Genomic DNA, 56,536 nt, shown 5'->3' on the forward strand with positions numbered 1-56,536 from the left:
TCCCACGTTGTGGCCGAGATCGAAGTGTCCTGCGAAGCCAAGGACCTGCCTGAGTTCATCGAAGTCGACCTGGCTAACGCTGAAATCGGCACCATCATCCACCTGTCGGACCTGAAAGCTCCTAAAGGCGTAGAGTTCGTCGCTCTGGCCCACGGTGATGACAAAGCTGTTGCCAACGTTCACGCGCCACGCGTTGCACCAGAAGCTGAAGGCGCTGCCGAGTAATCCACTCGCGCGCCGGTGTTGATCGGGGTACAGTGCCGCGCATTGTGCCCCACCAACCCCAAGGAAGAGCCCCTACGTGACCGCCATCCAGTTGATCGTCGGCCTGGGTAACCCCGGCCCCGAATACGAACAGACCCGGCATAACGCAGGGGCTCTTTTCGTTGAACGCATTGCCAGCGCCCAGCGTGTCTCCTTGACTGCTGACCGCAAATATTTCGGCCTGACGGCTAAATTCAGCCATCAGGGCAACGACGTTCGTCTGTTGATCCCCACCACCTACATGAACCGCAGCGGTCAGTCCGTGGCGGCCTTGGCCAATTTCTTCCGGATCAAGCCGGAAGCGATACTGGTGGCTCACGACGAACTCGACCTGCCTCCCGGCGTCGCCAAACTCAAACGAGGTGGCGGCCACGGCGGGCACAACGGTCTGCGCGACATCATCGCGCAGCTCGGCAACCAGAACGACTTCCATCGCCTGCGGCTTGGCATCGGCCACCCGGGTGACGCCAAGCTGGTCTCCAACTTTGTCCTGGGCCGCGCACCGCGCGCCGAACAGGAAAAGCTCGACGCCAGCATCGACTTTGCCCTCGGCGTGCTGCCGGACGTGCTCGCCGGCGACTTCGCCAAGGCCATGCGCGAGCTGCACGGCCAGAAGGCCTGATATCACCAAGAGGGGAATTTCCATGGGTTTCAATTGCGGCATCGTCGGCCTGCCCAACGTCGGCAAGTCCACCCTGTTCAACGCGCTGACCAAGTCCGGCATCGCGGCTGAGAACTTCCCCTTCTGCACCATCGAGCCGAACAGCGGCATCGTGCCGATGCCGGATGCGCGCCTGGCGGCGCTGGCCGAGATCGTCAAGCCGAACCGCATCCTGCCGACCACCATGGAGTTCGTCGACATCGCCGGCCTGGTTGCCGGTGCGTCCAAGGGTGAAGGCCTGGGCAACAAGTTCCTGGCCAACATCCGTGAGACCGACGCCATCGCCCACGTGGTGCGCTGCTTCGAAGACGAGAACGTGATTCACGTGTCGAACAGCGTCGACCCCAAGCGCGACATCGAGATCATCGACCTCGAGCTGATCTTCGCCGACCTCGACAGCTGCGAGAAGCAACTGCAGAAAGTCACCCGCAACGCCAAGGGCGGCGACAAGGAAGCCCTGGCGCAAAAGGCCATTCTGGAAAAGCTGATCCCGCACTTCACCGAAGGCAAGCCTGCGCGCAGCCTGATGAAGCACATGGCTGAAGACGAAAAGGCCGTCATCCGTGGCTTCCACCTGCTGACCAGCAAGCCGGTGATGTACATCGCCAACGTCGCTGAAGACGGCTTCGACAACAACCCGCACCTGGACGTGGTCCGTGCCATCGCCGAAGAAGAAGGCGCGGTCGTGGTGCCGGTGTGCAACAAGATCGAAGCGGAAATCGCCGAGCTCGACGACGGCGAAGAGAAGGACATGTTCCTCGAGGCCCTGGGCCTGGAAGAGCCTGGCCTGAACCGCGTGATCCGTGCCGGCTACGAGCTGCTCAACCTGCAGACCTACTTCACTGCCGGCGTGCAGGAAGTCCGTGCCTGGACCGTGCGTATCGGTGCCACCGCCCCGCAGGCGGCTGGCGTGATCCACACCGACTTCGAAAAAGGCTTCATTCGCGCCGAAGTGGTCGCCTACGACGACTTCATCCAGTTCAAGGGTGAAGGCGGTGCCAAGGAAGCCGGCAAATGGCGCCTGGAAGGCAAGGAATACATCGTCAAGGATGGCGACGTGATGCACTTCCGCTTCAACGTCTGATCCGACCGCGACGTACCAAGAGCCGATGCCGGGTGACCTGCATCGGCTTTTTCGTTTCTGTACCCGCCTAAACCGCACCCTTGGCGGTTCGTGCCACCCAGATGACGCTTTGCGACACACTAGGCGTCGCGATCTGACATGCACCCGGCGCAGACAACCGTCTGGGCAAACCCCCAAAGAAAAATAATGGCAACCAGTCAGCCCTCCGCCGTGGGCTGGCCTTAAGACATGGTTTTACCGCGAGTAAGCAGCCTCGCTTCACAATTCCAACGCTGCGGCGCCCTGGCACCGGCCTTCCGGTAGCCACCACATACTAAAAATAAACTCCCCTATCAGAAAAACGTGCGCCCGCTAAACCGGGGAGTGCCTGTGTGCGCACATTGTGAAGAATTTGACTGCCATGATCGCTACCCATGTTTCCACGGCCGGTGCCTCCTCCGGCCATCGTAATGCGCTGCTCGTCGCCCACATCGCCGCGGTGCTGTTCGGCCTGACCGGCATTCTGGGTCACCTGATCGATGCGGATGCCACCCTCATCACCTTTGGCCGCGCCACCTTCGCCTTCATCGCCCTGGGCTTTGTCGCCGGCCTGCGCGGCACACGCCTGCTGGACGCGCTGACCCTGCGCAACCTGCCGGTGATCGGCCTCACCGGCGCCCTGCTGGCGGCGCACTGGGTGACGTTCTTCGTGGCCGTGAAAGTCGGCGGCGTCGCCGTGGCGACCCTGGGTTTCGCCAGCTTCCCGGCCTTTATCGCGATGATCGATCGGGTGGTCTACCGCGAGCGGATCGGTGCCACCGAGGCGCTGTTGCTGCTGATGGTGAGCGCCGGCCTGGTGCTGGTAGTGCCGTCGTTCGACCTGCTCGACCAAGGCACCATCGGCCTGCTCTGGGGCCTGCTCTCGGGCCTGGCGTTCGCCCTGCTGACCGTTGCCAACCGGCGTGGCGCTGCTGGCATGACCGCCATGCAGACCTCGTTCTGGCAGAACGTGGTGGTCGCGGCACTGGTCGCCCCGGTCGCCTTCAGCCACCTGGGTGAAACCAGCCTGGCAAGCAGCGACTGGGTCAACCTGGCGCTGCTCGGGGTGTTCTGCACCGGCCTGTCGCAGTACCTGTTCGTCAAGAGCCTGGAAGGCCTGCAAGCACGCACCGCAGGCATGATCATCGCGCTGGAGCCGGTGTACGCGATTGCCGGTGCGTGGATGCTGTTCGGTGATCAGCCGTCGCTGCGGATGTTTGCCGGTGCCGCCCTGATCGTCATGGCGACGATCCTCTCGGCACGGCGCAAGGCCGTCGCGCACTAAGGTTTCAGCAGCCGCTGGTTGGCCACCGCCGCCCAGGGGGCTACCCTTGCAGCTGATTGCAAGGAGCCCCCTGATGCCTTTACCCACGATCGAGCAAATCCGCCCTGTTGATTGCCTGGCGCTGCGCCGGGATGTGCTCTGGCCTGACCTGACCGCGCAGCAATGCGCCGTCGAAGGCGATGAGCAGGCGCGTCACTTCGGCATCCATGCAGACGGCCAACTGGTCAGTTGCCTGTCGCTGTTCGAGATCGCCGCCGCTTCATTCCAGATCCGCAAGTTCGCCACGGCCTCGGGCTTCCAGCAGCAAGGGCTGGGCACCGCGCTGCTCACGCACGCCATCGCCCAGGTCAGGGCCCAGGGCGGCCAGCGCATCGTGCTCAACGCCCGCACCAGCGCCTGCGCGTTCTATGCGCGGCATGGCTTCAGTCGCTTTGGCGAGGTCAGCCAGCGCGACGGAGTGAGCTTTGTCAGCATGGGCCTGGACCTGCGGTAGCTTCACTGCCAGCCTCCAAGCGACTACACTGGCCACTTGAAAGAAGCGGGATAACCGAAGCGCTGCCTCGAAACCCGATGGTCTGACCTTTAGCCGGTCAGCCGTCTGGCCAGCAGGTCCGGACCAGCACCGGCTTGCACATCGGAGCACACATGAGCGCACGTATCTGGCTTCTGGCCCTGGCGACATTCGTCACCGGCATGGCTGAAAACATCACCATCGGCATCCTTCCGGCACTGGTCGACGGGCTGCACGTCCCGCTCGGGATTGCCGGGCAACTGACCACCGTCTTCTCCCTGGCGTTTGCCGCCGCGGCGCCCTTCTCGCCGCTTCTCACTCAACGTTTCCCCTTGCGTGGCCTGCTCTGCACGGCGCTCGGGCTGTTTGCCGTGTGCAACCTGCTGGCAGCGTTGGCGCCGGGCTATGGCGCCCTGGTGGCCGCGCGTATCGGCATGGCCGCGACCAGTGCGCTGACCTGCCTGACCTGCACGTTGATGGCCACGCGCATGGTGCCCAGCGCGCTGCGCGGGCGCGCCATCGGAGTGATCTTCATGGGCATCAGCGGCTCGCTGGTGCTGGGTGTACCGGTGGGCATGCTGCTCTGCGATGCGCTCGGCTGGCGAGGCGTGTTCGTCGGCCTGGCGCTGTTGGCGGGCGCCGTGCTGCTGGTGGCCTGGCGGGCACTGCCGGCGTTGCAAGGCAGCGAGCGGGTGGCCGCGAGCAGCTACCTGCATCACCTGCGTGACGGGCGATTGGTCGCCGCGCAACTGGTCTCGCTGCTGATGATCGCGGGTCACTTCACGGTGTTTGCCTACCTTGCCCCTTATGCCCTGCAAGTCGGGCAGGTTCCCGCGCCCTGGCTGGCCGGCGTGTTCGCCGCCTTTGGCATCGCCGGTGTCTCGGGGGGCTACCTGGGGGGCTGGATGGCCGACCGGCTGGGCGCCACCCGGGCCATCGCGGTGACCCCGGTGCTGTACCTGACGAGCCTCTTGGTGCTGCCATTAGGCGCAGGCACGCCGTGGCTGTTCCTGCCGATGATGATGCTCTGGGGCGGCGTCAGCTGGATGATCTCGCCGGTGGTGCAGAGCTATCTGGCCGCGCGCGGAGCGAGCACCTTCCAGGCCGGCATGAGCCTGAACCTGTCGGCCATGCACCTTGGCGTGGGGGTTGGCACCGGTGTCGGCGGGCTGGTAATCGCCCAGTCATCGCTGGCCGTGACGCCTTGGGCGGGCGGCATGCTGACCGCGATTGCGTTGGGGCTGGCGGCGTATGCGGCGAGTGCGCCATCACAGCGCTCAGCCGGCATTGGCGAGTGTGAATTGGCAGAGCGCTAAGCTGATGCAACTGCATGAGTACGCTGCGTCTAAAGGCAACGCCGGGCGGTAGAACGCCCATCAACCGCTGAACCTGGGCGGTTACTTGATCGGTTACTTGATCGCTTACTTGATCGCTCCGACTCGCCTCCACTAGCGCAGACCAACCACCCTTGCAGCGGGCCGCCATGACTTTGTTCAGAAATTCCTGAACTGATTATTTGCCCCCAGCGATTCTTCCCTGCCCCATCCCTCACCAGAATCGCTTCATCACAATCACAAAAACCGTGAGGCCACTCCCGTGGACCAGACACTCCAGGTACGGCAGGCCGCCGCCGACCTCGTCGCCGCCTTTGCCAGCAACGACACCGCCCGCTACTTCGCCTGCTTCAGCGAAGACGCCACGTTCCTTTTCCACACCCTTGCCCAACCGCTGCTGTCACGCCGCGCCTATGAACTGCTCTGGGCAGACTGGCAGGCGGAGGGCTTTGCCGTGCTCGATTGCCAGTCGAGCAACGCCACCGTCAGCCTGCAGGGCGACGTGGCGATCTTCATGCACGATGTCGCCACGCACATCCGCATTGCCGGCGAAGCGCACCAACTGGCCGAGCGCGAGACCATCGTCTTCCGCCGCCAGGGCGACACCTGGCTGGCCTGCCACGAGCACCTGTCGACGGTCACCCAAGCCTGACCCGCTGTACCGATTGCGGCCCTGCCGCCACTGCCATCGCACCCACAACAGGGTCCGCGCCCTGCGCCGACCTACAACAACCGCGCTGGAGCACCCTCATGAGCCACTCGACCGGTATCGAGACCAATGGCGTCGAACAGATCCCCGCCGATCAACGCGACGCCTCCCCGCTGGACCTGTTCCGCCTGATCTTCGGCGGCGCCAACACCTTTGCCACCGCCGTGCTGGGCAGCTTTCCGGTGCTCTTCGGCCTGTCGTTCCAGGCCGGCGTCTGGGCGATCCTGCTGGGCGTCGGGATCGGCTCGCTGATCCTCGCGCCGATGGGCCTGTTCGGCGCGCTCAACGGCACCAACAACGCCGTATCGTCCGGCGCGCACTTCGGTGTGCACGGGCGCATCGTCGGCTCGTTCCTGTCGCTGCTGACCGCCGTGGCGTTCTTCTCGCTGTCAGTGTGGAGCTCGGGCGATGCCCTGGTCGGCGGCGCCAAGCGCCTGGCCGGGCTGCCGGAAACCGACCTGACCCTGGGCCTGGCCTACGGCCTGTTCGCGGTGCTGGTGCTGGTGGTGTGCATCTTCGGCTTCCGCTTCATGCTGTGGGTCAACAAGATCGCCGTGTGGGCCTCCAGCCTGCTGTTCCTGTTGGGCATCCTGGCCTTTGCCGGGCCGTTCGATGCCGGCTACGCCGGCAGCGTCAACCTTGGCCAGGCGGGGTTCTGGGCGGCATTCGTCGGCGCGGCCATCCTGGCCATGAGCAACCCGGTGTCGTTTGGCGCGTTTCTCGGCGACTGGTCGCGCTACATCCCGCGTGAAACGCCCAAGGCGCGCATCATGCTGGCGGTGATCGCCGCCCAGGTCGGGACCTTGATCCCGTTCCTGTTCGGCCTGTGCACCGCCACCCTGGTGGCCAGCCAGGCACCGGACTACATCGCCGCCAACAACTATGTCGGCGGGCTGCTGGCGATCTCGCCGAGCTGGTTCTTCCTGCCGGTGTGCCTGATCGCGGTGATCGGTGGCATGTCGACCGGCACCACCGCCTTGTATGGCACCGGCCTGGACATGTCCAGCGTGTTCCCACGGCTGCTCAGCCGCGCCGGCGCCACCCTGCTGATCGGCGTGGCGGCCATCGGCTTCATCTTCCTCGGCCGCTTCACCTTCAACCTGGTGCAGAGCGTGTCGACCTTCGCCGTGCTGATCATCACCTGCACCAGCCCGTGGATGGTGATCATGATCCTCGGCCTGATCACCCGCCGCGGCTTCTACCACGCCGACGACCTGCAGGTGTTCACCCGCGGTCAGCGGGGCGGCCACTACTGGTTCATGCACGGCTGGAACTGGCGCGGCATGGGCGCCTGGCTGCCCAGCGCGGCGGTCGGCCTGTGCTTCGTCAACCTGCCGGGGCAGTTCGTCGGGCCGCTCGGCGAACTGGCCGGCGGTATCGACCTGAGCCTGCCGGTGACCCTCGGCTGCGCCGCCCTGCTCTACCTGACCCTGCTCAACCTGTTCCCTGAACCTGCTGGCGTGTATGGCCCCAACGGCCCGCGCTGGGTGCGCTGCAAAAGCACCTCGCGCATGCCGGTAACCACTATCGCCGAAATCGCCTGACCGGAATCCGACCATGACCACACCTCACTACATCGACGGCCGCTGGGTCGAAGGCCAAGGCCACGACTGCATCAGCGTGCATGAGCCGGCGCTGGGCCTGCCGTTTGCCGAACTGATGTCGGCCAGCAGCGCCCAGGTCGACCAGGCCGTTGCCGCTGCCCGTCGCGCCTTACCCGCCTGGAAACAGACCTCGGCCGCCGAGCGCGCTGCGCTGTTGCGCGGCTTCGCCGAGCAGCTCGGGGCACGCCGCGAGGACCTGATCGCGCTGCAGATGCGCAACAACGGCAAGCCGCGCCACGAAGCCGAAATCGACCTGGACGATGCCGTGGCGACCTTCGCCTACTACGCCGACCTCGCTGAGCAACTGCCGGCGAAGAACCGCGACGTGCCGCTGGCCGTGCCGGGCTTCACTGCGCGCACGCGGCTCGAGCCCGTTGGCGTGGTCGGCCTGATCGTGCCGTGGAACTTCCCCCTGGTGACCAGCGCCTGGAAGCTCGCCCCGGCCCTGGCGGCGGGCTGCACCGTGGTGCTCAAGCCTTCTGAAGTGACGCCACTGATCGAGCAGGCCTACGGCCAGATCGCCGAGCAGCTCGGCCTGCCCGCGGGCGTGCTGAACATCGTCAACGGCAAGGCCGAGACCGGCGCTGCGCTGAGCGGCCATAACGGCCTCGACAAGCTGTCGTTCACCGGCAGCAACGGCGTCGGCAGCCAGGTCATGCGCGCCTCGGCGGTGCAGTGCCGGCCGGTAACACTGGAGCTGGGCGGCAAGTCGGCGATTGTCGTGTTCGACGATTGCGACGTCGACCAGGCCGTGGAGTGGATCGTCGCCGGCATCACCTGGAATGCCGGGCAGATGTGCTCGGCGACGTCGCGCCTGTTGGTCCAGGATGGCATTGCCGATGCCCTGCTGGCGCGCTTGCAGGATGCGCTGGAGACGATCCAGGTGGGTAACCCGCTGACCGAAGACGTGCAGATGGGCCCGCTGACCAGCCAGGCACAGTGGCTGAAGGTGGCGGGCTACTTTGCCACCGCGCGTGAAGAGGGTCTGAAGTGCCTGGCCGGCGGTAAGGCGCTGGACCGTGACGGCTGGTTCGTCAGCCCGACGCTGTATGTGGATGTGCCCCAGAGCAGCCGCCTGTGGGTGGAGGAGATCTTTGGCCCGGTGCTGTGTGCCCGGCGCTTCTCGAGCGAGCAGCAGGCCATTGCCCAGGCCAACGACAGCCGTTTCGGCCTGGTCGCCACCGTGTGCTCGGCCGACCTGGAGCGCGCCGAGCGCGTGGCCGACGCACTGGAGGTTGGCCATGTATGGATCAACTCGGTGCAGGCGGTGTTCGTCGAAACCTCGTGGGGTGGCACCAAGGGCAGCGGGATCGGCCGTGAGCTTGGGCCTTGGGGGTTGTCCGCCTATCAGTCGGTGAAGCATGTGACGCGTTGCCTGGAGTAAACACGATACCCGGTAACCTCTGAGCCCCTTGCTGGCAATTGCCACAGGGGGCTTTTGCTATCCGCCGCACTGTCACGTCAGCGCAGCGAGCGCATCATGGTTTTCGGCGACAGGTCAGGACAGAACCCTGCGCGCTTGGCGCGCTATACCGCACTTTCCCACGTTGGTGACTTTTCCCCGCGGTCGTAGAGTCCCACTACCTGGTACCCCCACAATCACAACACCAGGCCGGACCACCCATGCACCCTCAACGCACCGCCTTGCACAACGAATTGCACGCCCGCCCGTCGCTGTACTTCGACGGCCCGGCGCATGTCTTCCACCTGGCCCTGCTCGGCGCTGACGCGGCCTGCACCGCGCTGCTGCAACGCTGCTGCCCGGAGGCGTGCGACCCGCACGCGGCGCAGGGCATCACCGAGCTGGACGGCCACCCGTTCAAATGGGAACGGCACACCGAGTTCTTCACCCTGACCCTGGTCGTGCCCTGCACCGCCGCCGCCGACGACTGGCAGGCGCTACCGCCGGTGCTGGCCGAGGCGATCGCGCCACAGTCGGCCGAGGTGATCAACGCGGTGCAGGTGCTGGTGCGCGACGAGCAGGATCTGGACTTGGGCCGCCTCGGCTTCAAGGACCCCTGCGGCTCCTGCGTCGGCGGCGGCGATGCGGTGGTCTGGAGTGATTTTCGCCTCACCGAAGACGGCACCAACCGCTTCCTGTTCATCAACCGCCGGCTCAATGCCTACCGCCAGGGCCGGATGATCCGGCGCCTGCTGGAGATCGAGACGTACCGCATGATGGCCTCGCTGGCCTTGTCCACGGCCAAGGCACTGAGCCAGGAGCTGGACGCGTTCGACAAGACCCTGGTGAGCCTCTCCGAGCGCAGTGCCAGCGTTGCCGGCCATGACTCCAAGGCCTTGCTCGAAGCGATCGCGCACCTGTCGCGGCAGGTGGTCAGCCGCACGGTGAAGACCCGCCACCGCTTCGGCGCCACCCAGGCGTATGCGCAACTGGTGTTCGAACGCCTGGGCGAATTGCGCGAGAGCCATGTCGGCGACTGCCAGCGGCTGGGGGTGTTCATCGAACGGCGCTTCAAGCCGACCGTGCGCTACTGCTCGGCCACCGAGCAACGGCTGGAGCAACTGGCGAAGAACGTGGCCAACCTGGGCGACCTGCTGCAGGCGCGGGTGCAGGTGGAAATGGAAGAGCAGAACGCGCAGATCCTCGGCAGCCTGAATGCCCGGGCCGATGCGCAGGTAAAGATCCAGCGTGCGGTGGAAGGGCTGTCGATCATCGCCATCACCTATTACCTGCTGAACCTGTTCAAGCTGCTGTACGGTGGGCTGAATGTGCTCGGGGCGGGCTTGGCGGCGCGCGATGCGCTGCTGGGGATGACGCCGGCGGTGGTGCTGGTGTTGCTGGTGATCCTGCTGCGGATCAGGCAGGCCAAGCAGCACTGAACCTGCGTGCAACCTGTCGAGGACAAGCCTGCTCAACGAAGCGGGCTTGCCCTCGGTCAGGCTTACGCCGGCTCGTCGGCCGGGCGTGGCGCTTCCTGCACCAGCACCATGCTCTGCGGCGAAGACAACTCGATGCCCGCCTCGCGCAAGCGCGCCAGCACGGTGAACAGCAGGTCACTGCGCGTCGACGAGACCTGCCGCGGCCCCGCCACATAGCCACTGACACTCAACACCATGCCACTCGCGGTGAGGTCCTTGAAGGTCACCGACGGTGTCGGCGCATCGAGGATCGCCTCGTGCTCGGCATAGGCCGCGAGCAACAGCTCGCGGACCTGGCTCGGGTCGCTCTCCAGCGGCAGGGTCAGGCTGATGCCGACCACGCCCAGGGCGTTGCCCATGGTCACGTTGCGCACGTTCTGCGAGATGAACTGCGAGTTCGGCACGATCACCGTCGAACGGTCGGACATCTGGATCTCGGTGGCCCGTACGTTGATTCGGCGGATGTCACCTTCGACACCGGCCAGGCTGACCCAGTCGCCCACCTTGACCGGACGCTCGGTCAGCAGGATCAGGCCAGAGATGAAGTTCTGGACGATCTGCTGCAAGCCGAAACCGATACCCACCGACAGCGCACTGACCACCCAGGTCAGGCTGGTCAGGTTGATGCGCAGGGTCGACATCACCAGCATGGCCAGGAACAGGAAGCCCAGGTAACCGACCAGGGTCACCAGCGAGGCACGCATGCCGGCGTCCATGTCGGTCTCGGGCAGCAGGCGATCGCTCAGCCAGCGCTTGACCACGCGGATGGCGAGCAAACCACCGAGGAACATGCCCAACGCCAGGAAGATATCCTGCGGGACGATGTTCAGGTTGCCCAGTACCTTGCCGCCGCTGCCGTCCCAGTCTGCCAGGCTCAGCAGCAGCTCACCCGGGCTGGTGCCCGAAGGCATGAACGCCAGCAAGGCGGCACCGAACAGCAGCAGGGTGCGGCCGATGCCCGCCAGGATGGTGCTGGCCTGGGCCTGGTGACGCTGGGCCAGGCCCAGCGCCGAGGCCAGCGCCAGGCCACCGGGCTGACGCGGCGAGAGCAGGGTTTCGCAGAGGTCGCCGAACACCGTGACGAGCAGGTAGGCACAGGTCGCCACCACGCTGATCCACAGCAGCTTGGCGATCAGGAAGTACGCCAGCGTCAGGTAGCCCGTGAGCAGCGCCAGCACGACCAGGCCAATCCAGATCACACCGACGAACGGTATCAGCCCGGCCAACCCTGAAGGCCGCGCCAGGCCGTGCAAGCGGCGGGTGCGCCGGTAGCGCACCAGCGCTGCGGCAAAGATCGCCGCCACCACCAGTGCGGTCAGGCCGTTGGTGGCCAGGGTCAGCGCCAGGCTGGTGCCGATCACGCTGTTGATCCGCTCCTGGGTGAGCAGCACCATCAGCGCCAGCGCCAGCAGTTTAGGGAACCAGCCAAGCGCGCTAGCCACTTCATCCGGGATCGGCGGCAGGCGCCAGGACGGGCGCTGCAGCATCAGCATGGCGCGCCCGAGGCCGGTAATGAAGGCGCTGAAGACCACCAGGGTGAGCACATGGTTGATCAGGCTGGCGATGTCGGTGCCCAGATCAGCACTGGTTTCCAGGCCCCAACGGACCAGCGACACCGACCCTGCGATAGTCGCCAGGGTCGCCAGGCTGACGCTCAGGGCGAGGGCACTGCGGCGCAGGCGGCCTTCCGGCAGCCAGCGGATCATCGCGTCGGCCAGCAGCCGCTCGAGCAGCCGCCGGACCAGGGTCCAGACCAGCAGGGCCGCCACCAGGCTGGTGATGAACAACCAGCGGTTTTCGGCGCTGAAGGCACTGGCGAGCGCATCCGCAGCCTCGCCACGCAGGGCGCGCAGGCGGGCCACGTCGTCGTCGGTCGGGCGAATGAAGCTCGACCAGAACGCCGGGCTCAACGGGCTCGCGGCGCGGCTGGTGATCTGCGAGTTGAACTGGCTACGGCGCAGGTTGACGATCTGCGTCGACAGGTCACGCGCCGACTGGGTCAGTTGGGTGGCGGTCTGTTGCTGATCGGTCAGCGACTTCTTGTCCCTGGTCAGTTGCTGACGCTGCCGGGTAATGCTGTCGGCTTCATCCGGCAAGACCGGGCCGAGCACCTTGAGCTGATCGTCCAGGCGCTCCAGGTCGGTGGTGCGCAACGCGACAAGAGCATCCGCCTGACGCTGGACCTGCATGGCCGCTTGACGCAGCTGCGAGAGCTGATCGTCATTGGCGTTGCTGCTGACCCCCTGGCGAATCTGGTCGAGCCGGTCACTCAACTGCTCGACGCTGGCGTTCTCGTCCAGCGCGGCCATTTCGCCGGCCAGCAATTGCGACACAGGCGTAGCGCCCGCCGACCAGGCCGGCGTGGCTACCCACAAGAGCAGGGCGAAAATCCCCACACACAAACGGTCAAGGCTTACACGCCTCATCGAATTCCCCTATTTACAGACACTGCAGGCGGGGAATTCTACGCTGCTCACGGGCTCAGGTGAGTGCCGTTTCTCGGTCGAGCAGCTGCCGCTTGCGTTCGACACCCCAGCGGTAGCCGCTGATATCGCCATCGCGCCGCACCACACGGTGGCAGGGGATGGCCACCGCAATACGGTTGGCCGCGCAGGCCAGCGCCACGGCGCGCACCGCCTTGGGCGCGCCGATGCGCTCGGCGACCTCGCTGTAGCTGACCCGGCAGCCCGCCGGCACTTCGCGCAGGGCTTGCCAGACGCGCTCCTGAAACGCCGTGCCCTGCACGTCCAGTGGCAGGTCCAGGCCGAGCGCCGGGTGCTCGACGAAGCCAACCACCTCGGCAACCAACTGCTCATACCCCGCATCACCGCCGATCAGTTGCGCCTTGGGGAACTGATCCTGCAATTGCTCGAGCAGCGTTTGCGGGTCGTCGCCGAGCAGAATCGCGCAAATCCCCCGCTCGCTCTGTGCTACCAGAATGGCACCGAGCGAACATTGGCCGAGGGCGAATCGGACAGTCGCGCCGGCACCGCCTGCGCGAAATTGCCTGGGGCGCATGCCGAGGCGCTGGCCGGCGCTCTGGTAAAAACGGCTGTTGGAGTTGTAGCCGGCGTCGTAGAGGGCGTCAGTGACTGTCGTGGCCGGGTCGCCGAGACGCTCTCGCAGGCGCTGGGCGCGAAACGCCGAGGCATACGCTTTCGGCGTCAGGCCGGTTTCAGCCTTGAACAGGCGGTGCAGGTGAAAGGGGCTGACGCTGAGCTCGGTACCCAACTGGTCGAGGCTGGGGGCGGTTTCGCTGGCCTCGAGCAGGCGGCAGGCGCGGGCGATCAATGCGGTACGCCGGGCGCCACTGCTGCAGCGTTGGCAGGCACGGTAGCCGGCGGCTTCAGCGGCGGCCGGATCGGGGTAGAAGGCGACGTTCTCGCGTTTGGCCAGACGCGACCTGCAGCCGGGATGGCAGTAGATGCCGGTACTGCGCACGGCGTAGACGAAGTGCCCGGCGGCAGCGCTATCGCGGCTTTGTACGGCGAGCCAACGGTCGGCGTCGGTGACGTAGGCGGGCTTCATCGGGTGACTCCTTGCTGAGCAGAGCGCTGAGCCTGACATCCACGGCCCAGCGGTTCACTCTCAATCTTGCGCCTGTATTCAGTCAGGGATCCTGAAGCGGCTCGGTCACCCGACAGCGCGCCACAGGTACCAGGCAGCCACCGTACGGTGCGGGCTCCACCCGGCAGCCAATGCGCGCATCTGCGCGGGGGTCGGGGCTTTTTCCAGGCCCTTGATCCGGCGATAGCCTTCACGCACGCCAAAATCGTCCACCGGCAGGATGTCCGACCGCTCCAGGCAGTACATCAGCAGCATCTCCACCGTCCACCGGCCGACCCCGCGCAAGGTCACCAGCCGCTCGATCAGCACATCGTCATGCAAGCTCAGCGCCTCGTCGCGGCTGGGCACGAGCCCGTCAAGACGGGCCTTGGCAATCCCCTGCACAGTCGACAGCTTGCTCGCGGAGAAACCACACGCGCGCAGTGCCTCAGGCGTGGTCGCCACCAGCTGCGCCGGGCTGGGAAACGCCGTATCGGGATACAGCGCCAGCATTCGCCCAAGGATCGCCTCGGCCGCACGCGCATGCAGTTGCTGGTAGGCAATCGCCCGCACCAGGGCTTCATACGGCTCACGCCCCGGGGTCGCCTGATGCAGGCACGGCCCGGTCACGGCGATATGCCGCGCCCAGTCCGGATCGAGCCCGGCAAGATAGCCGGCGGCCTCGTGCAAGGCCGCGGGCGAAAGGTCAGCGAGGATCATCCACGGCTACCTGCGCAGTACGCCAAGCCCTCATCTTAGCCCAGCCCTGCTACGAGCAAACGCCGAATCATGCGCGAGAATTTTCTGGTATGCCATTGCCCTCGAGTAGCCACCCCGCCTAGAATTGAGAACGATTAACAAACGCACTTCCATCCAGGATCAGGGCCGTTGCTACGATGCAGATGAACGACATGCTCAAGCCGGCCGAGGTCGATCTGCTCTATCAAACCCATCACGCGTGGCTGCGCGGTTGGCTGCGGGCACGCGTCGACTGCCGGGAAAACGCCGCCGACCTGGCCCAGGACACGTTTGTCCGGCTGCTTCGCGCGCGTCAGGCATCGCCACTGAAGGAGCCCCGTGCCTACCTCAGCAGCATCGCCCGCGGCCTGATGATCGACCAGTTTCGTCGCCGCGCCCTCGAGCGCGCCTACCAGGAGAGCCTGGCCAGCCTGCCCGAATGCGAAGCGCCCAGTGAAGAACACCGCCTGCTCATCCTCGATACCCTCGAACGCCTCGATGCGGCCCTGCACCGGCTCAAGCCACGGGTGCGCCAGGCGTTTCTGCTGGCGCAGCTGGATGGCCTGAGCATCGCCCGGATCGCCGAGCGCCTGGACGTCTCCCGGGCGACCGTCGAGCGCGACCTGGCCAAGGCCCTCGGCGTCTGCTACCGGTTGCGCTATGCCGACGCCTGAGCGTAACCCCGCGCAGGCCCAGGTCGACCAGGCGATCGACTGGCTGGTGAAGCTGCGTTTCGATGAGCCCAGCGCACGCACCGAACGCCAGTTCCAGCAGTGGCTGGCCAGCCACCCGCACAATGCCCTGGCCTGGCAGCGGGTGAGCAGCCTCAGCGACGAACTGGCGGGCCTGCCCGGCGACCTCAGCCGACGCACCCTCGACAGCAGCCAGCGCCAGCGCATCGGCCGCCGCGATCACCTCAAGCTGCTCGCCGTGCTGGCCGTCGGAGGCAGCTTCGCCTGGGCCGCCCGCGAGCCGCTCGGGTTGCCAGCCCTGCTGGCCGACAGCCGCACCGGCACCGGCGAGCGGCGTGACCTGCAAGGCAGCGACGGCAGCCGCATCCAGCTCAACACCGACAGCGCCATCGACTTGCGCTACAGCGTCGAGCAGCGCTTGCTGACGCTGGTCCGGGGCGAGATGACCCTGGACAGCAACGCCGACGACAACCGGCCCTTCCTGATCGATACCCGGATCGGCGCCTTGAGCACCCGCGACGGCCAGTTGTTGCTGCGCGAAACCGATCACGGCCTGTTGCTCGCCGTGCGTCGGGGCGAAGTGACGCTGTTACCCGCCTCTGCCCCGCTACGCCAGGTGCGCGCGGGCGAAATGGTTGAGGTCTCGGCGTCGGGCAGCTTGCAGCCCGCTGTCCTGCATGGCGACCCGTGGGGCTGGACCGACGGCGTGCTGAGCGTCCAGCAGATGCCCCTGGGCGAGTTCGTCAGCGAGCTGGCACGGTACCGCCCAGGCGTAGTGCGCTGTGCACCGCAGGTGGCGCAGCTCAAGGTGTCCGGTACCTATCAGCTGGCCGACAGCGAGCACATCCTGCTGCTGCTCGCGCGCAGCCTGCCGGTGCGCGTCGACTACCGCACGCGTTACTGGGTGAGCATCGACGCCGCCTGAAGCACACGCAAAAAAAATGAGGTGGATGCTCATACTCGCTCGGCCTGAAGGAACAAAGCCCGAAAAGTGGTCTTAACAACCTTCAGGAGCGCGTCATGATTCACCCCTGTTCCCCCCGCAACGACAGGCTGCGCCATGCCATGCGCGCCGCCCTGCTCGGCCTCAGCCTGAGCGCCAGCTGCGCCATTGCGCTACCGGCCCAGGCGGCAGCCGCCAGCCACAGCCAGCAGGTCGACTGGAACATCGCCGCCGGCCCGCTGGCCACCGCGCTGGACCAGATGGCCCGCCAGGGCGGCTTGAACCTGTCGTTCGATGCGAACAGCCTGCAAGGCAAGACCACCCGCGGCGTCCAAGGCCGCCATGACAGTGCCCAGGCCTTGTCGATCGTGCTGCAGGGCAGCGATGTGCAGGTCCAGCAGGAGAGCGACAAGAGCTTTCTGCTGATCCCGGCAGTGGATGCGGGCAGCGCGCTGGAGCTGGGTGCGACCAGCATCTCCAGCGATCGCCTGGGCGAGACCACCGAAAACAGCGGGTCCTACACCACCGGTGCGGTGACCATCGGCAAGACCCCGCAAAGCCTTCGTCACACCCCGCAGTCGGTAACGGTGGTCACTCGCCAGCGTATCGACGACCAGAACATCACCAACCTCACCAACTTGCTCGAGCAGACGCCCGGCGTGGTGGTGAACATGACCGACAGCGAGCGCGTGCAGTACTACTCGCGCGGCTACTCGATCGACGCCATCCAGTATGACGGGGCCACCGTGGTGCAGAGCAGCGGCGGTGGTTCATTCATCCAGAGCGACTCGGCGATCATCGACCGCGCCGAAATTCTCCGCGGTGCCACCGGCATGCTGCGCGGCGCCGGCAACCCATCCGGCACGGTCAACCTGGTGCGTAAACGACCCACTGCGCAGTTCCAGGGCGAAGGCAGCGTGACCCTCGGCTCGTGGGATGCCCAACGCTACGTCGCCGACCTGTCCGGCCCACTGACCGAAACCGGCAACGTGCGCGGCAGGGTCATCGCCGTGCATGACGACAAGGACCACTTCCAGGCGTCGCGCAAGGAGCGCAAGGATGTCTTCTACGGGGTCCTGGCCTTCGACCTGAACGACAGCACCACGCTGACCACCGGGCTGGAATGGACCCAGCTGGACGCCACCGGCGCCTGGGGCAACCTGCCCGCCGATTACGACGGCTCGCCACTGCCACTGAGCCGCAGCACCTACCTGGGCGCCGACTGGAACCGTTGGGACCGCAGCAACCTGCAGACCTTCGCCGAACTCGAGCATCGCTTCGACAACGACTGGACGCTCAAGCTGATGGCGCAACGCACTCACTTCGAGCTCGACGACCATGGCTTCAAGCAGACGTATTTCAGCCGCGCCGGGGCGAACGTCAACCCGACCAACAACCCATACCTGATGAGCTATCAAGTCACCGAAGGCGACGGCGGCGAAAGTATCCAGAACAACCTCAGCGCTACGCTCAACGGCCCTTTCGAGCTGTTGGGCCGCAGCCATGAACTGGTGCTCGGGGTCGAGCGTATCCGCAATGACTCGTATGCCTCTGCTACCCAATTCACCGCCTCGGGGCTGTTCGACATCCGCGAGTGGGACCCCAAGACCAGCCTCGCCGAGCCGAGTATTGATATCACCGCCCACCCGGTGCGCACCCGCACGACCCAGGAAGCCGCCTACGCCACGTGGCGGATCTCCCTCGCAGACCCATTGACCGCGATCATCGGGGCGCGCAGCAACTGGTACGACTACGAGCAGGAAAACAACCTCAAGTCCAACGGCACGTTCAGTATCGATAACGAGATCGTGCCGTACGCGGCCTTGATCTACGACCTCAACGACCACTTCAGCACCTACGCCAGCTATACCGAAATCTTCAACCCGCAGACCGCCACTGACGTCAGTGGCTCGGTGCTTGCGCCGACGACCGGCGAAGCCTACGAGACCGGCATCAAGGGCGAGTTCTATGACGGCCGCCTGAATACCTCGCTGGCGTTTTTCCGCATCTATCAGGTCGGCAATGCCCTGGATGACCTCAGCGGCCCCAACCCGTGCCCGCCCAACTACACCAGTGGCTATTGCAAGGTGGCCTCCGGCAAGAACCGCAGCCAGGGCTTCGAGCTGGAAATCTCCGGCGAGGTACTGCCTGGCTGGAACGTCAGCGGCGGTTACACCTACAACGCCACCAAGCAGTTGAAGGACACGCTGAGCAATACCGGCAATGCGATCCGCACGACCGACCCCAAGCGCATGCTGCGCCTGTTCACCAGCTATCGCCTGCCCGGTGAGCTGGAGGCCTGGACCGTCGGCGGCGGCGTACAGGCACAAAGCGACATCTACAATCGCAGCGGCAGCGCCGTGGCCACGCAGTCGGGGTACGCGGTCTACAACGCCATGGTCAACTACCGGTTCAACGAGCATTACTCCTTGCAGTTGAACGCCAACAACCTGTTCGACAAGCAGTACTACCGCCAGGTCGCTCCGACTCCGACGGGCTACTACTGGGGTGATCCGCGCAATGTGTCGGTGAGCCTGCGCGGGCGCTTCTGAGCCTCACTCCACCGCAGCGTTCAACTTCCCCGCCCGGCGATACGACTGCCGGGCGAAACAGACGAACAACCCCGCCATCAGCGCCAACGCCATCGGCAGCCCATGCGGCGCCACCCCCATCGCCGCGCCGCTGACCAACGGCCCGACCAGGCTGCCCACCCCCCACAGCAAGCCGACGCTGGCATTCGCCGTGACCAGGTCGCGGCCCTTGAAACGCTGGCCGATCAGCACCAGCGCCAAGGTATAGATACCCCCGGCCACCGCCCCCAACAGCACCAGCATCGGCCACAACAACCAGGTCATCTGCAGTAACCACGGCAAGCCCACCCCGATCGCCATCGCCAGCACACCGCACACCAGGTGCAGGCCGGTGCGCTCGACCCGGTCGGCCAACCAGCCCAGGGGCAGCTGGAACAGCATGTCGCCGGCAAATACCACGGTGACCATCAGCGCCGCCACCGCCACGGCGAAGCCATGGCTGCTGGCATACACCGGCAGCAACGACAGCACCACCGCATCGAAGAAGGAGAAGAACAGCACCGCCACGCACAGCGCCGGGGCGACGCGGAAGAAACCGGCCAGCGTGAAGCTCTTGTCGCCCTCCTCGCCATGCTCGACGTGATCGTTGGGCACGGTCAGCACGATGCACAGCAGCGCCAGGCCATAGCAGCCGGTGACCACGCCCGTGACCCACGGGCTGTGAGCACCGACCAGCGCCAGCATCGCCGGGCCGAGGACCTGAAAGCCGGTGAAGCTGGTGGCGTACAGGGCCATGATCTTGCCGCGGTTGTGCTCCGGGCACAGTTCGTTGACCCACGACTCGCCGAGGATGATCGCGATGCCCATACCCAGGCCCAGGCCGAGGCGCAGCACGGCCAGCAGCCAGATCGAGGAAAACGCCCACTCGAGCAGCCCGATGCTCAAGGTGCACAGGCTGAAGCACAGCAGGTAGATGGTGCGCCGGGTCAGGTGCCGGCAGCAGGCATCGACCAGAAACGCCGAGAGCATCATGCCCGCGGCCGGGATCGCCGAGACCACGCCGATCTCGAAGGTGCTCGCGCCGGCCTCGTGCAGGCGCAACGATACCAGCGGCAGGCTCGCCCCCAGGCTGAAACCCACCACTGAGACGGCGAACAGAAGGCCCGCCAGCAAACGCATGTTCATGTACCCACTCCTTGCACGCCGACACGGTGGCACTCGCGGCCACGGTCGGCTGAAACCCTGAAAGATGTTCGAGCGCAGGCGCCCTGGGTCACGCCGGGGAGGCGATGAGCACAGGCACGCAGATCAGTTCAGGGGGAGGTGTGGCGAGAAGGTGAAGGCGAACAGCACGCTGCGTCGACGCTTGAGCACCGTGTCGCTCGGCCAGGCACGACGACAGGCCTGGGCTGCAGGCTGGCGGGCTTGGAGGAGACGCTGACTACGGCGCATTGCATCGACTACGCAGGTTGAGGAGGAGGCGGCACTCTAGGCCAAGGCTGCTTGCGCCGTCAATTGCCGGGGCCGCAAAGCGGCCCCGACGGTTTCAACGTTTGCCCGTCGACGGCAGCAACACCGCCAGCAGGCCAAACAACGGCAGGTACGAGCACAACCCGTAGACGTACTCGATGCCGCGCAGGTCCGCCACATAGCCCAGCAGCGCCGCGCCGATCCCGCCAAAGCCGAACATCAGGCCAAAGAAGATCCCGGCGATCATGCCGACATTGCCCGGCACCAGCTCCTGGGCGTACACGACAATGGCGGAGAACGCCGAGGCCAGGATAAAGCCGATCACCACGCTGAGCACGGTGGTCCAGAACAGGTCGGCATACGGCAGCGCCAGGGTGAACGGCGCCACCCCGAGGATCGAGAACCAGATCACCGCCTTGCGCCCGATACGGTCACCGATCGGCCCGCCAAAGAAGGTCCCCGCCGCCACCGCACCGAGGAACAGGAACAGGTGCAACTGCGAACTGGCCACCGACAGGTCGAACTTCTCGATCAGGTAGAAGGTGAAGTAGCTGGTGAAGCTGGCCATGTAGAAGTACTTGGAGAACACCAGCAGGCCAAGCACGGCCAAGGCTGCGAACACCCGCCGGGGCGACAGGCCGTGGGTCGCCTGCACGGCTTTGCGTGCCTTCGCCTGGTTGAGGTGCTCCTTGTACCAGCGGCGCAGCAACAAGGTCACGCCGAAGAAGAACAGCGCCGCCAGGCCGAACCAGGCGACATGCGTCTGGCCGAACGGAATGACGATGGCCGCCGCCAGCAGCGGGCCGAACGCCGAGCCGGCGTTACCGCCGACCTGGAAGGTCGACTGGGCCAGGCCAAACCGTCCACCGGAGGCCAACCGGGCGATCCGCGAGGTTTCCGGGTGGAAGGTCGAGGAGCCGATGCCGACCAGCGCCGAGGCCAGCAGGATCATCGGGAAGCTGCCGACAAACGCCAGCATGACGATCCCCACCAGCGTGCACAGGGTGCCCAGCGGCAGCAGGTTCGGCGTCGGCCGCTTGTCGGTGTAGAAGCCCACCCAGGGCTGCAGCAGCGAAGCGGTGATCTGGAAGGTCAGGGTGATCAGGCCGATCTGGGTAAAGCTCAGGTCATAGTTGGCCTTGAGCATCGGGTAGATGGCCGGCAGCACCGACTGGATCAGGTCATTGATCAGATGCGCCAGGGCGCAGAAGCCGATGATACGCATCACCAACGGGTTGGCGCCTTGGGCAGCCGCCGCGCTGGTGGTGGTCTGGGTACTACTGATGGCCATGGGCTGGGTATCCGTCCGCGGGTTTGGGATCCGATTATCGGGAAACAAATAGATACATAGCTAGCTTTTTTGCCACCTGTCCGCCACACACTTGTAAATGGTTCTCAATATATTTAGCATCCATGGCACATTGCCCCGCCCACAGTGGGCGGCTTCGCCTCTCTCGCGAGCAGACCGATCCATGAGCCCGATGCCCGCCCTGCAGCGCCAGCCCGATCCCGAACGCGAGGCGCTGGAATGGTTTTCCCTGCTGCGCCAGCCCGGTGGCGACGAGCAGCAACGCCGCGCATTTGCCGACTGGTGCCAGGTGCCCGAAAACGCCCGGGCCTATGCTGAGCTCGAAGCCTACTGGCAGCAGCTCAAGCCGCCTGCGGCCAGGCCTCGCCCGCGCCTGCTGAAGACCCGCCGCAGCCACATGGGCAAGGTATTGGCAGCGCTGTTCCTGCTCGGCCTGGCGGCCCTCGCCTGCCTCTACTGGCCCCTCATGCAACGTCTGGCCAGTGAGCTGCACACCGCCAGCGGCGAGCGCCGCAGCGTGCGCCTGGCCGACGGTTCGACGATGCACCTGGACAGCGCCAGCGCGATGAATGTCGACCTGCGTGGGCGCACCCGTCAGTTGCACCTGGTGCAAGGGCAGGTCTACCTGGAGGTCATGCTCGACGGCCGCGCCATGGAGGTGCAGGTCGACGACGCGCGCATCCAGGTGTTCGGCACCCGCCTGATGATCGCCCGTACCGCCGAGCATGATGAACTGGTGGTGCTCAACGGCAAGGCCATGGTCATCCAGGGTGGCGACCAGCGCCTGGTCTCGGCCGGCGAACGGGTGACCTTCACCGACAGCCGCATCGATGCCGTGCAGAAGATCGACGTCAAACGCGCCGATGCCTGGCGCAGCGGCCACCTGCTGGCCAAGGACCAACCCCTCGACCAAGTGCTGGAACGCCTGGCCGGGTATGGCGGCCGCCGTGTCTGGCTGATGGACGAGCAGACCGCCTACCGGCGTGTCAGCGGTGAGTTCAACCTGGACCGCCCGGCCGAGAGCCTGGACAAGCTGGCCGCCGAGCAGCAATTGCAGCTGCATGACGTGTTCGGGCAATGGCTGATCGTGCGCTGAACCCGGTGTTCCAGGCTAAGCATTTGAAACCGTGTAAATTTTTTTTGAAATGAGTGTTGACAGAGGGGCGTTTCAAGCGAATAATGCGCGCCAGTTGGCTACATAGCTCAGTTGGTTAGAGCATAGCATTCATAATGCTGGGGTCCGGGGTTCAAGTCCCTGTGTAGCCACCAACTTCGAAAAAGGGCTTACCGCAAGGTAGGCCCTTTTTCTTTGCCTGCGATAAAGCAGGCCACGGCATCTACCTCCCGCCTGCGCCCGTAGCGCTGGCGGGAGGCAGCCGAATCACCAGTTGTAGGTGAGGTCGGTGGTCATGGTGCGCCCTTCCCCGTAGTAGCAGTCCCACACGCTGGTGCAGCTGCTGACGTACTTGCGGTCTTCCAGGTTGTGCACGTTCAGCTTCAATCGCAACCCGCGGACCTGCAGCGGTGACGCACTGAAGTCATACGACAGCATGGCGTCATACACGGTGTAGGACGGAATCACGAAGTGGTCATCGGCGTACTGCGTACCATCACTGCCGCGCACATAGCGGGCACCGACCCCGCCGCCCACCCCACGCCACAACGTATCACCGCGCACCTGGTAATCGAGCCAGAGCGATGCCGTCAGCGGTGAAGTGCCGGCCATATGCCGCCCCTCACGCCCATCGTTGTCCTTGACGAACTTGACCTGGTTGCGCGCCACCGAGGCGATCAGGTTGAGATCCTGCGCCAGGTTGGCCTTGCCTTCCAGCTCCACCCCACGCGAGCGCACCGCACCCGACTGGTTGCTGTAGGGCGACCCCGCCTCGACCGAGGTCAGCACGTTCTTCTGGTCGATCTGATAGACCGACAGCTGGACGAAGCTCTCCTGCCCGGGCGGCTGGTACTTGATGCCCGCTTCATACTGCTTGCCGGTCGAGGGTTCGAACGGCTTCTGCTCGGCGTCGGTACCACTGAGCGGCAGGAACGATTCGGAGTAGCTCAGGTAAGGCGTGACGCCGCTGTCGAACTTGTAGCCCAACCCCGCGCGACCACTGAACTTCTCATCGCGGCTGCCGCTGCGCGCACTGGTCGGTGGTACGCGGTTGTCGGTCTTGGCCCAGTCATAGCGGCCACCCACGGTGAGGAACCAACGCCCCCAGTCGAGCTGGTCCTGCAGATAGACGCCGGTCTGGTCGATCGTGTTGTCCCAACGGGTCGGGTTGACATAGTTCAGCGACTGGCCGTAGACGGGGTCATACATGTCGATGATCGGCGGGTTGAAGTCATAGCGGCCAAGGAACTGCGAGTTGGAGTGGTAGCGGTCGACACCGATCAGCAGGGTGTGCTGGACCTCGCCCGTGGCGAAGCGAGCCTGGGCAATGTTGTCGATGCCCAGGACCTTGTTCTTCTGCGCCCAGTCCACCCCGTAACGGGTCATGTAGCGCTGGTCGTTGGCCCCGGTCTGCGGGTTGGTGACGAAGCGATAGCCATGCAACGGGGCCACGTAACGGTCATCGACCGAGGCATAGCGGGTGTTCTGGCGCAGGGTCCAGACGTCGTTGAGGGCATAGCTCACTTCATAGCCGACGCTGAACTGCTCACGGTCATAGCTGTTGAGGTCGGGCTCGCCAATGAACGTGCTGCGCTTGATCCGCCCTTGTGGGCTGGAGAACACCGTGCCCACGGCCGGCAGGCCCTGGGCCTCGGGCACGTCGTTGTCTTTCTGGAAATGCCCGTAGACCGTCAGGCTCAACTGGTCGTTGGGGTTCCAGGTCAGGCTCGGCGCGAGCATGTAGCGCTTCTGCTCGGTGTAGTCGATTTCGCCATTCTTGTCGGTGACGGTACCGGTCAAGCGATACAGCCACTCACCTTGCTGATCCAGCGGGCCGCCAAAGTCGAAGGCGCCGTAGCGGCGGTCCTGGCTGCCACCGCCGAACACGATCTCATGCAACGGCGTGGCGGTCGGGCGCTTGGAGACCATGTTGATGATACCGCCAGGCTGGTTCTGGCCGTACAGCACCGAAGCCGGGCCCTTGAGCACTTCGATGCGTTCGAGGGTGTAGGGGTCGATCTGCAGGGCGCCACCGGTGCTGCCATTGCCGTAAGGCAGGTGCAGGCCATCCAGGTACAGGGGCGTCGGCAAGAAGCCGCGCGAGGTGACTTCGTCGAACAGGCCGACCCGGTCAGGAAAACCGCCGCCCGTGATCCCCGGGGTGTAACGCAGCGCTTCGGTGACGGTCTGTGCGCCCTGTGCGGTGATCTGCTGGGCGGTGACGATGTTGATCGTCTGTGGCACCTCCAGCAGCGAGGTGTCGGTCTTGGTGGCGGTGCCGGTCCGCCGCGCCACGTAACCTTGCACCGGGCCCCAGGCGTTTTCCAGCGCACGGCTGTCGACCTGGGTCGGCGCCAGCTCGAGGGCGTCGCCGCTCGCCTGCGGCTGCAGGCTCCAGGTACCGCTGGCGGTGACACGCAGGGCCAGGCCACTGCCGGCCAGGGCACGCTCGGCCGCCTCTCGGGCGCTCATCCGACCGACCACGGCGGGCGCCTGGCGGCCCTGGACCAAGGCCGGCTCGGCCGACAGCACCTGGCCACTGTCGCGAGCGATGCGCGCCAGGCTATCGGCCAGCGGACCTGCGGCGATGTCGTAGCGGTGCACGGTGTCGATCGCTTCAGCAGCCACGGCCTGGGCGATCAGGCCGGGGCTGCTGCCCATGGCGATAGCCAGGGCCAGCAGGCTGGGGCGAAGGGCAAAGTTGGACATGGGTATCGCTCAACGTGAGTGGAAGTTACACACAGGACACGCCAGCGCGTATTTCCCCTCACCCGTTTTGCAATTCGATCCGCGTCAGCCAGAAACCACGCCGCTCCACGCTGATCGGCAAGGTCTCAGCCAAGGCCTGCAGGGTGCGCTCCACCTCGCCCAACGGGAAGCTGCCATACACCCGCAATTGCGCCGCCTGCGGGCTGATTCGCAGCAGGCCGGCGTGGTAGGCGCGCAACGCCTCGACCACCTCACCCAGCGGCTCGTCGCGCACATCCAGATGGCCTTGGGTCCAGGTGCTACGTGACCACAGCGACACCGCTTGCGGCTGCACACCGCGCCCATCGAAGCGCAACACCTGACCGGCCTCGACCTCGACGCTCGCGCCTTGCCCGGCGGCCAGCAGCACCCTGCCCTGCTGCACGCTGAGCAGCGTCGCGTCGGGCTGCTGGCGTAGCAACAGCGTGGCGCCATTGCACTGCAATTGGCCGTCACGGCAGCGCAAAATCATCGGCCGAGCGGGTAGGTCAGCGGCCGTCAGGAGCATCGCCCCTGCGAGCAGGTTCAACTGCCGAGCGGTGTCATCCAGGCGTACATCGACCGCACTGCGCGCGTCCAGCTGCAACCGGCTGCCGTCCGCGAGAGTGACGCGCCGACGCTCCCCGGTGCCGGTGCGCAGGTCGGCGAAGAGCTGCTCCAGCGGCGTCAGGCGGTTGACCCAGGTGGCACTGCCGAGCGTCAACAACACCGCCGCCAAGCCGCCGCCCACGAGCCTGCGGCGCGACAGCTGAGCGCTCTGGCGTAGCGCCCGCCCGGCCAGTTGCACTTGGCCGGTGGCCTGCAAATCAGCCAGGGGCGCGGCCAGGACACCGTTGACCCGTTGCCAGGCGGCCTGGTGGGCAGGCGCCTGGGCCAGCCACTGACGAAATCCGGCATGCGCGGCGTCGTCCGGCGGCAGCCGTTCGAGCAGCAACAACCAGTCGACCGCATCGCGAGTGGCTTGCTCGAGCGCACTCACGGCGTGACACTCAGGCAGTGCAGAAAGGCCCGGCGCAGGTCGCGCTCGACCGTCGCCAGGGAGACCCCCAACTGTTCTGCGATGTCTGGCTGGCTCAGGCCTTCGAGCCGATGCAGGATGAACGCATGACGTGCCCGGGCGGGCAGGCCATCGAGCAGGCGGTCGATTTCGGCCAAGGCTTCTCGCACCAGCGCCAGCTCCTCGGGCGAGGGATGACACTGCTCAGGCCAGTGCGCCAGCTCTTCCAGGTAAGCCTGTTCCAGCGCCCGCCGCCGATACAGGTTGCTCAGCAAACGGCGGGCGATGGTCGCCAGAAACGCCTTGGGCTGGTCGAGGCTGGCCAGTTGCGGCGCATGCAGGGCCCGCACGAAGGTGTCCTGGGCAAGGTCGGCGGCATCATGCGGGCAGTTCAGCCGTCGATGCAGCCAGGCGCAGAGCCATCGGTGATTGGCGTGGTAGAGATCAGCAGCGGGATCGGACACGGAGCAAGCCAGGCGCAAATAGTAATACCTATCATTAGCATGGCATCGGGCCATAGCACAATCCCTTGATCCGGCCCGCCCCACCGCGCGGTCAACTCACGTCATCAGAACTCCCACTTGCTGCTGAGCATGAAGTTGCGCGGTTCGCCATACGCGGCGCTGTTGAAGTTCTGGTCCAGCGCACTGAAGTACTGCTTGTCGAACAGGTTGTTCACCGTCGCCGTCGCTGACCACTGCCGGGTCAACTGGTAACGCGCCATCAAGGTGGCGATGGCGTAGTCGTCCTGCTTGATCTTGACCGGATTGCTCACCTGCCAAGGCGTTGCGGTGTACTGCATCGAACTCTGCCAGTTGACACCACCGCCGACCGTCAGCTTGTCCAGCGCACCGGGCAATTGATAGGTGGTCCACAGCTTGAACATGTCCATCGGTACCGTGGTCTTGACCCGCTCACCGTGTTTGTCTTCGACCTGCGAGTGGGTGTAGCTGGCCAGCAGGTTCCAGCCCGGTGACAGCTCGCCGTTGATCTCCATGTCGACGCCACGGGTCTTGGTCTGCTCACCGCGGTAGGCCGTGATCAGGCCATCACTGCCGTCGACCACACCGTCCGCCACCGCGTCGTTGTCCAGGTTCACTTCAAACAGCGCGATGGCGGTGTTCAGCCGCCCGCCAAAGTACTCGCTCTTCAGGCCGATTTCGTAGTTGTCGCCCTGGCGTGGCTCGAGCAACTTGCCGGCGCGCGTACGGTAGGGCTGCGGCTTGAAGATGCTGGTGTAGCTGGCGTACAGCGAGTGCACTTCATCGAGGTCATAGACCACGCCGGCATACGGGGTAACCTCGCCAGTCGCCTTGACCGAGTCGTCGGTGCTGTAGGGCAGCAGGCTGTTGACGTGGTAATCGAGCACGGCGTCGTACTGGAAGTTGCTGACCCGCGCGCCGAGAATCAGTGACAGATCGTCCGTGGGTTTAAGTCGCGTAGCCAGGTAGGCGCCGGTCTGGCGCTGGTCGATGTTGTCGTCTTCGCGGTTGAAGTTGTAGGCCGGGGTCGGGCCTTGGTTGTCCCAGTTCCAGACATTAACCGGCACGCCGCTGACGCCGTTGTTGCTGGCGCCATTGGCGAGCAGATTGCCGAAACCGTTGCGGCGGTTTTCATAGCTTTGATAGTTGAAGCCCATGACCAGCTCATGCTCGCGCCCCAGCAACGCGAACGGGCCGCTGAGCATGACGTCGACGCCACGCTGCTTCTGGGTGTTGTCGCCCTTGGTGGCGGTATAACGCAGGCCGTCGCCAGTGCTCGGATTGAGCACGCCGGTGGTGGTACCGACGATCACCGAATCGTACTCGCGGGTGCCGTACAAATAGTTGGCCGCCACCTTCAAGGTCCAGTCGTGGGCCAGCTTCTGTTCCACCGAGGCGAAGGTGTTGACCGACTCCTGGCGGTTGCTGCTGTCACGGCTGGCGCCGTTGCTCGAACGCGGCATGTGGTACTGATAGCCTTGCCCTGCGGCATTGCTCGCCACCACCGGCAGACCCGTGGTGGAGAAGCCTCGCGGGTTGCTCTCAAGGTAATCGACGCCCAGGGTGAACAGGGTATCGGGGCTCAGGTCGACCTCGGTGATGCCGTAGAGGATGGTCTTCTTCTGCTCCAGGTGATCGGTAAAGCTGTTGCCCTGCTGATAGGCCGCGACGGCACGACCGCGGACTACGCCGTTGTCGGTCAGCGGCCCGGAGACATCCACCTCGGTGCGGTACAGGTCCCAACTGCCGAGACCGGCACTGACATAGCCCTTGAAGGTCTCGGTCGGTTTCTTGCGCACCAGGTTGACCGTCCCCGAAGGGTCACCGGCGCCGGAGAGCAACCCGGTGGCACCGCGGACGACCTCGACATGGTCATAGATCGCCATGTCGGAAAGCGCCTGGGGCAACGCCTGGCTGAAGGCGAACGAGGTGGTCGGCATGCCGTCGTATTGATAGTTGTCGATGGCAAGGCCGCGCGAGTAGACATACAGACGATCGCTGCCTGGGCTCTGCACATTGATCCCGGCGGTCTGCTCGAGCACCTGGCCGATGCTGCGCAGGTTCTGGTCTTCAATGCGCTGGCGAGTCATCACGCTGACCGATTGCGGCGTCTCGCGCAGGCTCAGGTTGAGCTTGGTGGCGGTGCGGGTAGCGCCGGTGGTATAGGCGCCGGTACCCTCCGTGGTGGCGCCCAGCGATTGGCTGTTGATGGTCGTCGCGCCGAGCTCCAGGGCGTTGTCGCCGGCGGCCGCGCTGCTCAGCACGTAACCATCGGCGCTGCCCAGCGCTTGCAGGCCCTGGCCGCCCAACAGCAGCGCAAAGCCTTGCTCGACCGCGTAGCTGCCCTGCAGCCCGGCGCTGTGTCGCCCCGCCACCTGCCCAGCCTCGAAAGAAATCGCCACGCCGGCCTGGCGCGCAAAGCTGCTCAGCACGTCACCCAATGCGCCCGGAGCAATGTCATAGCGCTGCACGTGCTGCTGGGCCATGACCGCCGGCGCCAACAGCAGCGGCAGGCTGCCCAGGCCAAGGTGAATGCCCAGAGCCAGTGCATTGCCAGGCTTCAAGGGGATGCGCGCGCGCAAGGTTGAAAGCATGTTCCCGATACTCCGTTATGTTGGTTAGTGACAAGGACGCACGGGATCGGAGAACTGGAATCAGATGGAAATGATTTTTATCGCGGCGCGCTCGGGGGCAGCACAGAGACGCGAGTGAGCCACGGTGTGTAATGCTCGATACGGATCGGCACGCTGCGCGCCAGCAGGCGCAACGCGCGCTCACTGTCGTCGGCCGGCAGTACTGCGGTGACCTTCAGCGCCGCCAGCGCCTGGCGATCAAACGACAGGTAACCGCGATGATTGCGCGCCAAGCGTTGCAGCACCTCGCTCAGCGGCTGCTCGCGAACCAGCAGCTGGTGCTGCTGCCACGCCTGCTGCAAGCCCTCGCCATCAATCGGCTGTGGCGCACCTGGCCCGTGGCTGTCGAAACGCAGTTCCTGCCCTGCCGGCACCACCACGCGCTGGCCGCCGCTGTCGACTTCGGTGCTCGACTCGATCATTGCCAGACGGGTCTGGCCGGCCAGGCGCTCGACCACGAAGCGCGTGCCCAGGGCCCGCACGCTGCCATGCTCGGTGACGACCCGGAACGGCCGGGCAGGATCCTTGGCCACCTCGACGAGGATTTCCCCCTGGCGCAGGTGCAAGGTGCGGCTGGCGCTGTCGAAGTCCAGGTCGACCGCGGAACGGCCATCCAGCCTGAGCTGGCTGCCATCCGGCAACTGCCGGGTCGACCACTCGCCGCTGGCGGTGCGGATGTCGGCCAACAGGTACGCCGGCGGATACTGCTGCAAGGCCAGCCCGACCGGCAGCGTCAACAGCGCGACCAGCGCCAACGCCTTCAACGTGCGTGCACTGCGCGGTTGCTGCTTGAGAGCAATCAAGGCGCTGCGGGCGGGCGCGTGGTGCAGTACCTGCAAAGGCGCCAGCGCGCCCTGCAGGTGCTCGAAGGCTTCACGGTGCTCAGGGCCGGCAGCCAGCCACGCAGCAAACGCTTCGCGGTCCTGCGCACTGGGTTGATCGTCCAGGCGCACCAGCCATTGCGCCGCCTCGCGCAACAGCGCCGGGCTTACAGACATGCGTGCGCCGCGGCATGGCATTGCAGCAAGGCTTGCACCAGGTACGTCTGCACGCTCTTGGTCGAGACCTGCAGACGTGTGGCGATCTCAGCATGGCTGAGGCCTTCGAGGTGGCGCAGGACGAAGGCCTGGCGTACGCGGGGCTGCATCCGCGCCAGCGCCCGGTCGATCTGCTCGAGCGCCTGCACGACGGCCAGCACCTGCTCGGGCGACGGCGCGTGCTCGAGCTGTTCGGCATGCATCAGCAACGCCTCGCGGTAGGCCTGCTCGAGCTTGTGCCGCCGGCCTCGATCGATCAGCAGCCGCTTGGCCACTGTCGCGAGAAATGCCCGTGGCTCGCGGGGCGCGACGTAGCTACCTGCGCAAAGCAACCGGACGAACGTGTCCTGGGCCAGGTCCTGGGCATGCTGCGGGCATTGCAGGCGCTGGCGCAGCCACACCAGCAACCAACCGTGATAGCCCTTGTACAAGGCGTCCAGACTGTCGGCGGAAATGGGCGGCATGGCTTTCATCGCGGGGCTTCGCAAATGGGAATGATTCCATGTTAATGGCGCGGGGCAAGCTGATGCAATCTTTGCTCAACGCACCCCCGACACCATCACCGCCAGGCCGAGCCCGATCAGCGCCACGCCAATCAGCCGATCGACCAGCCGCTGCCGCTCGATCATGGCCGTGCGCAGCGCGGCGCTGGAGAAGAACACCGCCACCAGGCTGAACCACAGCCAGTGCGCCACCGACATGAACGCGCCGTAGGCGAAATCCAGCGCCAGCGAGCTACCTGGCTTAACGACCTGGGTGTAGGCGCTGATCACGAAGAGCAGGGTCTTGGGGTTCAGCGCATTGGTCAGAAAGCCCGTGCGTAATGCCGCCACCAGACCGCTGCGCTGGACCTGGACACCCGCGTCGAGGTGGATGCGGGTGGTATTGGTCAGCGACTTGTAGCCCAGGTAGATCAGGTAGCCGGCGCCGAGAACTTTCATTGCCAGGAACAACGCCGGGCTCTGGCTGATGATCACGGCGATACCCAGCACCGTGTACAGCACATGCACCTGCACGCCGAGGGCGATGCCGATCGCTGCCGCCAGGCCGGCCTTGCGGCCCTGTGCATAGCTGCTCCGGGTGACCATGGCGAAGTCGGCGCCTGGGCTGATGACCGCTAGCAGGGTGAACAGGGCGACGGCGATCAGTTCATTCATTGGGCTTCCTCGATAAGCGATGAAAATGCACAGAGCGCCGATTATCGAAGACTTATCCACAAGCAAAAATCGATTTATAGTGAGACTGATATGCTAGTTTTTCTCACAGACAGGTAGCGGTTGCGCTGGCCTCTTCGCGGGTAAACCCGCTCCTACAGGGTCATCAGGCGGCGCTGCAGCACCTTGTGGGAGCGGGTTTACCCGCGAAGAGGTCGACCCAGACAATCGAGAAGCCATGAAACTGCCCCCCCTCAACGCCTTCCGCTACTTCGACATCGCCGCCGAAACCGAAAGCTTCGTGCGCGCGGCCGAACACCTGCACGTCACCCACGGCGCCGTCAGCCGCCAGGTGCGCTTGCTTGAAGAGAGCCTGGGCGTCGAGCTGTTCGAACGGCGCAACCGGGCGATCTTCCTCAATGCCGCCGGCCGCACCCTGCACGCCACCACCCAGTCGCTGTTCAGCCAGCTCGAAGGCACCGTGCAGCACCTGCGCCAACAGGTGCAGGACACGGTGCTGGTGCTGTCGTGCGAGCCAACCATCGCCATGCGCTGGCTGATCCCCCGCCTGCCGGGCTTTCAGGCCGCTCACCCGGATATCCAGCTGCACCTGGTGGCCGCCGGCGGGCCGGTGGACTTCGCCCGTGGCGGCATCGACCTGGCGCTGCGCCGAGACGACTTTCACTGGGACAGACACCTGCACAGCCGCAAGATCTGCGACGAGTGGGTCGGGCCAGTCTGCCGCCCCGGGCTGGGCAACACCCTCGACCAGCGCCTGCTGCACAGCCGCACCCGTGCCGATGCCTGGGCCAACTGGTTACGCTTGAGCGGCGAACGCGCCACGTCGAGCGAGCGCAGCGACTATGAGCATTTCTACCTGTCGGTGCAGGCCGCCAGCGCGGGCCTGGGCATGGCCATCGCCTCGGCATTGATGGTCAGCGACGAGCTGGACAGCGGGCAGTTGCACGCGCCCCGCGGCTTCCTGCGCGATGGCTCCGCCTACCACCTGCTCAGCCCTCAGCCCCTGGACGATGGCAGCCATCGCCAGCGTTTTGCCGAATGGGTCAGCGCTGAATGCCAGGCGTGCCTGTGTCAGCTGGGTTTGGCACAGAACGACGAGCCGGCGCTGCCATCACCGCCCCAGGTCCGGTAACCCGCCGTGTCGAGATGGATACGCCCTGACGGATAACGCCCCAGGCCCATGTTCCAGGCCTGCCCATGCTGCTGCCAGAAACTGCACAGCGGATTGGGGTCGGCCCACCCGGGCAGCAGCAGATCGACCGCGAATGCACGGGTATGCGCGCTGTCCCGCGCGCCGCCGGCGCAGGCATTGAGGCGCGGCTCGCGATAGGCCGAGACCACTTCGAACTGGCGCAGGATGCCTAGCTGATCGAGGCGCTGGACCAACGCCAGGGTCGAGCGCACAGCCGGCCATTGGCTGGCCGGTGGCACGGCAAACGGTGATGCCTGGCAAAGGCGCCAGTCAGAGGCCGAGCGCAGCAGTTGATGAATCGGCACGACGCCATACACGCGCGCATCCACCAGCATGTCGCGAAACGGCCGGGTCTGGTGATCGCCCGCCCACTGGGCAAACATCCACAGGTCACGCTCGTCGCCCTGCGCCCCACCCGCCGCCAACAGGGCCCCTGCCAAGGCCAGCATCCTCGCGTGTTTCATGCCCTACCTCATGGTCGAGTGAGAGCCTGCGGCTCGGTACACCACTGCCAGCCAGTAAAGCATGCAAAATCCGGCTCATACGCCGCAACACACTCTCTCTGCCAAAACGGCCTGGCGTGGCGTGATCTGAGTCATGATTGACGGGCGCCAATGCCCCTGATACGAATTGCACGTTGACTGCGTCGATCACGGTGGCATAATCAGACCCACTACTCAGCCCCGTACGCGACGATTCAGTTCGTCGGCTGTTGGGGTGAAGAAACCGGCCTAGCGCCGGTTTTTTCGTTTTCAAGGAATGAAAACATTGCGTACTGCGTGCTTTATCGACGGCTACAACGTGTTCTACGGCCTGGTCGCAGGCACGTCTTACAAATGGCTGGATCTGCCAGCGTTGCTAGGGCATATCCTGCACGTAGAGCAACCCCACAGCCAGCTCAGCTCGATGAGCTTCTTCACCTCAGGCGTCAAGCCTGCACTTGCAAGCCGCGGGTCGTTGTCCAAGGAAGCCCAGGACACCTATCTGCGGGCGTTGATCGCACGCGGCGTGGCCGTCTTCCACGGCCGCCATCAGCTCGAGCCTCGCAGCGCACCTCGCTTCATCAGCAAGCAGACGCCACCGTGCAGGCGTGATCAGGTGGCGATATGGAAGCTTGAAGAGAAAGAAACGGACGTTCACATCGCAATCAGCATGTATCGCCTTGCTGCCCGTCAAGCCGGCCTGCAACCTGAAGAACGCATTCAGCAGATTGTCCTGGTGTCTGCCGATACCGACATGACTCCAGCCTTGAGGGCCTTACGGGAAGACTTTCCGGAGTTACGGCTAGGTGTAGTGCTGCCTCACAGGGAAGGCATGAAGCGCACCCCGCCCGGCTCGCTTAAAAACTACGCCCACTGGATGCGTCATGTGGTGACTAGCCAAGAACTCGCCGCACACCAGTTTCCCGATCGGGTCCCTACTCGCAAGCGGCCGGCAATCAAACCTGACTATTGGTAAGCGCGCTTGCGGCTGCTACGGCAAGGTGTGCGCCAGCAGCCCTACTCCAAAGCCCGCAGGCGATACTGCGGTGGCAGCTGGGCGAAGCCGCTGATGGTGGTGTCCAGGCTCTTCCAGCGGCCATCCTTGATGCCGTAGATACAGCCGTGGATCGACAGCTCCTGGCCGCGGTGCCAGGCGTTCTGGATGATGCTGGTGTGGGCGACGTTGGCGACCTGCTGGATCACGTTCAGCTCGCACAGGCGATCGACCTGCGCCTCTTCGGTGTCGAGCTTGGCCAGCTCGCCGCGCTTCTCGTAGTACAGGTCGCGAATCGAGCGCAGCCAGCCGTCGATCAGGCCCAGCTGGCGGTCCTGCATGGCCGCGCGCACGCCACCGCAGCCGTAGTGGCCGGTGACCAGGATGTGTTTGACCTTGAGCACCTCGACGGCGTACTGGATCACCGACAGGCAGTTGAGGTCGGTGTGCAGCACCACGTTGGCGACGTTGCGATGGACGAACAGGTCGCCCGGCAGCATGCCGACGATCTCGTTGGCCGGCACGCGGGCGTCGGAACAGCCGATCCAGAGGAATTCCGGGGTCTGCTGGCGCGCCAGCTTGGCGAAGAAGTCTGGGTCGCGCTGGGTGATGGCGTCAGCCCAGCGCGCGTTGTTGTCGATCAGTTCCTGCAGGTCATGCATGGTCTTATCTCATCAGGTTATGCCTGTGTGACTCGACCTGCCCCCGCAAGGTCACTCCTCGAACAGGGTGCAGGCCATCACCAGGGCGTCTTCGCGTCCACCGGCCATGGGATAGTAGTCGCGGCGCCGGCCGACTTCGTTGAATCCGTAGCGTTCGTACAATCGGTAGGCCGACTGGTTGCTGGCGCGTACCTCTAGGAAGCACTCGCGGCCATTGAGCTGGTAGGCGCGGCCCATCAGGTGCTCGAGCAGCCGCAGGCCGAGGCCGCGGCCCTGGTTCTCCGGCTTGACGGTGATGTTCAGCAGGTGCGCCTCGTCGATGATCACATTGATCACGCCATGGCCGACCTGCTGGTGGCCGTCGAACATCAGCCAGACTTCGTACGACTTGAGCGCATCCTGGAAGATCCCGCGGGTCCAGGGATGACTGAACGCGGCATATTCGATCTTAAGCACGGCATCCAGATCCGCCTCGTTCATCGGGCGGAAACTGATCGAATCACTCATTCATCGCTCTTCCAGCGCGCCATCAGCCGGCGCATCGCTTGCCAGACGTCCGCTTTGCGTTGCGGCTCGTCCATCAACAGTTCAAGGCCCGGCAAGGCCCAGGCGTCGCCCAGGCCCTCGACCTTCAGTTCTTGGTAATAGGCGTCTGCCTGGGCCTGGCCGGCGTAACGCAGGGCGGGCAGACCGATCAGCCACAGGCAGGTGCAGGGGGTTTCTTCCAGGCGCGCCTGGATAAAGCCCTGGACGAAGTCGCGCGCAGCCTCCGGCCCCTGGTCCATGTTGCCGCGCACCAGCAACGGCCAGCGCACCGGCTCGCCGATGATCTGCGGGGCATCCGGCAGGCCGGCGGCGCGCAGCATGTCCTTGAGCAGCAGGTAGGACGGGTCGCGGCTCTGGAACGGCTGACCCGTGGCGAGTTCGACCAGCAGCAGGCAGCTGCCAGCGCGCAGCAGCTGCAGGGCGAAGCGTGGCGGCGGTATCGGGGCTGGGCGCACGACCGGCGCGGCTTCTTCGGCCTCGACCGGCTTGACCACCGGCTTGGCGATGCTGCCCGGGCGGGTGATCTCGATCTTCGGCCGCTCGATCGAGCGTGCTTGTGGCGCCACCGGCAGTGGCGCCGCGGCAGCCGGCCGGGCCTCGAACTCGGGTTCGTCGAGCGGCGCCAACGGCAGCAGCAGTTCCGGGCGCGACGGCGCGGCGAACGGCAGTTCGGCGCGCGGCAGCCAATGCACCACTTGCATGGCGGACAGGTAGGCGCGGCGGCGGGACTCGATCAGCACAGCACGGTCATCCGGGGAAAAGTCAGTCGACCATTCTAACGCCCTTGGCCGACCAGCGCCGCTACTGGCTGGCGGAAATTTATCGCCTGCAACACCCTGACTAAAACCCATTACGGACCAAGGGGTGAAATCCTCCCCCCGGTATGCAGTACAATCGCCGCTTTTAACTTGGCAACGAGTTGACCCGCCGATGATCGAACCCAAGCGCGTCCTGCGCGCCCTTGCCGAACACTGGGCATTGATCGAGCCGCTGTGCGAGCGCTTCGACCAGGGCACCCTGAGCCTGATCGAACTGCGCCAGCAACTGGGCCGCCAGCAGGTGGAAAGCACCCCGCAGGACATCACCCAACTGCTCGATGTGTGGATCCGCCTGGACATCCTGGTGCCCGTGGCGAAGAGCCCCAACCGGTTCGAGCTGAACGCCCAGATCCACGACTTCCTGGCGTACCTGCGCCGCGAGCACCGGCTTGGCCTGTGCCTGGAGATCGAGGCCTACCTGCGCCACCTCGAGCGCTTGGCCGGGCATATTCAGGACGCCTTCGACAACCGCGACAGCGACGACCTGGCGCGCCAGCTGCGCTTGCTCGACATGCGCGTGCGCGACGTGCTGAAGAAGCTCGACAACGACGAACAGGCGCTGGTCGCGGTGGCTGAACGGGCCAAGACCAGCAACCGCCAGATCCCGCTGCGCCAGCGCTATGCCGAGGTCCTGGCGACCTGGGACGAATACGTCGAGCCGATGATCCAGCTGGTCAACGCCGACGGTGCCTTCGAGCAGGGCGTGCGCAAGGTCGAGACCGTGCTGTTGCGCCTGCTCGGCGAACAGGCGCGGCTGGGGCACCTGGTTGACGACGACATGCTGCTGCGTACCCACGCGCGGATCCTCGAGATGCAGACCAGCGCCCAGCTGACCCTGCGTCACGCCCGCGAACTGCTGCTGCCGCTGCGCGAAGAAGCCCGCCGGCACAACGCCGTGACCCGCGGCGCGGCGCTGGCCCTGTCGGTGATCCGGCGCAAGGGCATCGATGCCGTGCCGCACGCGGCCATGCCACTGTTCACCCGCCCGCAGAGCACCTTTCTCGGCAGCGCCAGCCAGGTCGAGGCGTACGTCTATGCCCTGGCCCGCTTCGAACCCAAGCCAGCGCGCTTCCCCAAGGCGCACAAGACCGACAAGGGCCCGACCCCGGCTGCGCCGCGCACGGTCAAGGAAATGCTCCAGCGCTGCTCGGCCGCCCTGCCCCTGCCCGACCTGATGGTCTGGCTGCTCGAGCAGGAGCCCGAAGGCGCCACCGACGAACTGCTGTACTGGTTCTCGCGCCTGTCGCGGGAAAAGCGCTTTGCCCGCGAACGCCTCGAACGCCGCGACTACTGCACCCTCGAGCACCGGGTCAGCCTGCGCTCCTTCGCCTTGACCGCCCCATCGCCTGAATCCACCGCGAGCCCAGCCAATGCATCTTGATCTTTCCGAACTGTCCCAGCTCGCGCCGATCTTCCGCGAGCTGTTCAAGGGTTTTCACGTCAGCCGCCGCGACCCGGAGCTGTACGCCCAGCTGTCGAACTTCCAGGACCAGTACCGCACCCTGTTCAAGGCGCTCGGCTTCGAGCTGGTGTGCGATACCCGCGGTTTCTACTACTTCGTCCCTGAGCTGGCGGCCGCGCAGGTCAACAAGACCGCGCAGCGCCTCTCGCTGTTCACCTTCATCCTGGTCGAACACCTGGCCGACCAGGGCCGCGACCCGATCGCCGTGCTCGATGGCGGCAGCATTGGCCGCGATGAGCTGCCATCGCTGCTGGACAAGTACCGCGACCTGTTCATCCAGGCTGAAGTGCAGACCGTCGAAGAGCTGGAAGAAAAGATCCTGCGACGCATGACCCAGCTCGGCTTCGCCCATGAGGAAGGCGGCATCTACCGCTTCCTGCCGCCGATGCACCGCTTCCTCGACGTGTGCCTGTCGGTCCAGCAGGACCGCGACCTGGCCGCCACCCTGCACAGCGACCTGCCACTGCCGACGCCGGTGCTGGTGGAGGAAGAAGACCCGGCGCAGTTCAACAGCACCGACGATCCGCTCGACCTCACCCCGTTCGACGGCGACGAAAGCGAAGAGGACGCCTTGGCCCGGGCCATCCGCGAAGAGCAACAGGAGATTGACGCATGAGCCAGGAACGCTACGGCATCCGCCGCTTCGCATTGCTCAACACCGCCGGCTACAGCCTTGGCCTGTTCCCCCTGGAGCACCCGCTGTCGGTCTACGGCGCAAACAACCTGGGCAAGTCGGCCTCGATCAACGCCCTGCAGTTCCCGATCCTGGCGCGCATGTCCGACATGAGCTTCGGCAAGTACAGCCTGGAGCAATCGCGCCGCTTCTACTTCGCCAGCGACACCAGCTACATCCTCTGCGAACTGAACCTGCCGCACGGCCCGCACGTGATCGGCGTGGTCGGCCGCGGCCCGGGCGGCGGTTTCGGCCACCAGTTCTTCGCCTACAAAGGCGAGCTGGACCTGGCCCACTACCAGAAGGACGACACCTGCCTGCGGCAGAAGGAGCTGTTCACCAACCTGGAGCGCAATGGCCTCAAGGCCTACGAGCTCAAGCCTGACGAACTGCGTCGGCTGTTGGTCGGCGGCCACACCTCGGTGCCGCTGGACCTGACCCTGATCCCACTGCGCTCGACCAGCGAGCAGAGCCTGAAGACCTTCCGCGCGCTGTTCATCAACCTGCTGCACATGCGCGAGATCACTGCGGCCAAGCTCAAGCAGCTGTTCCTCGATGCCTTCGAGCACAGCCTGCGCTCGGGCAGCGTCGACTACATTGCCGCCTGCGAAGAAGCCTTCCGCGACGTGCGCCGCATGGAGCAGGACTACAACGCGCTGGTCTCCGCCGGCCCGCTGGTCGAGGCCCTGGCCGGCGGCGTGGCCCAGCGCAATGTCCTGCGCGGCAAGCTGCACCGGATCTCGCCACTGCTCGACAACCTGCTCGGCACCTGGCAGGAGTACGCCATGGCGCGCAAGGAAGAGCTGGTGATCCAGGCCGAGCACTACCGTGGCGAGCAGGACCGGCTGCAGAACGACCAGCGTGGCGGCACCCAGGAGCTGATGCGCCTGGAGCGTGAAATCACCGGTATCCAGCGCTGGCTCGGCGAACTGTCGGTGCTCAAGCACCGCTTTGCCCTGGTCGATGACGTCAAGGTTCTCGAGCAGCAGTTGCTCGCAGCCAAGGACGCCCACGACGAACTGGCCGGCGCCCTGGCCCAGTCGCGGCAGTTCTCTGCCGAAGACCTCGACGAGCGCGTGCGCGACCTGGAAAAACGCGTCAAGGCGGTCAAGCAGCAGCTCGATCACGCTGACAACAACAGCTACGCGCGCCTGCGCGAAGAGTTCTCCCAGGGCGATGTCGACCGCCTGATGCGCCTGTTCAACGGCGCGCTGTTCAGCCTGCCGCTGGGCGAGCGCGGCATCGAGCTGGACGACAGCGACCTGTGGGTAAAATCCCTCGAAGCGGTGCTCGAGCGCTTCAAGGGCGAGCGCTTCGAAGTGCCGGGGCTGTCCATCGACCTGTCGCACATCGACCCGCCGGCGCTGCAGGCGCTGGCCGACCGCGCCGCCCTGCGCGACCAGAAAGAGCGCCTGGAAAAAGAACTCAAGCAACTGCGCACCCAGCAGGCGGTCTCCGCCGACCGCAGTGCCAGCAAAGCGCAGACCGAGGCCCTGTACCAACAGGTGCTGGACGCGCAGAAAGCCCTGGAAGACTTCCGCCGCAGCCAGACCCTGGCCGCCGAAGAGCCCGAGAAGCTCGAGCACTTGTCCCAGCTCGAAGCTGCCCAGGACGAGCTCAAGCGCTCCAGCGACGCCTTTACCGAGCGCGTCCAGCAGCTCTCGGCCAAGCTGCAACTGGTCGGTCGCCAGCTGGCCGACCTCGAAGCCAAGCAGCGCACCCTCGAGGACGCCCTGCGCCGCCGCCAGCTGCTGCCTGCCGACCTGCCCTTCGGCACGCCGTTCATGGAGCCGGTGGACGACTCCATGGACAACCTGCTGCCGCTGCTCAACGACTACCAGGACAGCTGGCAGGGCCTGCAACGGGTCGACAACCAGATCGAAGCGCTGTACGCCCAGGTACGCCTCAAGGGCGTGGCCAAGTTCGACAGCGAAGACGACATGGAGCGCCGCCTGCAGCTGCTGATCAACGCCTATTCGCACCGCACCGAAGAAGCCCTGACCCTGGCCAAGGCCCGCCGCGCGGCGGTCACCGACATTGCCCGGACCTTGCGCAACATCCGCAGCGACTACGACAGCCTCGAGCACCAGCTGGCCCTGTTCAACCGCGAGATCAACAAGCGCCAGGTGTCCAACCTGGAGAGCTTCCGCGTGGTCCTGGCGCCGAACAAGGAGGCGCTCAAGCACATCGACCAGATCATCCACAGTGCGGGCAAGTACGAGGAAGGCGAGACCCTGTCGGTGTTCGACCTGACCCAGAGCAGCGACCAGGATCACAAGAACGAAGAGGCCAAGGAGTACCTGGCACGGCTGGTGGCGGCCAACCACAACCAGCTGGGCCTCAAGGACCTGTTCGAACTGGCGTTCGAGATCACCAAGGTCAACGGCCAGCCGGTGATCCACGCCGACATCGACGGCGCCGCGTCCAACGGCACCACCATGACCATCAAGGCGCTGACCAACATGTACTTGTTGCTGCACCTGATGGACCGCGACCTGGCCGGGCGCATTCGCCTGCCGTACTACCTCGACGAGGCGGCGGACATCGACGAACGCAACCAGGCCGCCCTGCTCGAAACCAGCCAGCAACTGGGCTTCGTGCCGATCCTGGCGAGCGTCAAGCCGCAGGTGTCGGCGCACGTGGCGATCGACCTGGAAGGGGGTAGCGGGCCGAATGGCATCTACATCGATGAGTCGGACTGGAAGTACATCAGCCGGATCGATGAGGTGAAGGCGGTGGTGCGTGAGGATCAGGCCGAAGAGCTGGCCTGAGATCGGTGCACGGGGGCGCTATGCGCCCCTTTTTGCAACCACTGGCACCCTGCGGTGCCTGTAGGCGCTGGCTTGCCTGCGATGGAGGCCGAAGGCCTCCCACAGGTCAACCCGGTATCACTGAGCCCACGGCACGATCGGAATCGCCGTCACCGCATTCTGCGGGCTGCCTTCGATCAACCGGTCGCTGTACACCAGGTACACCAGGGTATTGCGCTTCTTGTCGAGGAAGCGCACCACCTGCATGGTCTTGAACACCAGCGAGGTGCGCTCCTTGAACACCTCCTCGCCATCCTTGAGCTCACCCTTGAAGTTGATCGGCCCGACCTGACGGCAAGCGATCGACGCTTCGGCGCGATCCTCGGCCAGCCCCAATCCGCCTTTCAAGCCGCCAGTCTTGGCCCGCGACAGGTAGCAGGTCACGCCCTCGACCTTGGGGTCATCGAATGCCTCGACCACGATCCGGTCGTTCGGCCCGACGAACTTGAATACGGTCGAGACCTGGCCAACCTCTTCGGCCCCGGCAACCATCGGCAGCAGCAATGCCGCCACGGCAAACAGCCTTTTCAGCATGTGCATGTCCTCAGACCAGAACCAGGTTGTCACGGTGCACCAGCTCCGGCTCGGCACTGTAACCCAGCAGGCTCTCGATGGCGTCGGACGGCTGACCGATGATCTTCTGCGCCTCCAGGGCGCTGTAGTTGGCCAGGCCACGGGCGACTTCCTGGCCATCAGGGCCGACGCAGACGACCATCTCGCCACGCCGGAAGCTGCCCTGCACGGTCTTCACGCCGACCGGCAACAGGCTCTTGTTGGCGGCGCGCAGTGCCTGTACGGCACCGGCGTCGAGGACCAGGGTGCCGCGGGTCTGCAGGTGCCCGGCCAGCCACTGCTTGCGCGCGGCGAGCATGCCGCGCTCCGGCGACAGCAAGGTGCCCAGGCGCTCGCCGGCCTTGAGCCGGTCGAGCACGCGCTCGATGCGCCCACCGACGATGATCGTGTGCGCGCCAGAACGCGCTGCCAGGCGCGCGGCGCGCAGCTTGGTCTGCATGCCGCCACGGCCCAGCGCACCGCCGGTACTGCCGGCCACGGCGTCGAGCGCCGGGTCATCGGCACGGGCTTCGAAGATCAGCTGCGCATCGGGGTTGTTGCGCGGGTCGGCGTCGAACATGCCGTCGCGGTCGGTGAGGATCACCAGCAGGTCGGCTTCGACCAGGTTGGCGACGAGGGCCGCGAGGGTGTCGTTGTCGCCGAAGCGGATCTCGTCGGTGACCACCGTGTCGTTCTCGTTGATCACCGGCACCACACCCAGGTCGACCAGGGTGCGCAGGGTGCTGCGGGCATTGAGGTAACGCTTGCGGTCGGACAGGTCGTCGTGGGTCAGGAGGATCTGCGCGGTGTGCTTGCCGTGCTCGCCGAAACTCGACTCCCAGGCCTGCACCAGGCGCATCTGGCCCAGCGAGGCGGCCGCCTGCAGCTCGTTCATGGCACTCGGTCGCTTGGTCCAGCCAAGCTGGCTCATGCCCGCGGCCACGGCCCCGGAGGAGACCAGTACCAGTTCAACGCCCGCTTCGCGCAAGGCCACCATCTGCTCGACCCAAACACCCATGGCACCGCGGTCCAGGCCCTTGCCATCCGCGGTCAGCAGGGCGCTGCCGATCTTCACGACCCAGCGCTTCGCGCCCGTCACCTTGCTTCGCATCTTCACCCAACCCATGTCGATTCGTAGATACCAAAACGCCGCTCCTGAGAGCGGCGTTTAGTGTACTGCAACCGGTCAGTCGCGCACGTAAATGATTTCCGGGCCGTCTTCGTCGTCCTCGAAATCATCGTCCCAGGCGTCGTCATCGTCGCCGATGTCGTGCACGCTCTTGACGCCAGTGCGGCGCAGGGTGCGGGCATCGTCCAGGGCCTGCAGCTGGGCACGCGCCTCGTCTTCGATACGGCGGTCGAGGTCGGCCAGCTCTTCGGCGAAGGCCGGGTCGGCAGCCAGGCGGTCGGCGCGGTCTTCGAGGTAGCGCATGATGTCGCGGCTGAGGGCCTCGGTGCCCTGCTTGGAGATGGCCGAGATCACGTAGACCGGACCTTCCCACTGCAGGCGCTCGACCACTTCCTTGACCCGCTCGTCACGCTCGTCGTCCATGATCATGTCCGACTTGTTCAGCACCAGCCAACGCTCGCGCTCGGCCAGCGACGGGCTGAAGCGGGTCAGCTCGTTGACGATCACTTCAGCGGCATCGGCCGCGCTGCTTTCGTCCAGCGGCGCCAGGTCGACCAGGTGCAACAGGATGCGCGTACGGGCCAAGTGCTTGAGGAAGCGGATGCCCAGGCCGGCACCGTCGGAAGCGCCTTCGATCAGGCCGGGAATGTCGGCGATGACAAAGCTCTTCCAGCGGTCGACGCTGACCACACCCAGGTTTGGCACCAGGGTGGTGAACGGGTAGTCGGCGACTTTCGGCTTGGCAGCCGAGACCGAACGGATAAAGGTGCTCTTGCCAGCGTTCGGCAGGCCGAGCAGGCCGACGTCGGCGAGGACTTTCATCTCCAGCTTCAGGTCACGCTGATCACCCGGTTTGCCTGGGGTGGTCTGGCGCGGCGCACGGTTGGTGCTGGACTTGAAGCGGGTGTTGCCCAGGCCGTGCCAGCCGCCTTGGGCGACCATCAGCTTTTGGCCAGGGGCGATCAGGTCGCCGATGATTTCCTGGGTGGTCGCGTCGATCACCGTGGTGCCGACCGGCACGCGCAGGACCAGGTCTTCACCCTTCTTGCCGGTGCAGTCGGTGCTGCCACCGTTGGCGCCGCGCTGGCCATCGAAGTGACGGGTGTAGCGGTAGTCGACCAGGGTATTGAGGTTTTCGTCGGCAACCATGTACACCGAACCACCGTCACCACCGTCGCCGCCGTTGGGGCCGCCGTTCTCGATGAATTTCTCGCGGCGGAAGCTCATGCAACCGTTACCGCCGTCACCGGCTTTGACCCGGATCGATACTTCGTCAACAAACTTCATAAAAACCGCCTCTCGTCACAGGACGAGTTGAATTGACTCAAAAACATGAGGCTCTTGCAAAAATGAGCGCGGCGACCCCGAGACGCAGAGACCAACGCCGGCAGCCCAGACAAACAGCTTTGCAAGAGGCTCACCACAAACGAAAAAGCCCCGTCGCATGACGGGGCTTCTCCAGCGACAGCGCGATTAGCCCGCGACGACGCTCACGTAACGGCGGTTGAACTCGCCTTTCTTCTCGAACTTGATCACGCCTTCGATTTTGGCGAAGAGGGTGTGATCTTTGCCCATGCCAACGCCGTAGCCGGCGTGGAACTGGGTGCCGCGCTGGCGGACGATGATGTTGCCGGCCTTGATGACCTGGCCGCCATACATCTTCACGCCAAGGCGTTTCGATTCTGAGTCGCGACCGTTACGAGTACTACCACCAGCCTTCTTGTGAGCCATGGTTCAATTCTCCAATAAATTCAGGGGATCTAGGAAATTAAGCCTGGATGCCGGTGATTTTGATCTCGGTGAACCACTGGCGGTGGCCCATACGCTTCATGTGGTGCTTACGACGACGGAACTTGATGATGCGAACCTTGTCGTGACGGCCTTGCGAAATGACTTCAGCAACGACAGTAGCGCCAGCAACAACTGGAGCACCGATGGTAACTTCGTCGCCATTGGCAACCAGCAGGACGCGATCGAAGGTCACGGATTCGCCAGTGGCGATTTCCAGTTTTTCGATCTTGAGGTATTCACCTTCAGCGACTTTGTACTGCTTGCCGCCGGTAACGATTACTGCGTAAGACATGGTATTTCTCCGATAATCCTGCTCACCCAGCTCTTTATATGATGAGTATTGGCTGGCATGGCTGCACAAGGCTGGAACGGCCCGGTGCAATTGCGTAAGGCAGGTGCTGCCCAGGAAAGTTAGGGTGCGCGATTGTACGCAACCCACCAAAGCCTTGCAAGCCCCGACCCCGGCCCGCTGGCACCGCGCCTTGACACACCGGGACCCGCGACCTAGCATGCCGCGCAACCCCAATGGAGCAGCCGATGCAACCCCAAACCTTCTACCGCGCGGTAGCTGATGATTTCAGCGCCGTCGACGAGATCATCAAGAAGCAGCTGACCTCGCGCGTGCCGCTGGTATCGAAGATCGGCGACTATATCACTTCGGCCGGTGGCAAGCGCCTGCGCCCGCTGCTGGTGCTGCTCTGCGGCAAGGCCTTGGGCCGTGAAGGCGATGACCTGCGCCTGCTGGCCGCGACCATCGAGTTCCTGCACACCGCCACCCTGCTGCACGACGACGTGGTCGACATGTCGGGCATGCGCCGCGGCCGCTCCACCGCCAACGCCCTGTGGGGCAATGCGCCCAGCGTGCTGGTCGGCGACTTCCTGTATTCGCGCTCGTTCGAAATGATGGTCGAACTGGGCTCGATGCCGGTCATGCAGATCCTCTCCAAGGCCACCCGAGTGATCGCCGAGGGTGAAGTGCTGCAGTTGTCGCGGGTACGCGACGCCAGCACCAGCGAAGAGGTCTACATGGAAGTCATCCGCGGCAAGACCGCGATGCTGTTCGAGGCCTCGACCCACAGCGCCGCGGCCCTGGCCGGTGCCAGTGACGCCCAGCGCGAGGCCCTGCGCACCTTTGGCGACCACCTCGGCGTGGCCTTCCAGCTGGTCGACGACCTGCTCGACTACAAGGGCGACTCGCAGACCCTGGGCAAGAACGTCGGCGACGACCTGGCCGAGGGCAAGCCGACCCTGCCGCTGATCTACACCATGCGCGAAGGCTCCCCGGAGCAAGCCGCACTGGTGCGTAAAGCGATCCAGAAAGGCGGCCTCGAAGACCTCGAGCAGATCCGCGCTGCCGTGGAAGCCTCTGGCGCCCTGGACTACACCGCGCAGATGGCCCGCGACTATGTCGCCCGCGCCATCGCCTGCCTGGAAGTGCTGCCGGCCAGCGAGTACCGGGATGCACTGGTCGAGCTCAGCGAGTTCGCGGTAGCCCGTACCCACTAAGATCGCGTCACCCTCTTCGCGGGTAAACCCGCTCCCACAGGATCAGCGCTGCCTTCGAGGCTCGCACAATCCCTGTGGGAGCGGGTTTACCCGCGAAGCTTTTGTGCGGACAAAACACTTCCCAGACAAAACCTTATACAATATGGGTCTTTACCGTCCGTCTGTTTAAGGAACCCCCGTGAGCACCTTGCCACCCTGCCCCCAATGCAACTCCGAATACACCTACGAAGATGGCGCTCAGCTGATCTGCCCGGAGTGCGCCCACGAGTGGTCGGCCAACGGCGAAGCCGACGCCGCCAGCGATGACGTGGTGAAGAAAGATTCGGTCGGTAATGTCCTGCAGGATGGTGACACCGTGACCGTGATCAAGGACCTCAAGGTCAAGGGCTCGTCGCTGGTGGTCAAGGTCGGCACCAAGGTCAAGAACATCCGCCTGTGCGATGGCGACCACGACATCGATTGCAAGATCGACGGCATCGGCGCGATGAAGCTCAAGTCCGAGTTCGTGCGCAAGGTCTGACCCGCGTTTTCACGGGGCTGCCCTGGGTGGCCCCGACAGATCCTGCAACAGGATCGCAGGGCCGTTCGCGAAAAAACGCCGACAAAACGCCAATAGTTTCTTGCTATTTTGATAATAAGAATTATTCTCATTGGAAATTGCTCTCCAAGGAGAATTGCCATGACTTATCTGATCGACGCCTGGCTGGACCGGCCACACCCCTACCTCAGAATCCTCCACCGCGAGACGGGCGAAGTCTGCGCCGTGCTCGAGCAAGAGGCGCTGGATGAACTGCGCGACCAGGGCGACCTGGACCTCAACGGGCTGAATTCGAGCGAGCCGGTGGTGCTCAAGGAGCTGGTGCGGAATTTGTTTCTGTTCTGCTATGCACGGGCGTTGCGCCCAGGGGGGACAGACTGGAACTGAACACCAGCGAGGGGCAAGTCGCAGTGCGACGTTGCCCCTCGCTGGAGGGCACAGGCCTTACAGAACGTCGAGCAGCTCGACGTCGAACACCAGGACGCTGTGCGGCGGGATGCTACCAACGCCTTGGGCGCCGTAAGCCAGCTCGCTCGGCACGTACAGGCGCCATTTGCTGCCAGCGTTCATCAGCTGCAGGGCTTCGGTCCAGCCAGCGATGACGCCGCCTACCGGGAATTCAGCCGGCTGGCCACGGTCGTAGGAGCTGTCGAACACGGTGCCGTCGATCAGGGTGCCGTGGTAGTGGGTACGCACGTTGTCTTCAGCGGTCGGCTTGGCGCCGTCACCGGCGGTCAGCACTTCGAACTGCAGGCCCGAGGCCAGGGTGGTGATGCCTTCGCGCTTGGCGTTTTCAGCCAGGAACTCGACGCCGACAGCAGCAGCGACTTCAGCCTTGGCGGCCGCTTCGGCCTGCATGATGTCACGGATGGTCTTGAACGCAGCCGACAGGTCAGCCTCGCTGACGCGGCTTTCGGCGCCGTTGAAGGCGTCGGTCAGGCCAGCCAGGATCGCTTCCAGGCTCACGCCCGGTGGCGGGTTGTCGCGCAGTTGGCCGCCCAGTTGGCGGCCGATGCCGTAGCTGACGCGGGTTTCGTCGGTGGACAGAATGAGTTCGGACATTAACGTGCTCCGCTGCAGGGCGCAGTGAAGCCGCGCCCTTGATCAAAAGGGCGAGCAGCCTAGCACACTGCGGCGCAGCAGATCAGCTACCAGGCGGAGCGCGGCGAGATAGGCATCTTCAGGTCTTCTTCCGGGTGGTTGCCCATGCCGCACATTTCGTCCTGGACCGACCAATGGATCAGGTTCATCGACAGCAATGGCACCGGCTGCAGCAACTGCCGTGCGTGCTCGACCGAGCGTACCCGCAAGCGCTCGCCGCGGTTGTCGGCCAAGGGGTGGGGACGCCCGTTGACCCGGGCCTCGAGTAGATAATCGCCGCCTTCGATTCCGATGAGGTTGACCTCATCGACATGGCCTGCCCTGGCCTCACCGTTCAGTTCATGCAGGTTCATGAAAGCACCTCGCTAGTGGAACCACGTGTGACTGTTCATCTTTCGTACAGCGGCAACAAAAGCACAAGGTTTAAACGCAACCGCCCGTCCGTTTTGCAACGGACGGGCGGTTGAGGGCGCAGCAGGCCGAGGCCATCAATGCTTGGTGAGCTTGTCCAGATAGCCCATGACGAACGCCGAGATGACGAAGGTCATGTGGATGATCACGTACCACATCAACTTGTCGGTGGAGATGTTCTGCGCGTCCATGAACACCCGCAGCAGGTGGATCGAGGAGATCGCCACAATGGAGGCCGCGACCTTCATCTTCAGCGAGGTCGAGTCCATCTTGCCCAGCCAGCTGAGCTTCTCCTTGCTGTCATCGATGTCCAGTTGCGAGACGAAGTTCTCGTAGCCGGAGATCATCACCATGACCAGCAGGCCGCCCACCAGCGACATGTCGATCAGCGACAGGATCACCAGGATCAGGTCGGCTTCACTGAGGGCGAAGACGTTGGGCAGGACGTGGAACACTTCCTGGAAAAACTTCAGGGCCAGTGCCAGCAGGCCGAGCGACAGACCGAAATAAATAGGGGCAAGCAACCAACGCGAGGCGTACATCGCGTTTTCGAGGATACGTTCCATGGAGGATAGAGACTCGTCAGGTGAGCGGAAAGCGTGCGCGAGTATAGCCAGCCACCTGTGACAGCAAAAGCCTGCGGTGGTTTGCCGCAGTCATCCCCGGCGAAATCGTCGGGGCCGCAGCACGGCCCCGGCAGACGAATCAGGTTTCAGGATGGAACTGATAATCCCCCAGGTTGCGACAGCGTTCGCCGTTGATCTTGCGCAACTGGCCCTGCAGGTGCAGGCACCAGATCTGCGGGTCTTCGGACACCTGATAGCCATGCAAGGTCAGGCTATCAACGATGGCGTTGAGCACCGACTCCGCGACCAGCGGGCCATGGAACGGCCCCTGCGCCTTGATCGCCGAGGGTTGTTCGCCCGCCATGCCGGCGGCAAACAACAACGTCCACATGCCATTGTCGCCAGCCAGCGGACGGATGCTGCATTCGATGCGGGTCACCAGGCCCAGGCACTGGCGGGTGAGGCTGAGGTTGCGCATGGTGGCGTCCCCTCTGAAAAGCCCAGTTCAGCCCGAATTCAGCAGGCTGTTTCCATCCTGAACGCTGTAGCGATCCTTAAGTTCCAGCATAGAGGATCAAAGGAAAAAGATGGAAAACCGGCGCTGAACGGTAGCACATGGCCGCTAGCGCCGATTTATTGACTCAGGCCGGCTTGGCCTGGGCGATCATTTCCTCCAGCCGCTCTTTTTCGGCGTCCTTGATGTCGTCTTCGCTGATCATTTCGGCGATCTCGCTAAGGCGCTCGACCACCCGTGCATTGACGCTACCCTCAGGGAATTCGCCATTCTCGTCCGGCGTGCCGGCGTCGGCGCCGACCAGCAGGCTCAACGCCTCGTCTGCCTGGCTCACGGCATAGACATTGAACTGCCCCGCCTCGACCGCCTGCAGCACACGCTCGTCGAGCATCAGCGTGGCGACGTTGGCCCGCGGGATGATCACCCCTTGCTCGCCGGTCAGGCCACGCGCCTCGCAGAGACGGAAGAAGCCCTCGATCTTCTCGTTGACCCCGCCGACTGCCTGCACCTCGCCAAACTGGTTGATCGAACCGGTGATCGCGAAGCACTGCTTGAGGGGCGTGCGCGACAGCGCCGAGATCAGCGTGCAGGCCTCACCCAGCGAGGCACTGTCGCCGTCGACGTAGCCGTAGGACTGCTCGAGGGCGATGCTCGCGGAAATCGCCAGGGGGAATTCCTGCGCATAGCGGCTGCCGAGGTAGCCGGTAAGGATCATCACGCCTTTGGAGTGGATCGGCTGGCCGAGGTTGACCTCTCGCTCGATGTCGACGATACCGCTGCCGCCCGGGTAGACCGTGGCGGAGATTCGCGCGGGCATGCCGAACGCCGAGTCGCCCACTTCGAGCACGGTCAGGCCGTTGCACTTGCCGATCGCCGCGCCCTCGGTGTCGATCAGGATGATCCCGGCGAGCATGTCGTCGAGAACCCGCTGCGAGACACGGCCCGTGCGCGTGGCCTTGGCCTTGAGGGCACGTTCGATGTGGCCGGCGTCGGTCATCGCTTCGTTGGCCAGCTGGCGGATGAAATCGGCCTCGCTGACCAACTGGAACAGGTCACCGATACGCGCCGACAGGCGCGACTGGTTCTCCGCCAGGCGGGCGCTGTAGGTGGCCAGGCGCGCCACCGCGTCGCTGGTCAGCGGCGCCATGCCCTCTTCGTTGGTGCGGGTGCGCAGCAACTGGGCGAACTGCTCGAGGTTCTCGTCGAGCATGGGCATGTCTTCGTCGAAGTCGACCAGCACCCGGAACATCTCCTGGAAGTCCGAATCGTGGTCCTGCAGCGCGTAGTACAGCTGGCGCGAGCCAATGATCACCAGTTTGACGTTGAGCGGGATCATCTGTGGCGTGAGGCTGACGGTGGCCACGCGGCCGAGCTCGCCCAGGGGCGACTCCATCTTCAGCTTGCGCGACTGCAATGCGCGCTTGAGGCCGTCCCAGACGAAGGGTTCGCCAAGCATCTTCTCGGCTTCAAGGATCAGGAAGCCGCCGTTGGCCCGGTGCAGCGCGCCAGGGCGCATCTGCTGGTAGGAGGTGTACAGCGCGCCCTGGTCGGTGCTGTATTCGATGCGGCCGAACAGGTTGTCGTAGGTCGGGTGCGGCTCGAACACCACCGGCGCGCCGCCGCTGGTGTGATGGCCGACCACCAGGCTCGGGGCGTATTGCTCTTCGAGCATCTTGCGCGCCACGGCGTCGGTCTTGCTGTCGTCGACCAGTTGCTCGACCACGGTGCGCAGCAGGTTCAGCTGCACGGACTGCAGATAGGCGCAGACCGCCGCGTTTTCCGCGTACTTTTCCGACAGCGGCGCCAGCAGCGGCTGCAGGGCCAGGGTGATGGTCTCTTCGTTGAGCTGACGCAGCTGGTTGTTGGACTCACGCTTCCACTGCGGCAGGCTGGCGAGTTCTTCGTTGAGGCGCTCTTCGAGGTAGGAAATATCCTCGTGGAAGCGCTCGCGAACCTCTTCCGGCAACTGCGCGAACTCGGCCTCATCCAGCGCCTTGCCGTCGCTCATCGGGGTAAAGGCGACGTTGCTGGCATCGCGGTACAGGGCCACGTCCTTTTCCAGCGAGGCGCGCTCGATGATGTCCAGGGCGCGGTCGTAGCGCTGGTTGAAGGCACGGTCGATGGCGCCTTTCTTCTGCTGGTAGGACGGGTGCTCGAACACCGCCGGGAAGGTCGCCAGCAAGTTGTCGATCAGGCCGCCCATGTCAGTGATGAACGCAGCGGCGGTACCCGACGGCAGCTCCAGCGCACGCGGCTCACGGGTGTCTTCGAAATTATTGACGTAGACCCAGTCGGCCGGGGTCTGCTGACGCTTGCCCTCGGCCTTGAGGTAGCGCTTGACGAAGGAGAAGCGGCCGGTGCCCGGCTCGCCCATGACGTACACGTTGTAGCCAGGGCGCGGCATGGCCACGCCGAACTGCAGGGCCTCGACAGCGCGTTCCTGGCCCAGGACTCCGCGAAACGGCTCCAGATCGTCGGTATGGGTAAAGGCAAACTGCTCAGGAGAAAAACGCCGGGTCAGGGCTTCAGGCGCAAGACGCAGGCGCGCAGCGACAGGATCGGGCATTGGGTTTCCTTACTTCGGCGGGGCGATGGAGGCATTCTTGCGCTCCCTGAGCACGCCTTGCAAGGCTCACCGGGACTTTATGTCGCAGTAGCGTACGGCGATTGCCTATGCAATTTTTCGCAATAAGCCACGCAACCTTTGGATCATGCCTAAACTCCAACCTTGCGCGGGTAGGCGTCTGTGCTTTCCCGACCTGGCAACGGCGTTGCCAGAACCCTGACCCTTGGTACGTCTACTGAGAAAGAGAACAAAGCTATGAAACGGATTCTTCTGGGTACTCTGTTCACCGCGATCTCGATCAATGCCATGGCCGATGCGCCTGGCGGTCCGAATTGCGGTTGGGGCAACATGCTGTTCGAAGGCCAGCGTGGCACCCCTGCTCACTTCCTGGCTTCCACCACCAACGGCACTTCCGGTAACGCCACGTTCGGCATGACCTCCGGCACCAACGGCTGCTCGACCAAGGCTTCGCTGACCTACGGCGGCAAGTCCTGGTTCGCCATGAACGGCATGATGAACGAGCTGTCCGAAGACATGGCCCAGGGCCAGGGCGAAGCCCTGACCACCTATGCCGTGGTCCTCGGCGTAGCGCCTGAAGATCGCGCGCACTTTGCCGCGGTCACCCACCAGCACTTCGGCGAGATCTTCAACAGCGCCGATGTCACCGCCGAAACCGTGCACAGCAACACCCTGGCGGTGCTCAAGAGCGATCCGCAACTGGCCAAGTACGCCACCGAGGCTTGAGTCCGGCCCTTCCCGCCCCACGCCGGGGCGGGATTGGCACTCCATTATCGGCATCATTCAGACGTAGTTGCCCGACATGCTCAAACGCCTTGCCCTTCTGGCGCTGTTGGTCAGCGCCCAGCTTCATGCTGCGCCCCACATCGACTCCGCACGCCTGCAACAGCTGGCGGCGACGCCCTACTGGATCGCCCTCGGTCACTACGAGACCGGCAAGCTTGGCGGCTGGCGCAGCTATGTCGATGATCCGAAATTCTTCCTCTCCGAGGACGGCGGCCACCACCCAGACCGCGAACTGGCGGCCACCGTGCAGGCGCTGTACGCCCCGGCCAACCTCGGCGACAAGCATGCCCAGTGCGTGTTCCCGGCGCGCACCCGCTGGCTGAGTGAACAGCTCGGGCTCACCGACCTGCCGCAACCGGACTGCCAGGAATACCGCCAGTGGTACCAGTCGGTCGACCCGCACAGCGCGGTGCTGATCTTTCCCGCGGCCTACCTGAACAGCCCGTCGTCGATGTTCGGTCACACCCTGCTGCGTATCGACCAGGCCAAGACCCGCGATGACGACACCACGTTGCTCAGCTACGCGATCAACTTCGGCGCCTACATCGAAGGCAGCGACAACAGCATCCTGTACGCCTGGAAAGGCCTGATGGGCGGTTACCCCGGGCTGTTTGCGCTGATGCCCTACCAGGAAAAACTCTCCGAATACCGCAGCCTGGAAAACCGCGACCTGTGGGAATACCAGCTGGACCTGACGCCGCAAGAGACCGGGCGCATGGTCGAGCATGTGTGGGAGCTCAAGCAGGTCCAGTTCGATTACTTCTTCTTCGACGAAAACTGCTCCTACCGCCTGCTCGAGCTGTTGCAGGTGGCGCGGCCAGGGCAGGACCTGACCTCGCAGTTTCCGCTGACCGCGATCCCCACCGACACGGTCAAGGCCGTCAAGCAGTCGGGGCTGGTCTCCGGCGTACGCTATCGGCCGTCCCGCGAGCGCGAGCTGCTGGCCCGCGCCGACGCGCTGGACCATCAGGAGAAACAACAGGTGCTGGCCCTCAGTGCCGACACCGCGCACCTGCAAAGCGCCGACTTCGGCGCCCTGCCCGCCCAGCGCCAGGCCTTGGTCCAGGACGCTGCCTACCGCCTCGAACGCTACCGTGCCAACGGCCAGGTGCGCGACCCGGCCCAGGCCAAGCGCAGCTTCGAGCTGCTGCGGGCGATCAACCGCAACCCGCCGCCGCCGTTGGACATCGAGCGCCCAGGGCTGCCCGAGAACGGCCACCAGTCGCGCACCTGGCAACTCGGTGTGGGCACGCGCGAGGACCGTGCCTACGCCGAGTACGGCCTGCGCATGGCCTATCACGACCTCAACGACAACGCCTATGGCTTCCCGCTTGGCGCACAGATCGAGATCCTCCAGCTCAAGCTGCGCCAGTACGAAGGCAATGACTGGCAAGTGCAACGCCTGGACCTGGCGACCATTCGCTCGCTGACGCCGCGCAACGAGTTGCTCAAGCCGCTGTCGTGGCAGGTGGCGGGTGGGCTTGAGCGGGTGCCGGGCAAGCATGACGACGAGGTGCTGGTGAGCCATGTCAACGGCGGTGCCGGTGGCACCTGGCAGCTCGCCGATGGGCTGCTGGGCTTTGCTCTCGGCACGGTGCGGGTCGAGCATCACAATGACTTCGCCCAGTTCATCGCGCCGGCGGCGGGGTTTAATAGTGGGCTGCTGTGGCGTAACGGCCTGGGCAACATGACACTGGAGGCCAAGGGCGACTACTTCACCAATGGCGAGGTACGCCGCAGTGTTAGCCTGAATCAGCAGTGGGAGATCAGCCAGGACCTGGGGCTGCGGCTGAGTGCCAAACGGGAATTCAGCCATCTGGCGACGGCCCAGAACGAGGTGATGCTGGAGCTGAAGTGGTATCACTACTGAGGCAGGCACAGACCACACAGGAACAAGACATTGTTTTGACATCTCGGCAACAACCCACCGCCTAGACTTTGTCTAACAGGTGGAGGTTGTGGATATGTCGCGGTACTGGCTTGGGTTGTGGATAACATTGCTGCTGGGCGGGTGTCAGTCGGCGCATCAGCAGATGCTCGAACAGGGTTATCCACCTGCCTACGCCGATGGATTTCAGGATGGCTGCGGCAGTGGCCGCCAGGCTGCGGGGCTGATGGTCGGCAACTTCCACAAGAACGTCCCGCGTTACCTCAAGGAACGTCAGTACGAAACCGGCTGGGACGATGGCTTTCGCCAATGCCAGGCGATGCAGTCCAACCAGGACCAGCGCCAATACCGCGAGCGCTACTGGAACGAGCGCGACCGCGACTGGGAACATGAAAAGGACCGCGATGCAGCCCGCGCCTATCGCCGCAACTAGCGACGACAGGCAACGGCCTACGAGGAAGGCTGAAGCTTAGACCACGCCCTGCGCCAGCATGGCATCAGCCACCTTGACGAAGCCGGCGATGTTTGCGCCGTTGACGTAGTTGACGGAGCCGTCGGCCTGTTCGCCGTAGTGCACGCAGGCATGGTGGATAGACTGCATGATGTTGTGCAGCTTGCTGTCCACTTCACCGGCCGTCCACAGCAGGCGCATGGCGTTCTGCGACATCTCCAGGCCGCTGACCGCAACGCCACCGGCGTTGGAGGCCTTGCCCGGCGCGTAGAGGATGCCCGCTTCGATGAAGATATCCACCGCGTCGAGGGTGGTCGGCATGTTCGCGCCTTCGGCGACACACACACAGCCATTGCGCAGCAGGGTGTGGGCGTCTTCGGCGTTCAGTTCGTTTTGCGTGGCGCACGGCAGGGCGATGTCGCAGGCCAGGGTCCATGGCGTCTGGCCCTTGCGGAACTCCAGGCCAAACTGCTCGGCCAGCTCGCTGATGCGGCCGCGCTTGACGTTTTTCAGCTCCATCAGCGCATCCCACTGCGCGTCGCTCAGGCCGGCTTCGCAGAACAGCGTGCCCTCGGAGTCGGACAGCGAGATGACCTTGCCGCCAAGGTCCATGACCTTGCGTGCCGCGTACTGGGCGACGTTGCCGGAACCGGAGATGGCCACGCGACGACCGTCGATACGCAGGCCCTTGCGCTTGAGCATCTCTTCAGCGAAGTACACGCAGCCATAGCCGGTGGCTTCCGGACGGATCAGGCTGCCGCCGTAGTTCATGCCCTTGCCGGTCAGCACCGAGGTGAACTGGTTGGCCAGGCGCTTGTACTGGCCGAACATGAAGCCGATCTCACGCGCGCCGACGCCGATGTCACCGGCCGGAACGTCGAGGTCGGCACCGATGTGGCGGTACAGCTCGCTCATGAAGGCCTGGCAGAAACGCATGACTTCGGCGTCGCTCTTGCCCTTCGGATCGAAGTCCGAACCACCCTTGCCGCCGCCCATGGGCAACGAGGTCAGGGAGTTCTTGAAGGTCTGCTCGAAGGCGAGGAACTTCAGCACGCTGAGGTTGACCGAGCGGTGGAAGCGCAGGCCGCCCTTGTACGGGCCGATGGCGCTGTTCATCTGAATGCGGTAGCCGCGGTTGACCTGCACCTTGCCCTGGTCATCGACCCAGGAGACGCGGAACAGGATGGCGCGTTCGGGCTCGACGATACGCTCGAGGATGCCGGCTTGCAGGTAATGCGGGTTGGCTTCGAGGAACGGCCAGAGGCTGCGCAGCACCTCTTCCACCGCCTGGTGGAATTCTGGTTGGACAGGGTCG

At 64.8% G+C, this 56,536-nt stretch carries 52 protein-coding genes and 1 tRNA gene (2 of these 53 only partly in view); 26 read left to right on the plus strand and 27 right to left on the minus strand.

Annotation, left to right across the window (positions count from 1 at the left end):
• From CCOS865_RS24655 to CCOS865_RS24705, 10 genes are all read left to right on the plus strand, one after another.
• On the plus strand, positions 1-225 hold the 3' portion of the coding sequence (locus CCOS865_RS24655) for a 50S ribosomal protein L25/general stress protein Ctc (protein WP_119145789.1). 369 nt of this gene lie to the left of the window's left edge; only the last 225 of its 594 coding nucleotides appear in the window; its start codon lies beyond the left edge, outside the window; the stop codon is at positions 223-225.
• A 76-nt stretch (positions 226-301) separates the two neighbouring features.
• Positions 302-886 carry an aminoacyl-tRNA hydrolase gene (pth, locus tag CCOS865_RS24660; RefSeq protein ID WP_119145791.1) on the plus strand — a complete coding sequence of 195 codons (585 nt, stop codon included), beginning with the start codon at positions 302-304 and terminating at the stop codon, positions 884-886.
• A gap of 22 nt (positions 887-908) precedes the next feature.
• The gene (gene ychF, locus CCOS865_RS24665) at positions 909-2,009 is read left to right on the plus strand and encodes a redox-regulated ATPase YchF (RefSeq protein WP_119145793.1); all 1,101 of its coding nucleotides are present in this window, start codon (positions 909-911) and stop codon (positions 2,007-2,009) included.
• Between the two features lie 400 nt (positions 2,010-2,409).
• Complete coding sequence (locus tag CCOS865_RS24670; protein ID WP_119145795.1) at positions 2,410-3,312, plus strand: DMT family transporter; 903 nt, start codon at positions 2,410-2,412, stop codon at positions 3,310-3,312.
• Positions 3,313-3,385: 73 nt separating this feature from the next.
• Positions 3,386-3,805 (plus strand): GNAT family N-acetyltransferase, encoded by a 420-nt coding sequence (locus CCOS865_RS24675; protein WP_119145797.1) that lies wholly within the window; start codon positions 3,386-3,388, stop codon positions 3,803-3,805.
• 152 nt (positions 3,806-3,957) lie between these two features.
• Entirely contained in the window at positions 3,958-5,139 is a 1,182-nt protein-coding gene (locus CCOS865_RS24680) for an MFS transporter (protein ID WP_119145798.1), read from the plus strand.
• 280 nt (positions 5,140-5,419) lie between these two features.
• Positions 5,420-5,809 carry a YybH family protein gene (locus tag CCOS865_RS24690; RefSeq protein ID WP_119145800.1) on the plus strand — a complete coding sequence of 130 codons (390 nt, stop codon included), beginning with the start codon at positions 5,420-5,422 and terminating at the stop codon, positions 5,807-5,809.
• 98 nt (positions 5,810-5,907) lie between these two features.
• A complete protein-coding gene (locus tag CCOS865_RS24695; RefSeq protein ID WP_119145802.1) occupies positions 5,908-7,410 on the plus strand; it encodes a purine-cytosine permease family protein in 1,503 nt (500 codons plus the stop codon).
• 13 nt (positions 7,411-7,423) lie between these two features.
• Complete coding sequence (locus CCOS865_RS24700; RefSeq protein WP_119145804.1) at positions 7,424-8,854, plus strand: aldehyde dehydrogenase family protein; 1,431 nt, start codon at positions 7,424-7,426, stop codon at positions 8,852-8,854.
• A 239-nt stretch (positions 8,855-9,093) separates the two neighbouring features.
• Positions 9,094-10,311, plus strand: coding sequence for a DUF3422 domain-containing protein (locus tag CCOS865_RS24705; protein ID WP_119145806.1), 1,218 nt, complete (start codon positions 9,094-9,096; stop codon positions 10,309-10,311).
• 62 nt (positions 10,312-10,373) lie between these two features.
• Here CCOS865_RS24705 and CCOS865_RS24710 read toward each other — a convergent pair whose 3' ends face one another.
• From CCOS865_RS24710 to CCOS865_RS24720, 3 genes are all read right to left on the minus strand, one after another.
• Positions 10,374-12,776, minus strand: a complete 2,403-nt coding sequence (locus CCOS865_RS24710) for a DUF3772 domain-containing protein (RefSeq protein WP_119145808.1) — start codon at positions 12,774-12,776, stop codon at positions 10,374-10,376.
• Between the two features lie 55 nt (positions 12,777-12,831).
• Entirely contained in the window at positions 12,832-13,878 is a 1,047-nt protein-coding gene (gene ada, locus CCOS865_RS24715) for a bifunctional DNA-binding transcriptional regulator/O6-methylguanine-DNA methyltransferase Ada (protein ID WP_119145810.1), read from the minus strand.
• A 105-nt stretch (positions 13,879-13,983) separates the two neighbouring features.
• Positions 13,984-14,616 (minus strand): DNA-3-methyladenine glycosylase family protein, encoded by a 633-nt coding sequence (locus tag CCOS865_RS24720; protein ID WP_119145812.1) that lies wholly within the window; start codon positions 14,614-14,616, stop codon positions 13,984-13,986.
• Between the two features lie 176 nt (positions 14,617-14,792).
• On the opposite strand from CCOS865_RS24720, the gene CCOS865_RS24725 reads away from it, so the two are divergent.
• From CCOS865_RS24725 to CCOS865_RS24735, 3 genes are all read left to right on the plus strand, one after another.
• Entirely contained in the window at positions 14,793-15,308 is a 516-nt protein-coding gene (locus tag CCOS865_RS24725; RefSeq protein WP_119145814.1) for a sigma-70 family RNA polymerase sigma factor, read from the plus strand.
• Complete coding sequence (locus CCOS865_RS24730) at positions 15,295-16,251, plus strand: FecR domain-containing protein (protein WP_119145816.1); 957 nt, start codon at positions 15,295-15,297, stop codon at positions 16,249-16,251. The genes CCOS865_RS24725 and CCOS865_RS24730 overlap by 14 nt, the downstream gene beginning before the upstream one ends.
• Positions 16,252-16,346: 95 nt before the next feature.
• A complete protein-coding gene (locus CCOS865_RS24735) occupies positions 16,347-18,821 on the plus strand; it encodes a TonB-dependent siderophore receptor (protein WP_119145818.1) in 2,475 nt (824 codons plus the stop codon).
• Positions 18,822-18,824: 3 nt separating this feature from the next.
• Here the strand turns inward: CCOS865_RS24735 and CCOS865_RS24740 are convergent, their stop codons facing one another.
• Entirely contained in the window at positions 18,825-19,985 is a 1,161-nt protein-coding gene (locus CCOS865_RS24740) for an MFS transporter (RefSeq protein WP_119145820.1), read from the minus strand.
• A 361-nt stretch (positions 19,986-20,346) separates the two neighbouring features.
• The gene (locus CCOS865_RS24745; RefSeq protein WP_119145822.1) at positions 20,347-21,561 is read right to left on the minus strand and encodes an MFS transporter; all 1,215 of its coding nucleotides are present in this window, start codon (positions 21,559-21,561) and stop codon (positions 20,347-20,349) included.
• 190 nt (positions 21,562-21,751) lie between these two features.
• On the opposite strand from CCOS865_RS24745, the gene CCOS865_RS24750 reads away from it, so the two are divergent.
• Both CCOS865_RS24750 and CCOS865_RS24755 read left to right on the plus strand, forming a co-directional pair.
• The gene (locus tag CCOS865_RS24750) at positions 21,752-22,675 is read left to right on the plus strand and encodes a FecR family protein (protein WP_119145824.1); all 924 of its coding nucleotides are present in this window, start codon (positions 21,752-21,754) and stop codon (positions 22,673-22,675) included.
• Between the two features lie 96 nt (positions 22,676-22,771).
• Positions 22,772-22,848, plus strand: a tRNA-Met gene (locus tag CCOS865_RS24755).
• A gap of 112 nt (positions 22,849-22,960) precedes the next feature.
• Here the strand turns inward: CCOS865_RS24755 and CCOS865_RS24760 are convergent.
• The 7 genes from CCOS865_RS24760 to CCOS865_RS24790 form a co-directional block, all read right to left on the minus strand.
• Entirely contained in the window at positions 22,961-25,402 is a 2,442-nt protein-coding gene (locus CCOS865_RS24760; protein WP_119145826.1) for a TonB-dependent siderophore receptor, read from the minus strand.
• Positions 25,403-25,460: 58 nt separating this feature from the next.
• Entirely contained in the window at positions 25,461-26,420 is a 960-nt protein-coding gene (locus CCOS865_RS24765) for a FecR domain-containing protein (protein ID WP_244216174.1), read from the minus strand.
• Entirely contained in the window at positions 26,417-26,902 is a 486-nt protein-coding gene (locus tag CCOS865_RS24770) for a sigma-70 family RNA polymerase sigma factor (RefSeq protein ID WP_244216175.1), read from the minus strand. The genes CCOS865_RS24765 and CCOS865_RS24770 overlap by 4 nt, the downstream gene beginning before the upstream one ends.
• Positions 26,903-27,006: 104 nt before the next feature.
• The gene (locus tag CCOS865_RS24775) at positions 27,007-29,514 is read right to left on the minus strand and encodes a TonB-dependent siderophore receptor (protein WP_119145830.1); all 2,508 of its coding nucleotides are present in this window, start codon (positions 29,512-29,514) and stop codon (positions 27,007-27,009) included.
• Between the two features lie 77 nt (positions 29,515-29,591).
• A complete protein-coding gene (locus tag CCOS865_RS24780) occupies positions 29,592-30,551 on the minus strand; it encodes a FecR family protein (RefSeq protein WP_119145975.1) in 960 nt (319 codons plus the stop codon).
• On the minus strand, positions 30,542-31,063 hold the full coding sequence (locus tag CCOS865_RS24785; protein WP_119145831.1) for a sigma-70 family RNA polymerase sigma factor: 522 nt from the start codon (positions 31,061-31,063) through the stop codon (positions 30,542-30,544). The genes CCOS865_RS24780 and CCOS865_RS24785 overlap by 10 nt, the downstream gene beginning before the upstream one ends.
• A gap of 66 nt (positions 31,064-31,129) precedes the next feature.
• Entirely contained in the window at positions 31,130-31,747 is a 618-nt protein-coding gene (locus CCOS865_RS24790; protein ID WP_119145833.1) for a LysE family translocator, read from the minus strand.
• A gap of 235 nt (positions 31,748-31,982) precedes the next feature.
• Between CCOS865_RS24790 and CCOS865_RS24795 the strand changes: the two genes are divergently transcribed.
• Positions 31,983-32,897, plus strand: coding sequence for a LysR substrate-binding domain-containing protein (locus CCOS865_RS24795; protein WP_119145835.1), 915 nt, complete (start codon positions 31,983-31,985; stop codon positions 32,895-32,897).
• On the opposite strand, the gene CCOS865_RS24800 is transcribed toward CCOS865_RS24795, so the two are convergent.
• Positions 32,837-33,421 carry a YcbK family protein gene (locus tag CCOS865_RS24800; RefSeq protein ID WP_167469106.1) on the minus strand — a complete coding sequence of 195 codons (585 nt, stop codon included), beginning with the start codon at positions 33,419-33,421 and terminating at the stop codon, positions 32,837-32,839. The genes CCOS865_RS24795 and CCOS865_RS24800 overlap by 61 nt on opposite strands.
• Positions 33,422-33,725: 304 nt before the next feature.
• Here CCOS865_RS24800 and CCOS865_RS24805 point away from each other — a divergent pair, with 304 nt between their 5' ends.
• Entirely contained in the window at positions 33,726-34,415 is a 690-nt protein-coding gene (locus CCOS865_RS24805) for an NYN domain-containing protein (RefSeq protein WP_119145837.1), read from the plus strand.
• A 41-nt stretch (positions 34,416-34,456) separates the two neighbouring features.
• Here the strand turns inward: CCOS865_RS24805 and can are convergent, their stop codons facing one another.
• From can to CCOS865_RS24820, 3 genes are read right to left on the minus strand one after another with little or no spacing between them, the layout of a single operon-like run.
• Positions 34,457-35,095, minus strand: coding sequence for a carbonate dehydratase (gene can / locus CCOS865_RS24810; RefSeq protein ID WP_119145839.1), 639 nt, complete (start codon positions 35,093-35,095; stop codon positions 34,457-34,459).
• A gap of 51 nt (positions 35,096-35,146) precedes the next feature.
• Positions 35,147-35,602 (minus strand): ribosomal protein S18-alanine N-acetyltransferase, encoded by a 456-nt coding sequence (gene rimI, locus CCOS865_RS24815; protein WP_119145841.1) that lies wholly within the window; start codon positions 35,600-35,602, stop codon positions 35,147-35,149.
• Positions 35,599-36,381, minus strand: a complete 783-nt coding sequence (locus tag CCOS865_RS24820) for an energy transducer TonB (RefSeq protein WP_119145843.1) — start codon at positions 36,379-36,381, stop codon at positions 35,599-35,601. Before CCOS865_RS24820 ends, rimI begins: the two co-directional genes overlap by 4 nt.
• A gap of 190 nt (positions 36,382-36,571) precedes the next feature.
• Between CCOS865_RS24820 and mksB the strand changes: the two genes are divergently transcribed.
• From mksB to mksF, 3 genes are read left to right on the plus strand one after another with little or no spacing between them, the layout of a single operon-like run.
• Complete coding sequence (gene mksB, locus CCOS865_RS24825; RefSeq protein WP_119145845.1) at positions 36,572-37,840, plus strand: Mks condensin complex protein MksB; 1,269 nt, start codon at positions 36,572-36,574, stop codon at positions 37,838-37,840.
• Positions 37,830-38,537, plus strand: coding sequence for an Mks condensin complex protein MksE (gene mksE / locus CCOS865_RS24830; RefSeq protein WP_119145847.1), 708 nt, complete (start codon positions 37,830-37,832; stop codon positions 38,535-38,537). The genes mksB and mksE overlap by 11 nt, the downstream gene beginning before the upstream one ends.
• Entirely contained in the window at positions 38,534-41,365 is a 2,832-nt protein-coding gene (gene mksF / locus CCOS865_RS24835) for an Mks condensin complex protein MksF (protein WP_119145849.1), read from the plus strand. The genes mksE and mksF overlap by 4 nt, the downstream gene beginning before the upstream one ends.
• Before the next feature lie 117 nt (positions 41,366-41,482).
• Here mksF and CCOS865_RS24840 read toward each other — a convergent pair whose 3' ends face one another.
• The 5 genes from CCOS865_RS24840 to rplU form a co-directional block, all read right to left on the minus strand.
• Positions 41,483-41,938 carry a CreA family protein gene (locus CCOS865_RS24840; RefSeq protein ID WP_415842607.1) on the minus strand — a complete coding sequence of 152 codons (456 nt, stop codon included), beginning with the start codon at positions 41,936-41,938 and terminating at the stop codon, positions 41,483-41,485.
• 10 nt (positions 41,939-41,948) lie between these two features.
• Positions 41,949-43,067, minus strand: a complete 1,119-nt coding sequence (proB, locus tag CCOS865_RS24845) for a glutamate 5-kinase (RefSeq protein ID WP_119145979.1) — start codon at positions 43,065-43,067, stop codon at positions 41,949-41,951.
• 75 nt (positions 43,068-43,142) lie between these two features.
• Positions 43,143-44,372, minus strand: coding sequence for an Obg family GTPase CgtA (gene cgtA / locus CCOS865_RS24850; RefSeq protein WP_119145852.1), 1,230 nt, complete (start codon positions 44,370-44,372; stop codon positions 43,143-43,145).
• Between the two features lie 186 nt (positions 44,373-44,558).
• The gene (gene rpmA / locus CCOS865_RS24855; protein ID WP_101316402.1) at positions 44,559-44,816 is read right to left on the minus strand and encodes a 50S ribosomal protein L27; all 258 of its coding nucleotides are present in this window, start codon (positions 44,814-44,816) and stop codon (positions 44,559-44,561) included.
• Between the two features lie 37 nt (positions 44,817-44,853).
• A complete protein-coding gene (rplU, locus tag CCOS865_RS24860) occupies positions 44,854-45,168 on the minus strand; it encodes a 50S ribosomal protein L21 (protein ID WP_119145854.1) in 315 nt (104 codons plus the stop codon).
• A gap of 245 nt (positions 45,169-45,413) precedes the next feature.
• On the opposite strand from rplU, the gene CCOS865_RS24865 reads away from it, so the two are divergent.
• From CCOS865_RS24865 to CCOS865_RS24875, 3 genes are all read left to right on the plus strand, one after another.
• Positions 45,414-46,382: a polyprenyl synthetase family protein gene (locus CCOS865_RS24865; protein ID WP_119145856.1), complete on the plus strand. Its 969-nt coding sequence runs from the start codon at positions 45,414-45,416 to the stop codon at positions 46,380-46,382.
• Between the two features lie 178 nt (positions 46,383-46,560).
• Positions 46,561-46,902 carry a zinc ribbon domain-containing protein YjdM gene (locus CCOS865_RS24870; RefSeq protein ID WP_119145858.1) on the plus strand — a complete coding sequence of 114 codons (342 nt, stop codon included), beginning with the start codon at positions 46,561-46,563 and terminating at the stop codon, positions 46,900-46,902.
• Between the two features lie 159 nt (positions 46,903-47,061).
• Entirely contained in the window at positions 47,062-47,307 is a 246-nt protein-coding gene (locus tag CCOS865_RS24875; protein WP_119145860.1) for a PA4570 family protein, read from the plus strand.
• 57 nt (positions 47,308-47,364) lie between these two features.
• Here the strand turns inward: CCOS865_RS24875 and bamJ are convergent, their stop codons facing one another.
• From bamJ to CCOS865_RS24900, 5 genes are all read right to left on the minus strand, one after another.
• Positions 47,365-47,982 carry a BamJ family beta-barrel-assembly machinery protein gene (gene bamJ, locus CCOS865_RS24880; protein WP_119145862.1) on the minus strand — a complete coding sequence of 206 codons (618 nt, stop codon included), beginning with the start codon at positions 47,980-47,982 and terminating at the stop codon, positions 47,365-47,367.
• Between the two features lie 86 nt (positions 47,983-48,068).
• Entirely contained in the window at positions 48,069-48,374 is a 306-nt protein-coding gene (locus tag CCOS865_RS24885; RefSeq protein WP_119145864.1) for a DUF6482 family protein, read from the minus strand.
• A gap of 135 nt (positions 48,375-48,509) precedes the next feature.
• A complete protein-coding gene (locus CCOS865_RS24890; protein WP_119145866.1) occupies positions 48,510-48,998 on the minus strand; it encodes a TIGR00645 family protein in 489 nt (162 codons plus the stop codon).
• Between the two features lie 139 nt (positions 48,999-49,137).
• Positions 49,138-49,476 carry a PA4575 family protein gene (locus tag CCOS865_RS24895; RefSeq protein ID WP_119145868.1) on the minus strand — a complete coding sequence of 113 codons (339 nt, stop codon included), beginning with the start codon at positions 49,474-49,476 and terminating at the stop codon, positions 49,138-49,140.
• Positions 49,477-49,639: 163 nt separating this feature from the next.
• Positions 49,640-52,078: a Lon protease family protein gene (locus CCOS865_RS24900; protein WP_119145870.1), complete on the minus strand. Its 2,439-nt coding sequence runs from the start codon at positions 52,076-52,078 to the stop codon at positions 49,640-49,642.
• A gap of 255 nt (positions 52,079-52,333) precedes the next feature.
• On the opposite strand from CCOS865_RS24900, the gene CCOS865_RS24905 reads away from it, so the two are divergent.
• The 3 genes from CCOS865_RS24905 (at position 52,334) to CCOS865_RS24915 (ending at position 55,203) form a co-directional block, all read left to right on the plus strand.
• Positions 52,334-52,822, plus strand: a complete 489-nt coding sequence (locus CCOS865_RS24905) for a DUF3015 domain-containing protein (protein ID WP_119145872.1) — start codon at positions 52,334-52,336, stop codon at positions 52,820-52,822.
• A 76-nt stretch (positions 52,823-52,898) separates the two neighbouring features.
• Complete coding sequence (locus CCOS865_RS24910; RefSeq protein ID WP_119145874.1) at positions 52,899-54,752, plus strand: Lnb N-terminal periplasmic domain-containing protein; 1,854 nt, start codon at positions 52,899-52,901, stop codon at positions 54,750-54,752.
• Between the two features lie 94 nt (positions 54,753-54,846).
• A complete protein-coding gene (locus tag CCOS865_RS24915) occupies positions 54,847-55,203 on the plus strand; it encodes a hypothetical protein (RefSeq protein ID WP_119145876.1) in 357 nt (118 codons plus the stop codon).
• 36 nt (positions 55,204-55,239) lie between these two features.
• Here the strand turns inward: CCOS865_RS24915 and gdhA are convergent, their stop codons facing one another.
• Positions 55,240-56,536, minus strand: the 3' portion of a protein-coding gene (gene gdhA / locus CCOS865_RS24920) for an NADP-specific glutamate dehydrogenase (RefSeq protein ID WP_119145878.1). Its footprint extends 44 nt past the window's final position; 1,297 of the gene's 1,341 nt are visible here — the last part of the coding sequence; its start codon lies beyond the right edge, outside the window; its stop codon occupies positions 55,240-55,242.

The sequence above is a fragment of the Pseudomonas reidholzensis genome (assembly GCF_900536025.1).
Taxonomy (GTDB): domain Bacteria; phylum Pseudomonadota; class Gammaproteobacteria; order Pseudomonadales; family Pseudomonadaceae; genus Aquipseudomonas; species Aquipseudomonas reidholzensis.

Bases quoted from the DNA above. Each gene is read 5' to 3' on its own strand.
- ychF (WP_119145793.1), top strand. From the start codon at position 909: ATGGGTTTCAATTGCGGCATCGTCGGCCTGCCCAACGTCGGCAAGTCC.
- CCOS865_RS24670 (WP_119145795.1), top strand. From the start codon at position 2,410: ATGATCGCTACCCATGTTTCCACGGCCGGTGCCTCCTCCGGCCATCGT.
- CCOS865_RS24675 (WP_119145797.1), top strand. From the start codon at position 3,386: ATGCCTTTACCCACGATCGAGCAAATCCGCCCTGTTGATTGCCTGGCG.
- CCOS865_RS24680 (WP_119145798.1), top strand. From the start codon at position 3,958: ATGAGCGCACGTATCTGGCTTCTGGCCCTGGCGACATTCGTCACCGGC.
- CCOS865_RS24695 (WP_119145802.1), top strand. From the start codon at position 5,908: ATGAGCCACTCGACCGGTATCGAGACCAATGGCGTCGAACAGATCCCC.
- CCOS865_RS24700 (WP_119145804.1), top strand. From the start codon at position 7,424: ATGACCACACCTCACTACATCGACGGCCGCTGGGTCGAAGGCCAAGGC.
- CCOS865_RS24705 (WP_119145806.1), top strand. From the start codon at position 9,094: ATGCACCCTCAACGCACCGCCTTGCACAACGAATTGCACGCCCGCCCG.
- CCOS865_RS24710 (WP_119145808.1), bottom strand. From the start codon at position 12,776: ATGAGGCGTGTAAGCCTTGACCGTTTGTGTGTGGGGATTTTCGCCCTG.
- ada (WP_119145810.1), bottom strand. From the start codon at position 13,878: ATGAAGCCCGCCTACGTCACCGACGCCGACCGTTGGCTCGCCGTACAA.
- CCOS865_RS24720 (WP_119145812.1), bottom strand. From the start codon at position 14,616: ATGATCCTCGCTGACCTTTCGCCCGCGGCCTTGCACGAGGCCGCCGGC.
- CCOS865_RS24725 (WP_119145814.1), top strand. From the start codon at position 14,793: ATGCAGATGAACGACATGCTCAAGCCGGCCGAGGTCGATCTGCTCTAT.
- CCOS865_RS24730 (WP_119145816.1), top strand. From the start codon at position 15,295: ATGCCGACGCCTGAGCGTAACCCCGCGCAGGCCCAGGTCGACCAGGCG.
- CCOS865_RS24735 (WP_119145818.1), top strand. From the start codon at position 16,347: ATGATTCACCCCTGTTCCCCCCGCAACGACAGGCTGCGCCATGCCATG.
- CCOS865_RS24740 (WP_119145820.1), bottom strand. From the start codon at position 19,985: ATGAACATGCGTTTGCTGGCGGGCCTTCTGTTCGCCGTCTCAGTGGTG.
- CCOS865_RS24745 (WP_119145822.1), bottom strand. From the start codon at position 21,561: ATGGCCATCAGTAGTACCCAGACCACCACCAGCGCGGCGGCTGCCCAA.
- CCOS865_RS24750 (WP_119145824.1), top strand. From the start codon at position 21,752: ATGCCCGCCCTGCAGCGCCAGCCCGATCCCGAACGCGAGGCGCTGGAA.
- CCOS865_RS24760 (WP_119145826.1), bottom strand. From the start codon at position 25,402: ATGTCCAACTTTGCCCTTCGCCCCAGCCTGCTGGCCCTGGCTATCGCC.
- CCOS865_RS24775 (WP_119145830.1), bottom strand. From the start codon at position 29,514: ATGCTTTCAACCTTGCGCGCGCGCATCCCCTTGAAGCCTGGCAATGCA.
- CCOS865_RS24780 (WP_119145975.1), bottom strand. From the start codon at position 30,551: ATGTCTGTAAGCCCGGCGCTGTTGCGCGAGGCGGCGCAATGGCTGGTG.
- CCOS865_RS24785 (WP_119145831.1), bottom strand. From the start codon at position 31,063: ATGAAAGCCATGCCGCCCATTTCCGCCGACAGTCTGGACGCCTTGTAC.
- CCOS865_RS24790 (WP_119145833.1), bottom strand. From the start codon at position 31,747: ATGAATGAACTGATCGCCGTCGCCCTGTTCACCCTGCTAGCGGTCATC.
- CCOS865_RS24795 (WP_119145835.1), top strand. From the start codon at position 31,983: ATGAAACTGCCCCCCCTCAACGCCTTCCGCTACTTCGACATCGCCGCC.
- CCOS865_RS24800 (WP_167469106.1), bottom strand. From the start codon at position 33,421: ATGAAACACGCGAGGATGCTGGCCTTGGCAGGGGCCCTGTTGGCGGCG.
- can (WP_119145839.1), bottom strand. From the start codon at position 35,095: ATGCATGACCTGCAGGAACTGATCGACAACAACGCGCGCTGGGCTGAC.
- rimI (WP_119145841.1), bottom strand. From the start codon at position 35,602: ATGAGTGATTCGATCAGTTTCCGCCCGATGAACGAGGCGGATCTGGAT.
- mksB (WP_119145845.1), top strand. From the start codon at position 36,572: ATGATCGAACCCAAGCGCGTCCTGCGCGCCCTTGCCGAACACTGGGCA.
- mksE (WP_119145847.1), top strand. From the start codon at position 37,830: ATGCATCTTGATCTTTCCGAACTGTCCCAGCTCGCGCCGATCTTCCGC.
- mksF (WP_119145849.1), top strand. From the start codon at position 38,534: ATGAGCCAGGAACGCTACGGCATCCGCCGCTTCGCATTGCTCAACACC.
- CCOS865_RS24840 (WP_415842607.1), bottom strand. From the start codon at position 41,938: ATGCTGAAAAGGCTGTTTGCCGTGGCGGCATTGCTGCTGCCGATGGTT.
- proB (WP_119145979.1), bottom strand. From the start codon at position 43,067: ATGCGAAGCAAGGTGACGGGCGCGAAGCGCTGGGTCGTGAAGATCGGC.
- cgtA (WP_119145852.1), bottom strand. From the start codon at position 44,372: ATGAAGTTTGTTGACGAAGTATCGATCCGGGTCAAAGCCGGTGACGGC.
- rpmA (WP_101316402.1), bottom strand. From the start codon at position 44,816: ATGGCTCACAAGAAGGCTGGTGGTAGTACTCGTAACGGTCGCGACTCA.
- rplU (WP_119145854.1), bottom strand. From the start codon at position 45,168: ATGTCTTACGCAGTAATCGTTACCGGCGGCAAGCAGTACAAAGTCGCT.
- CCOS865_RS24865 (WP_119145856.1), top strand. From the start codon at position 45,414: ATGCAACCCCAAACCTTCTACCGCGCGGTAGCTGATGATTTCAGCGCC.
- CCOS865_RS24875 (WP_119145860.1), top strand. From the start codon at position 47,062: ATGACTTATCTGATCGACGCCTGGCTGGACCGGCCACACCCCTACCTC.
- bamJ (WP_119145862.1), bottom strand. From the start codon at position 47,982: ATGTCCGAACTCATTCTGTCCACCGACGAAACCCGCGTCAGCTACGGC.
- CCOS865_RS24885 (WP_119145864.1), bottom strand. From the start codon at position 48,374: ATGAACCTGCATGAACTGAACGGTGAGGCCAGGGCAGGCCATGTCGAT.
- CCOS865_RS24890 (WP_119145866.1), bottom strand. From the start codon at position 48,998: ATGGAACGTATCCTCGAAAACGCGATGTACGCCTCGCGTTGGTTGCTT.
- CCOS865_RS24895 (WP_119145868.1), bottom strand. From the start codon at position 49,476: ATGCGCAACCTCAGCCTCACCCGCCAGTGCCTGGGCCTGGTGACCCGC.
- CCOS865_RS24900 (WP_119145870.1), bottom strand. From the start codon at position 52,078: ATGCCCGATCCTGTCGCTGCGCGCCTGCGTCTTGCGCCTGAAGCCCTG.
- CCOS865_RS24905 (WP_119145872.1), top strand. From the start codon at position 52,334: ATGAAACGGATTCTTCTGGGTACTCTGTTCACCGCGATCTCGATCAAT.
- CCOS865_RS24910 (WP_119145874.1), top strand. From the start codon at position 52,899: ATGCTCAAACGCCTTGCCCTTCTGGCGCTGTTGGTCAGCGCCCAGCTT.
- CCOS865_RS24915 (WP_119145876.1), top strand. From the start codon at position 54,847: ATGTCGCGGTACTGGCTTGGGTTGTGGATAACATTGCTGCTGGGCGGG.